The sequence below is a fragment of the Kovacikia sp. CALU 1929 genome, from assembly GCF_056784235.1.
In genome coordinates this window covers 1-51,006 of record NZ_JBXBCF010000089.1, presented here as the reverse complement: position 1 = coordinate 51,006, position 51,006 = coordinate 1, and the positions used below count along the sequence as shown (strand labels likewise).

The 51,006-nt window shown below is 49.8% G+C and carries 37 protein-coding genes and 1 pseudogene; 24 read left to right on the top strand and 14 right to left on the bottom strand.

Translation table 11 applies throughout. The annotated features are described in order from the left end of the window. Nucleotides 1–311: 311 nt before the first annotated feature. The 8 genes from AC1S52_RS24480 to AC1S52_RS24445 all read left to right on the top strand — a co-directional run bounded on the left by AC1S52_RS24480 (nt 312) and on the right by AC1S52_RS24445 (nt 5,502). Nucleotides 312–2,114 carry a dynamin family protein gene (locus tag AC1S52_RS24480; RefSeq protein WP_482031655.1) on the top strand — a complete coding sequence of 601 codons (1,803 nt, stop codon included), beginning with the start codon at nt 312–314 and terminating at the stop codon, nt 2,112–2,114. Between the two features lie 125 nt (nt 2,115–2,239). Further along, a complete protein-coding gene (locus AC1S52_RS24475; protein WP_482031654.1) occupies nt 2,240–2,578 on the top strand; it encodes a type II toxin-antitoxin system RelE/ParE family toxin in 339 nt (112 codons plus the stop codon). Then, a complete protein-coding gene (locus tag AC1S52_RS24470) occupies nt 2,568–2,852 on the top strand; it encodes a helix-turn-helix domain-containing transcriptional regulator (RefSeq protein ID WP_482031653.1) in 285 nt (94 codons plus the stop codon). Before AC1S52_RS24475 ends, AC1S52_RS24470 begins: the two co-directional genes overlap by 11 nt. Next, nucleotides 2,849–3,070: a type II toxin-antitoxin system HicB family antitoxin gene (locus AC1S52_RS24465; RefSeq protein ID WP_482031652.1), complete on the top strand. Its 222-nt coding sequence runs from the start codon at nt 2,849–2,851 to the stop codon at nt 3,068–3,070. Before AC1S52_RS24470 ends, AC1S52_RS24465 begins: the two co-directional genes overlap by 4 nt. Before the next feature lie 25 nt (nt 3,071–3,095). Beyond that, complete coding sequence (locus AC1S52_RS24460; RefSeq protein WP_482031651.1) at nt 3,096–3,320, top strand: hypothetical protein; 225 nt, start codon at nt 3,096–3,098, stop codon at nt 3,318–3,320. A 228-nt stretch (nt 3,321–3,548) separates the two neighbouring features. Further along, nucleotides 3,549–3,890 carry a DUF760 domain-containing protein gene (locus AC1S52_RS24455; RefSeq protein ID WP_482031650.1) on the top strand — a complete coding sequence of 114 codons (342 nt, stop codon included), beginning with the start codon at nt 3,549–3,551 and terminating at the stop codon, nt 3,888–3,890. Continuing rightward, a complete protein-coding gene (mutY, locus tag AC1S52_RS24450) occupies nt 3,891–5,072 on the top strand; it encodes an A/G-specific adenine glycosylase (RefSeq protein WP_482031649.1) in 1,182 nt (393 codons plus the stop codon). It abuts the gene before it with no gap. Between the two features lie 247 nt (nt 5,073–5,319). Then, entirely contained in the window at nt 5,320–5,502 is a 183-nt protein-coding gene (locus tag AC1S52_RS24445; RefSeq protein ID WP_482031648.1) for a chlorophyll a/b-binding protein, read from the top strand. Nucleotides 5,503–5,615: 113 nt separating this feature from the next. Here AC1S52_RS24445 and cofG read toward each other — a convergent pair whose 3' ends face one another. Together cofG and AC1S52_RS24435 are read right to left on the bottom strand one after the other, a co-directional pair. Beyond that, nucleotides 5,616–6,608, bottom strand: a complete 993-nt coding sequence (gene cofG / locus AC1S52_RS24440) for a 7,8-didemethyl-8-hydroxy-5-deazariboflavin synthase subunit CofG (RefSeq protein WP_482031647.1) — start codon at nt 6,606–6,608, stop codon at nt 5,616–5,618. A gap of 170 nt (nt 6,609–6,778) precedes the next feature. After that, nucleotides 6,779–7,573 carry a helix-turn-helix transcriptional regulator gene (locus AC1S52_RS24435; protein ID WP_482031646.1) on the bottom strand — a complete coding sequence of 265 codons (795 nt, stop codon included), beginning with the start codon at nt 7,571–7,573 and terminating at the stop codon, nt 6,779–6,781. A 588-nt stretch (nt 7,574–8,161) separates the two neighbouring features. Here AC1S52_RS24435 and AC1S52_RS24430 point away from each other — a divergent pair. Beyond that, the gene (locus tag AC1S52_RS24430) at nt 8,162–9,247 is read left to right on the top strand and encodes a hypothetical protein (RefSeq protein ID WP_482031645.1); all 1,086 of its coding nucleotides are present in this window, start codon (nt 8,162–8,164) and stop codon (nt 9,245–9,247) included. 92 nt (nt 9,248–9,339) lie between these two features. Here the strand turns inward: AC1S52_RS24430 and AC1S52_RS24425 are convergent, their stop codons facing one another. Then, nucleotides 9,340–10,665 (bottom strand): PhoH family protein, encoded by a 1,326-nt coding sequence (locus AC1S52_RS24425; RefSeq protein WP_482031644.1) that lies wholly within the window; start codon nt 10,663–10,665, stop codon nt 9,340–9,342. Nucleotides 10,666–10,956: 291 nt separating this feature from the next. Here AC1S52_RS24425 and AC1S52_RS24420 point away from each other — a divergent pair, with 291 nt between their 5' ends. The 3 genes from AC1S52_RS24420 (at nt 10,957) to AC1S52_RS24410 (ending at nt 14,974) form a co-directional block, all read left to right on the top strand. Then, a complete protein-coding gene (locus AC1S52_RS24420; protein ID WP_482031643.1) occupies nt 10,957–12,330 on the top strand; it encodes an S-layer homology domain-containing protein in 1,374 nt (457 codons plus the stop codon). A gap of 155 nt (nt 12,331–12,485) precedes the next feature. Further along, a complete protein-coding gene (locus AC1S52_RS24415; RefSeq protein ID WP_482031642.1) occupies nt 12,486–13,133 on the top strand; it encodes a class I SAM-dependent methyltransferase in 648 nt (215 codons plus the stop codon). Nucleotides 13,134–13,336: 203 nt separating this feature from the next. Then, complete coding sequence (locus AC1S52_RS24410; protein WP_482031641.1) at nt 13,337–14,974, top strand: M16 family metallopeptidase; 1,638 nt, start codon at nt 13,337–13,339, stop codon at nt 14,972–14,974. 57 nt (nt 14,975–15,031) lie between these two features. Here AC1S52_RS24410 and AC1S52_RS24405 read toward each other — a convergent pair whose 3' ends face one another. From AC1S52_RS24405 to AC1S52_RS24395, 3 genes are all read right to left on the bottom strand, one after another. Then, nucleotides 15,032–16,744: a hypothetical protein gene (locus AC1S52_RS24405; RefSeq protein ID WP_482031640.1), complete on the bottom strand. Its 1,713-nt coding sequence runs from the start codon at nt 16,742–16,744 to the stop codon at nt 15,032–15,034. A gap of 237 nt (nt 16,745–16,981) precedes the next feature. Continuing rightward, complete coding sequence (locus AC1S52_RS24400) at nt 16,982–18,373, bottom strand: RuBisCO small subunit-like domain-containing protein (RefSeq protein WP_482031639.1); 1,392 nt, start codon at nt 18,371–18,373, stop codon at nt 16,982–16,984. Between the two features lie 328 nt (nt 18,374–18,701). After that, nucleotides 18,702–19,925, bottom strand: coding sequence for a hypothetical protein (locus tag AC1S52_RS24395; protein WP_482031638.1), 1,224 nt, complete (start codon nt 19,923–19,925; stop codon nt 18,702–18,704). A gap of 1,005 nt (nt 19,926–20,930) precedes the next feature. Between AC1S52_RS24395 and AC1S52_RS24390 the strand changes: the two genes are divergently transcribed. The 3 genes and pseudogenes from AC1S52_RS24390 to AC1S52_RS24380 form a co-directional block, all read left to right on the top strand. After that, nucleotides 20,931–22,643 carry an ABC-F family ATP-binding cassette domain-containing protein gene (locus AC1S52_RS24390; protein WP_482031637.1) on the top strand — a complete coding sequence of 571 codons (1,713 nt, stop codon included), beginning with the start codon at nt 20,931–20,933 and terminating at the stop codon, nt 22,641–22,643. 583 nt (nt 22,644–23,226) lie between these two features. Beyond that, entirely contained in the window at nt 23,227–27,483 is a 4,257-nt protein-coding gene (locus tag AC1S52_RS24385) for a PAS domain S-box protein (protein ID WP_482031636.1), read from the top strand. Nucleotides 27,484–27,638: 155 nt separating this feature from the next. Then, nucleotides 27,639–27,764 (top strand): annotated as a pseudogene (locus AC1S52_RS24380) (IS1/IS1595 family N-terminal zinc-binding domain-containing protein); the annotation flags it as partial. On the opposite strand, the gene AC1S52_RS24375 reads toward AC1S52_RS24380, so the two are convergent. Further along, nucleotides 27,731–28,066 (bottom strand): hypothetical protein, encoded by a 336-nt coding sequence (locus AC1S52_RS24375; RefSeq protein WP_482031656.1) that lies wholly within the window; start codon nt 28,064–28,066, stop codon nt 27,731–27,733. The pseudogene AC1S52_RS24380 and the gene AC1S52_RS24375 sit on opposite strands and share 34 nt — an antisense overlap. Before the next feature lie 153 nt (nt 28,067–28,219). Further along, a complete protein-coding gene (locus AC1S52_RS24370; RefSeq protein ID WP_482031635.1) occupies nt 28,220–29,728 on the bottom strand; it encodes a tetratricopeptide repeat protein in 1,509 nt (502 codons plus the stop codon). 322 nt (nt 29,729–30,050) lie between these two features. Here AC1S52_RS24370 and rpiA point away from each other — a divergent pair, with 322 nt between their 5' ends. From rpiA to cax, 5 genes are all read left to right on the top strand, one after another. Further along, nucleotides 30,051–30,764 carry a ribose-5-phosphate isomerase RpiA gene (gene rpiA / locus AC1S52_RS24365; protein WP_482031634.1) on the top strand — a complete coding sequence of 238 codons (714 nt, stop codon included), beginning with the start codon at nt 30,051–30,053 and terminating at the stop codon, nt 30,762–30,764. An 80-nt stretch (nt 30,765–30,844) separates the two neighbouring features. Next, on the top strand, nt 30,845–31,441 hold the full coding sequence (locus AC1S52_RS24360; RefSeq protein WP_482031633.1) for a hypothetical protein: 597 nt from the start codon (nt 30,845–30,847) through the stop codon (nt 31,439–31,441). Between the two features lie 116 nt (nt 31,442–31,557). Next, the gene (locus AC1S52_RS24355) at nt 31,558–32,739 is read left to right on the top strand and encodes an aldo/keto reductase (protein ID WP_482031632.1); all 1,182 of its coding nucleotides are present in this window, start codon (nt 31,558–31,560) and stop codon (nt 32,737–32,739) included. Between the two features lie 55 nt (nt 32,740–32,794). Then, nucleotides 32,795–33,538: a 3-oxoacyl-ACP reductase family protein gene (locus tag AC1S52_RS24350; RefSeq protein WP_482031631.1), complete on the top strand. Its 744-nt coding sequence runs from the start codon at nt 32,795–32,797 to the stop codon at nt 33,536–33,538. A gap of 199 nt (nt 33,539–33,737) precedes the next feature. Next, nucleotides 33,738–34,844, top strand: a complete 1,107-nt coding sequence (gene cax / locus AC1S52_RS24345) for a calcium/proton exchanger (RefSeq protein WP_482031630.1) — start codon at nt 33,738–33,740, stop codon at nt 34,842–34,844. A 53-nt stretch (nt 34,845–34,897) separates the two neighbouring features. On the opposite strand, the gene AC1S52_RS24340 is transcribed toward cax, so the two are convergent. After that, nucleotides 34,898–35,023: a hypothetical protein gene (locus AC1S52_RS24340; RefSeq protein WP_482031629.1), complete on the bottom strand. Its 126-nt coding sequence runs from the start codon at nt 35,021–35,023 to the stop codon at nt 34,898–34,900. A gap of 106 nt (nt 35,024–35,129) precedes the next feature. On the opposite strand from AC1S52_RS24340, the gene AC1S52_RS24335 reads away from it, so the two are divergent. Next, a complete protein-coding gene (locus AC1S52_RS24335; protein ID WP_482031628.1) occupies nt 35,130–38,552 on the top strand; it encodes an efflux RND transporter permease subunit in 3,423 nt (1,140 codons plus the stop codon). Between the two features lie 99 nt (nt 38,553–38,651). On the opposite strand, the gene AC1S52_RS24330 is transcribed toward AC1S52_RS24335, so the two are convergent. The 4 genes from AC1S52_RS24330 to AC1S52_RS24315 all read right to left on the bottom strand — a co-directional run bounded on the left by AC1S52_RS24330 (nt 38,652) and on the right by AC1S52_RS24315 (nt 44,439). Further along, nucleotides 38,652–39,788 (bottom strand): ABC transporter permease, encoded by a 1,137-nt coding sequence (locus tag AC1S52_RS24330; RefSeq protein ID WP_482031627.1) that lies wholly within the window; start codon nt 39,786–39,788, stop codon nt 38,652–38,654. A 2-nt stretch (nt 39,789–39,790) separates the two neighbouring features. Then, on the bottom strand, nt 39,791–40,897 hold the full coding sequence (locus tag AC1S52_RS24325; RefSeq protein ID WP_482031626.1) for an ABC transporter permease: 1,107 nt from the start codon (nt 40,895–40,897) through the stop codon (nt 39,791–39,793). Nucleotides 40,898–40,932: 35 nt separating this feature from the next. Then, a complete protein-coding gene (locus AC1S52_RS24320; RefSeq protein ID WP_482031625.1) occupies nt 40,933–42,978 on the bottom strand; it encodes an ATP-binding cassette domain-containing protein in 2,046 nt (681 codons plus the stop codon). Between the two features lie 219 nt (nt 42,979–43,197). Beyond that, complete coding sequence (locus AC1S52_RS24315) at nt 43,198–44,439, bottom strand: HlyD family secretion protein (protein ID WP_482031624.1); 1,242 nt, start codon at nt 44,437–44,439, stop codon at nt 43,198–43,200. Nucleotides 44,440–44,796: 357 nt separating this feature from the next. On the opposite strand from AC1S52_RS24315, the gene AC1S52_RS24310 reads away from it, so the two are divergent. From AC1S52_RS24310 to AC1S52_RS24300, 3 genes are all read left to right on the top strand, one after another. After that, entirely contained in the window at nt 44,797–45,471 is a 675-nt protein-coding gene (locus tag AC1S52_RS24310; RefSeq protein WP_482031623.1) for a TetR/AcrR family transcriptional regulator, read from the top strand. Nucleotides 45,472–46,094: 623 nt separating this feature from the next. Next, the gene (locus AC1S52_RS24305; RefSeq protein WP_482031622.1) at nt 46,095–47,984 is read left to right on the top strand and encodes a YdcF family protein; all 1,890 of its coding nucleotides are present in this window, start codon (nt 46,095–46,097) and stop codon (nt 47,982–47,984) included. 132 nt (nt 47,985–48,116) lie between these two features. Beyond that, nucleotides 48,117–49,880, top strand: a complete 1,764-nt coding sequence (locus AC1S52_RS24300; RefSeq protein WP_482031621.1) for an ABC transporter ATP-binding protein — start codon at nt 48,117–48,119, stop codon at nt 49,878–49,880. Nucleotides 49,881–50,561: 681 nt separating this feature from the next. Here AC1S52_RS24300 and AC1S52_RS24295 read toward each other — a convergent pair. Then, the gene (locus AC1S52_RS24295) at nt 50,562–50,960 is read right to left on the bottom strand and encodes a transposase (protein ID WP_482031620.1); all 399 of its coding nucleotides are present in this window, start codon (nt 50,958–50,960) and stop codon (nt 50,562–50,564) included. Between the last annotated feature and the right edge of the window lie 46 nt (nt 50,961–51,006).

Here is a 51,006-nt window from a genome sequence, read left to right as displayed (position 1 = left end):
GATAAGTTTCGCTATTACAATTAGAATTCAGTCGTCGTTGCTCCATCGTCCACTGGAGCTATGATTTCCTCCCAGAGGCACTTGTCCATTGAAGTGTCCACTGAAATATGAAGTTTTATATCTGGATTCAACACTTCTGGCTATCAGCGTTACCCCCTATACCTGAGCAGGAAATTCCGAAGTCACACGTTACATCCTACGATCGCCTCAAAGAATTCCAGACCTCTCGAAATCAGCTAGATAGCCTGTGCAATCAGCTTTACGAAATTATTCGATCGTGTTCGGAGCGTAATTTTCTACCCAGTAACTTTGTGGAAGATGTTGCTAAAATCTCGCACAAACTTCAATCTCAGCGATTTCGGGTAGCCGTTGTTGGAGAATTCAGTCAGGGCAAATCGACGTTACTCAATGCTCTACTGGGCGAAGAAGTTCAACCTGTTAGAGCAGTTCCATGTAGCGGCACTGTCACAACTTTGCGGTACGGTGATCAGAAACGAGTAATTTGTCGCTACAAAAATGGGCAGCAGGAAGAAATCTCGGCTGACCAATATAAAGAGAAAGCTTCCATGTCAAAAGGAGCCGCAGTGGAGCATCTGAATGATGAACTGGCAAATTTTGAAATTGAGGAGATTATCTTCGAGCGTCCAGATCTGGAGTTATGCAGGAGTGGTGTAGAAATCCTTGACTCTCCTGGTTTGAATGAAAATCCTAATAGAACTGCAATTACCGAAAAGCTGCTGAAAGACACCGATGCTGCACTTTTTCTGACAAACGCCTCACGGCTTCTGCCAGAAAAAGAAAAAGAATTGATCCAGTACGTGAGAAATCAGTTAACAGGTAACACGAATAAACTGCCTGCGGAAAACTTATTTGTCTTGGTCAACTTCATGGATTTGCTAGACAACGAGGAAGACCGCGAAGATGTGACACAAAGGCTTGAAAAATTTATCGAAAAAGAGAACTTGGTTGTTTCAAACAAAAACCGAATTCACTACATTTCAGCTAAAGCTGCACTTAAAAAACAGGATGAATATTTACAATCTTTTAGGAACTTTACACAGGCACTTGAGCAATTCTTGACTACTGAGCGTGGCTCTATTGAAATTAAGCAGTGTACTGATAACATCAAAAACTTGATTCAGGTAAGTTTGACAAAGCTGCAACAAGCCGAAAATTTCTTAGACGGTAAAGTTTCACTTTCTAAGGCAGATATTCAAAAAATTTTGGAGCAAATCGGTGAGGCAAGTGGAAGAGAAGTTAAGATTCGTATTCTTTGGAAAGAAGTATTAGAGTCAGTGATTGAAGAAACCAATGAATCTTGGGATCAATGGGTTGAGGGACTTGGTGATCGCTTGGCTGAGAAAACTGAACAGTGGTCTTCTGAACATTCAGCAATTTGGAGTCGAGACAAATTAATTGCTGACTATGCCCAGCAGTTCAATAAAGATTTGGCGGAAGAACAAAGTAATTGGATAGAAAATCAACTTAAAAAAGTTATACTGCAACCTTCTCTAGATTATCTTGATGATGAAGTCCGAAAAGAGTTGAGCGAAATTCAGGCTGGTATTGAAGATATTGATGTATTGAAGAAATTTCAGTCGTCTAATTGGATATTTTGTGGACATGGAGATTTGGCTGGTTACACTTTTAATTTTATTGGGGATGTTGCATTAGCTGGCCTAGTAGGAGCTGCGGTTTTTGTGCCAGCTAATATTTTGGTTGGACCAATATTAGCGTTTTTGGCTAAGTTATTAAGTGCTGGTATCAGTGGTGTACTGGGAATTGATGCGAATATCAGAGCAAAAGTTTTTGAGGAAGGTTGCGAGCAGTTCGTTGAATCTTTGGATAAAACGTTTGAAAATATTGATGAAATTATTTGTGCCGCATTTCTTGAAAGGCTTGAACGATTTGATGAGGTCGTTTCCAGAACAATCTCTTTGTATGAAAACTTGCTAGAGCAGCAGGAAGAAGTTCACCAGAAAAACTTGGAACAGCGTCAGGTAGAAAAAGCCTGGATTGCTCAGAAGCGCCTTGACTTTGAAGAGGTGGGAAAACAGGCTGAAGCCATCCTCAAAACTGAGTGCGATCTCACCGTAGGTGTGGGCAGGGATTGAGGAGAGGATGCTGACTGTGAGGGAAGGGATGAAGGATAAGGGATGAAGGATGGGAGATGAGGGATGAAGAGGGGATTGATCAACTAGACTGAGGATGATCAGGATCTACAGATTGCGATCGAGTTGTGGAAGTCACCCCTTATGCTGTGGAAGTCTATGCCACTGATGATGGTAAAGTGCCATTTTCAGACTGGCTCAATGCCCTCAAAGACCTTCAAGGAGCAGCCAGGATTCTGCTGAGGCTCGATCGCATCAAGCGGGGCATTTTAGGCGACTATAAATTCATTGCCGATGGCGTGTTGGAGTTGCGAATTGACACTGGACCGGGCTATAGAGTGTATTTTGCTCAAGTCAGTAAGCAAGCGATTGTGATTCTTTGTGCTGGCACCAAAAGCTCTCAAGCAGACGACATTAAAAAAGCTCAGCGATACTGGATCGATTACAGGAGCCGCGATGATGCCTAGAAGCGTTAATTATCAGGGAGAACTGCTGAAGTACCTGCATGATCCTCAAAAAGCAGTGGTTTATTTGAACGCTGCTCTAGAGGACGGTGATCCTGAACTCTTTGTTGTGGCGTTGCGAAATGTGGCAGAAGCTCAGGGGTTAGCGAATGTCTTGCCTCAGAGCAATCAATCTGCAAGTGCTGATGCGATCGACATGGAAATCCACAGCCTCCTCAAGCTATTAAAAGACTTAGGGCTTGGGCTGGCATTAACGGAAACCAGCAAAGCGTCATGAAAGACCATCACATCAACATCTTTTACAGTGAGGAAGATGAGGGGTATATCGCGGATATTCCTGATTTGAAATACTGTTCAGCGTTTGGAGCTACGGTAGAAGAAGTGGTTCATGAGGTTCTGATCGCTAAAGCTGCCTGGTTAGAAGCTGCGACAGCAGAAGGCAAGCCGATCCCGAATCCAAAATATCGACCTGTCATTTATCAGGTAGCATCCTAAACACTAGCAACCAAAGACTTGAATGATGACTATCAGAGAACAATTAATTCAAGAAATTGAGCAGGCTCCAGATTCGCTGGTTGAGGAGGTATTAAGCTTTTTGCAGGCTGCTAAGACAAAACTATCTCAGACAGAACACCCATCTGATCAGACCCGTAAACCCATTTGGGAAGTGGCTGAAGAACTCATCGCAGACATTCCACCCGAAGTCTTGGAGAAGTTACCCCGTGATGGAGCCGCACAGCTTTAATTCCCGTTCCCAACTTGGAATCACTGAAATCCTGACTCACGACAAGCACTTCACCCAGGAAGGTTTCACAATCCTGTTGGGTTGAACGTATAGGAAGGTAGGAAAGCCAACCGTCTCAGGGGCAAAACCCAACCCGCTAGTTCGGTTCTGCCCACTTCGCAGCTTTGCAGCTAATTCAGTACATTAGGTTTATAGATTGATAGCACCAGTTTGATTGAGGTTCCCACTGTGAACAATACATCTGATCGAGCACCAGAATTTTTTGGGGATGTTGCTGAATCGGGCAATCAGTTTTGGCGCTACGTCCAGTCTCTTAGCCCTGATGCCATTACCCAACTCTCTCACCCGAATTCGCCAGAGGTATTTCAGGTGATGGAGCGCAACATCATTGGACTTTTAGGTGGGTTACCCTCTGAACACTTCGATGTCACAGTGACCACCAGCCGTGAAGATCTGGGTCGCCTGCTGGCATCGGCAATGATGAGTGGCTATTTCCTTCGCAACGCCGAACAACGGATGACGTTAGAGAAGTCTTTGATTGGAGCCGATAGTTCGAGAACGGAAGGGTAGGTGTCAGAAGTAGCGAAAGGTGGGGCAGGTTCTAAGCCGCGATCGAAGCTGCGATCGCGCTCCCATACACTCAAAGACTCGGCAGGCAATCAGTACCGCTTGCCGAGTTTTGATATAAGCACATTAAGACAGTCCCTGCTGGATTGGTACAGCCAGTTTGGTCGAGACTTGCCCTGGCGACAGAGCCGCGATCCTTACGCCATTTGGGTGTCTGAAATTATGCTTCAGCAGACCCAGGTGAAGACGGTCATTCCCTATTACCAGCGCTGGCTTGAGCAATTTCCCACCATTCCACTGCTGGCGGCGGCTGATCAGCAACAGGTCCTCAAAACCTGGGAGGGATTAGGATACTATGCCCGCGCCCGCAACTTGCACCGGGCAGCGCAGACCATCATGCAGCAGCATGATGGTTTCTTTCCTGACCAATTAAAAGCTGCAATGGCATTGCCGGGAATTGGACGGACAACCGCAGGCGGCATTTTGAGTGCGGCATTTAATCAGTCCACTCCTATTTTGGATGGAAATGTAAAGCGGGTGCTGGCACGGTTTGTTGCTTTACAGGTGCCCCCCAATCGGGCGATCGCCCAACTCTGGCACCTTTCGGAAACCATACTGGATCCCAATTCTCCCCGTAACTTCAACCAGGCACTCATGGATTTGGGTGCAACCCTTTGCACGGTTCATAATCCTGACTGCCCACGCTGTCCCTGGAAACGTCCCTGTCAGGCTTACAATTTAGGCATCCAATCCGAGCTACCCATGTCTGAAACCCGTACTCCGATTCCCCGTAAATCCATTGGTGTCGCCGTTATCTGGAACGATAAAGGGCAGATATTGATTGATCGCCGTCGCCAAAGTGGTCTTCTGGGTGGATTATGGGAATTTCCTGGCGGCAAACTGGAGCCAGGAGAAACGGTTGAAGCCTGCATTCAGCGAGAGATTCGGGAAGAATTGGGAATCGAGATCGAAGTGGGCGATCGCTTTATGACCGTTGACCACACCTACTCGCACTTCCATGTCACTCTCAACGTTCATCACTGCCGCTACCTCAGCGGCGACCCCCAACCCATCGAGTGTGATGAAGTCCGCTGGGTCACTCTGGCAGAGATTGATCAATATCCCTTCCCAAAGGCAAACGGGCAGATTATCGCAGCATTACATCAAATAGAGAAAAAGCCCTAGCAACAGAAAGTGCGGCGAATAGAAGGGAAAAAAGATAAGAACCCGGTCTTCTCCAGCCTTCTGGCTGCTGGCTGCTGACAAACCTATCGAAGTCCTGACAATCTTCCTACCCAATCCCCGATTTAGTTGTTATATTGGTTTACAAAGCTTTACAAAGCTTTATCAAGGAAGGTTGAGCCTTCCCCGAATGCTCTAGTTCTACGTGTCCGTAACCTTTGTCAACCTACAACCGTTTGGAGTATTCATTATGCAAGACGCAACTAAAGTTACCGCTCCCGTAGTCGAAGCAGATCGCAATGCATGGAAGTTTGGTTTCACTCCCCAGGCTGAACTGTGGAATGGTCGCCTGGCAATGATCGGCTTCCTCTCTGCTTTGGCGATCGAGCTGTTCTCCGGTCAGGGTGTGCTTCATTTCTGGGGTCTGATCTAGTTTCTTTCTAGCTTTTTTCTAAAACCCTCACGGGTTGTCATTAACTTGCCGCAGCTTTTCCTTGCTTCTGGTTCTCAGTAGGGGGAGGGGCTGCGGTTTTGTATGGATTGGCATCACCATAATCTTGTTGCAGAGGCAATGCCTGAATCAAGCAGGTTTCTGAATTTTTCTACGGCTATGTGTAAGCGAGATGGCAACCACTCATCGTACTGGGGATAAACAGGTAAACGCGGGGTCAGAGTCCACCCTGCGGTGTTCAAAGTATTTGCCAGTTCAGCATCAACCGGGTGAGGATAATTGGGATTCACTTCATCACGGGGTCCAATGCCACCCAGATCTCGTGCGCCCGCTTCCAGACAGGCAATCAGGTAGAAGTCATCCTGAAGCAGATTGGGCGGAATTTGCACAGCAATGTCTGCTGGGAGAATTTGACGAGCAAGCGTGATTGTATTGACAAGATCGTCTGCCCCGAAGGGAGAACCTGCCCACACCTCATGCTTGCCAGGGCTATAGGGTTGCAGAATGACTTCTTGAATATGCCCAAATCGTTGATGAATCTGGGCGATCGCTGCCAGTGTCTCCTCACGTTCTACCGCTGTTTCACCAATTCCCAGCAATACCCCAGTCGTAAATGGGATTTGCAGTTCACCTGCCCAGGATAACTGTTGCAACCTCAGTTCTGGTAACTTACTGGGCGCATGGCGATGCACAGACTGCAACAGTTTTGGAGTCACTTGCTCTACCATCAAACCCAGCGAAACATTCACTGCCTTTAGCTGTGCCATCTCAGCCAGGCTCAGAGGTCCGGCGTTGGTATGGGGCAGAAATCCCAGGGATAGAGCAAGTTCGCAAATATCATAAATTCTTTGAAACCAGGCGTTTCGCTGTGGACTTTTGGGATGCACCTCACCACTAAGAACAAGAATCTCAATCACTCCAGTATGTTGTAGCGATTTCAACTGGGTCTTAGCATCCGCCAAGGACAGCCAGGGGCTTTCACCCGGATCTGTTCGGAAATTGCAGTAACTACAGCGGTTGAAGCACTCATAGGTCGGAACTATCGTATACGCAGGACTGTAGGTAACAGTCTTATCCAGAAATGCCATAGCAGTCGATGATACGTTTTGAGTTTTAAGTTTTGAGTTTTGAATTAAGCTCTTTAACTTTTGATTCTTAACTTATAACTCTCAACTCAATGACCCCATCTTCAAGCCTATCCCAAACCTTTCTGAGTCTGGTATTGCGCTTTGGCAGTCAATGGCTTTTGGATAGACTTTTACTCAGAGCACCAGAACCTTTCCTGCCCCTGAAAACTGCGCCGCTTGGCATAAACATTTTTAACATGGGTCTTAACCGTGTTCAGGCTGATTTGGAGCATTTTGGCAATTTCCTGGTAAGTGTACTCCTGCCTCAACAGCATCCAAATCTCCGCTTCCCGGTCGGTCAGGTCGTACTTTTTCTGTTCAATCCGTAACTCCTCTTTGAGGGATTCAGTGCAGTTCTCAATGGACACCAGGATGTGAGGTTGCTGATATATTTCCTGTTCAGGCATTAAGTGGGAACTGATACCGAGGTCGGTGTCAAGTACCTTACTATTTCTGTGGATGGCGGTACAAAACCAGCGGGCACTAATCCGAACGGTTTGTTTGCTGTGGGTCTGACACTCCAGTACCAGCGGGTGGTTAATAGGACGGTTTCCCCGAATCAGACGATGGCAAACCTCAGAGACTGCCATTGGCAATTCAAGCGCAGATAGCTGAATCTCTGATAATCCCTGGCAGATTTCCTTTGCCTTCAAATTCGCATAAATCGGTTTTAGGCTACGGGAAATCACCATGACTCCTTCCGGGAGTGATTCCAATAAACCGCTCCAGATTGGAATCAAGTCAACACTCTCGCCAGGAAGGGTTCTTACCGGCTTATCTGGTAGTGGTTTAGCAGAAATTCTGCTGGGGTTGCTGGGGCTGCGGCGTTGGGGTTGGGTACCGCTAAGGCTGCCAGAAGGATGGGGGCAAAACAAAGAACTGACAGACGCAGATTCCAACGGAACTGAAAATAAACGGGCTGTCATAGAGCAGATTCCTCAAGTGTTGAGGCTATTCTGATTCCTGACCTTATGAAGTGCCAATGAGCAACCTGTAGTTAGCTCCAGGTTCGCGAACCCAGTCCAGGCAACCTGAAGTAGGGTGAAGAGGGGTGAAGCAGTATGAAGTTTTTCCCGTACCCCAATTGTGGGATAGGAAAAACTGGTCAATAATAGGGTGAATCTACTTATCTGGTTGCAAGATAAATCGAACCTAGCCTGGGGTTCAGGTTAGGCGACTGTTTGCAGCGATTTCAGGTTAATCAGTTCATTTAACAAACTCAATTGCCTACGGAATTTCGCTTCTTAGAGTATGTTTGCTTATAGCGCAGTCCCGTTAATCTTTTGACTTCACATTAAACCTCATCCAAGTTGAGAACTGGAGATTTTTCCAGGAAAAACCACGGGTTTCTAAGTTGGTGAGGTTTACCTGGTGATATTCCAGATTGTCATTTTAGTTCCTTCAAAAGTCCTCACCCTTTTGGGTATTTCTTTTAGTTCGTTAACGCTTAGCCCCAGTTCGATCTGTTGGTGCAGACGTTTCTTCCTGTTTTGCCCTTCTAGTCTCTAAGTACAATGAGTTCTTTGAAACACTTATCAGAATCGCGAGACCATATAGAACCAGAATCCCTGGATCAATTTTTTCCGCTTGATAGACAACGGGCTTATGTATCCATGCTGATGGGGCGGGGTGGCTTAACTCGCCGCAGAGCTGAGTATTTTGTCCGTTTATGGGCATATCTGCTGCTGAAAGATCAGCAAGAACAGGGAAATAGCCCGTCTAATCCATTAACTCAGCTCTATCCACCCAAAGGCTCGGTTGCCTGCACCCATCGGGAAGCCGCCGAACTGTTTTATGGCAATCAAGACCGGGGCAGCGATCGCGCAGCCGGCATGATGATTGACCGCATGGTTGCCCTGGGGTTACTTGAGAAGCAATTTGATGGGCAAACCCTGTGTCTGCAAGTCTGTTCTATACCGGAACTGGTGGTCGCTGAGCAGAAACCTCTGGAACCCTTTGTGTTAAAGCCTGATAGCTTTAACCCCCGCACGGATGCGATTCCGGTTGCCAACCTTTTCATTCGTGCCTACGCTGAAATTGTTAAGGACTCTGCGGCGGCATCCCATAAACTCGCTAAACTGCTTCGCTATTGGACTCAGCAATATCCAAAGGTTGTGCGCGTTCTACGCCGTTCAGACAATCTCAACCCGGTTGCTTTTTATATTCTTTATCCGGTTGCAAGTGAATCTGAAATTTATTTCTTTCAGCCTCCAGGTAAAAGCTTCTATCTATCCAACGATGTCGAGGAAGATCCATTCAAAATGGCAGTTCCTGGTGATATCCATTGCACCTCGGTCTACATTCGAGCCTGGGTGATTGATGTCGCCTACTTACAGAAGGCTAACCTCGAACTGATGCTGCAAGATACGCGAAATTCTCTGATTGATATTCAGAAAGATTTTCCTGGAATTTGCGATCTTTACTCCCTGATCATTCATCCCTTGCATGAAGAGTTGCGTCTGGCTCTGGGGTTTCAAAAAACGTTTCAAGATGCCCAGCGTCCTTATAGCTGGGTCTATTTAGGACTTGATCGCCTACTGGAACTGGACTTTAATCAAGCTCTTTCTACCCTGCGGCTCACCCCTACGGCTAAACTATAGGACTTCATTTCTATCCCCAAATAATAGGGAAGGGCAATTTTGCCTGCCAGAGGTCTAGCAGTCTGGGGCGTAGGGTAGTTGTAACCAGAGGGCTATAACAAGGCGGCTGCTCGGTCTGCCAGATTGGAACGCTCACCTTTCAGCAGGGTAATGTGTCCTGCTAAAGGTTCATTCTTAAACTTTTCAACGATATAGGTAAGACCATTACTGGCAGCATCCACATAGGGGTTGTCAATTTGATCGGGGTCGCCAGTCAGTACAACTTTAGTGCCTTCTCCTGCACGGGTGAGGATGGTCTTAACTTCATGGGGAGTCAAATTTTGTGCCTCATCGACTACGAAAAACTGCTTGGGGATAGTGCGTCCACGGATGTAAGTCAAGGCTTCGATTTGCAGCAACCCCTGTTCGATCAGTTCTTCGTGCCCCCGTCGCCAGTGGGCGGGTTTCCCAATAGACTCCTGCGTACCAAAAATCAGGTCAAAGTTGTCGTAGAGGGGTTGCATCCAGGGAGTCAATTTTTCACTAACGTCACCCGGCAGGTAGCCAATATCTCGCCCCATGGGCACCACTGGACGAGAGATGAGTAACCGGCTATAGAGGTTTTCGTCGGCAACCTTTTGGAGACCTGCCGCGATCGCCAGTAAGGTCTTCCCCGTCCCAGCGGTGCCCACCAGCGTCACCAGTTGAATGGAATCTCGTAGCAGCAGATCAAGCGCAAATTTCTGTTCCCGATTGCGGGGGTAAATTCGGGAGATGCCATGATGGGGCATCTTAGTCAGTGGAACGATCTTGCCGCTCTCGCCCTCCACGATTGCCAGGGCGGTATGGGAAGGATTGGACTCATTGACCAGCGTCAACGCCTGGTTTGGGAAAAAAGTCCCATCCAGCGTAATTCCCCCTTGCTTGAACAAATGATCAATTTGCTCGGCAGTAACGGCAACTTCTGCCATGCCGGTGTAAAGCCCTCCAACATCCACCTTATCGGTTTCATAATCCTCAGCAGATAGCCCCAAAGCATCGGCTTTGATGCGCAGATTAGTGTCCTTACTGACCAGCACAACCGGATAGGCACTCTGACGCTGGAGTTCGAGGGCAACTGCCAGAATCATATTGTCGCCATTGCCATGCGCCAGTTCAGTTGGCAGTTCCTTCAGGGTTTCTTGATGGCAAAGGGCAACCCGTAAACTACCGTCACCATTAATAGAGACTCCTTCGGTTAACCGTCCCTGCTGGCGCAACTCGTCCAACTTACGAGAAACTTGACGAGCATTGCGTCCGGTCATTTCAGGCTGTTTTTTAAAGCGATCCAGTTCCTCAATCACAGTGATTGGCAAGATCACATCATTATCCTTGAAGCGCAAAATGGCAGATGGGTCATGCAAAAGGACGTTGGTATCGAGGACGAAGGCTTTTTTCATGAACAAGCAAAGACGGTATCAGGTGTCGGTACCCTTTAAAGCCCCTAGTCTAAAGCGAATGGGGAAACTTTGGGGAATGTTTTTTGGTTAGATGCTGAATCTACCGCATTTTTGACCGCCTTAGTGAGTTGCGTTGCCAAAAGAGCTGGAGCGGTCAGTAGGTTCCCAGGTCAAAGAAAAATTATTTGATTCTTTAAGCCCAAACTCTTTTGGTTGATTCTAAAACGACTCAGGAACTCTTTTGAAGCACAAACAATCGATATAAATAACAACCGTTTGTTAATGAGCAGAATGATGTCTAAAGCAATGAACCAGAAGTCAACAACCGCTGTGCTGGTTGCCCTGGGAATGGCGACCAGTTCCCTGGCTCCCCTAGCAATGGCTCCCCGTGCAATGGCACAGGTCTTTTCGGATGTGCAGGGTAGCTGGGCACAAACTTGTATTGTTGAATTGACCGAGAGAGGAGTCATCAGTGGTTATCCCGATGGGTCTTTCCGTCCTAACAACCCAGTGACCCGTGCTGAATTTGCTGCGATGGTTGGGAAGGCCTTCCCCAGTGCAGCCCGTGTTCGTGGAGCAACTCAGTTTGTGGATGTGCCCTCCAGTTTTTGGGCATACAGTGCCGTTTCCTATGCTTCTCAAACCGGCTTCCTGTCTGGCTATCCCGGTAACGTATTCAATCCCTCCCAAAGCATTCCCCGCGCTCAAGTCCTGGTATCTCTGGCAAGTGGGCTAAATTATTCTCCTGCCCAACCTGTGAATGCGACATTGACCAACTACTTTGCCGACGCCTCTGCCATTCCAGGTTATGCTGAAACCGGCATCGCCGCAGCAACCGAGCGGCGTCTGGTGGTCAACCATCCCGATGTTAGATACCTGAATCCGAACCAGCTTGCCAGCCGTGCAGAAGTTTCTGCATTCCTGTGTCAGGCATTGACCCAAACCGGACAGATTTCCTCGGTGATTTCTAGCCAGTACGTTGCCGGTGCTACTGTGGCTCAACAGGCAGTGATTACGGCTGGAACAACCATTCCTGTTAACTATGCGGCGGCTGAACAAATTATTGTTGCTCCGAATGAAGCCGTTGATCTGACATTGACCGTTGCTTCCGATATTCGGAACTCTCAGGGTGTGGTGGCAATTCCGGCAGGTAGCCAATTAGTGGGGCAACTGGTACCCGTCAGTGGGGGTTCTCAGTTTGTTGCTAATACGGTCGTAATTAACGGTCGCCAGTACGCAATCAACGCGAGTTCTGGTGTCATCGCATCTCGCCGGAATGTCCGTGACCCCAATATTGCCAGAATTCTGGGTACTGCGGCTGTAGGTTCTAGCGCCGCTGCCATCATTGGTGGTGTTACTGGCAATCGGCAGATCACGGGTGGTAATGTGCTGCTGGGTGGAGCCGTTGCCGGTGCAGCCGCAGCCAGCCAGGGACGGAATATCGGCAAGACTCTCCGCGATGCGGCGATCGGTGCCGCGCTGGGTGCTGGAGCAGCCGGAATTACGGGCGATCGCACCATCACCCCCAAGGAAGCCCTCACGGGTGCCGCTTTAGGTGCCGCGGTTGGTGGATCGCTTGACCGTAGCAGCACAGGCGATGAAGTGATTGTAATCAATCCTCAAACGGATTTAACCGTGACCGTGAATAACAATGTGACCCTGTAGATGACGCGGTAGTAGTCATTCCATGATTCTCCGCAAAGTAGGGCAGGCAAATCGCCTGCCCTATTTCCTTTTACAGCCAGCAACTCCTCTTTGTAGACGCAATTCGCCGGGAGATTTGGCAAACTGGTAAGAGCAAAACGATTCTCTCGCTCACCATGTCCCTCAATCCTGCCCAGCGCAACAAGCTTGACCCAGCAGACGATACCCAGTTCTATGAATTTCCTCGGTTTGTCACCCATGTGGATGAGCGCTTCATTCAGCAGTTGACTGACCTCTACCGGGAGCGGTTGCAGCCCAAGACCCGCATCTTTGACATGATGAGCAGTTGGGTTTCCCACCTGCCGGATGAAATAGAGTTTGCCCATGTCGAGGGTCATGGTTTGAATGAAGAGGAACTGGCGCGCAATTCCCGTTTGAATCACTACTTTGTTCAAAACCTGAATCAAACCCCCAAACTGCCCCTGGAAGATCAATCCTTTGATGCCGTCTTAAATACCGTCTCAGTTCAGTATTTGCAGTATCCCGAAGCCATCTTCAGCGAAATTCATCGGATTCTTAAACCGGGTGGCATTGCTATCATTAGCTTCTCAAACCGGATGTTTTTCCAGAAGGCAATCGAGGCATGGCGGGAAGGCTCCGAGGGCGATCGCGTCAACCTGGTACGGCAATACTTTGAAACCACTCCCGGATTTACAAAACCAGAAACCATTACCCACCAGTCTTCCTTACCCACCATTTTGAGGATGATGGGAATGCCCGGAAGCGATCCCTTCTACGCTGTCATTGCCAACCGCCAAAGCTAGTGCAAGAAGGCAGAAGTATGAAGGCAGAAGGCGAAATCCCGATAACTTCTAAAGTTGGGCATCAAGGCACTGTAGGATTATTTCTGCCAACCTGTACTCGTGGTCTGTAGCAATTAGTGGCAGTTATCTCTATCAACTTGGAAAAGCCCGCCAAACTAACCAAAAATTCGTATCCTGAGATCAGTTTGCTTACAATCCGTCCCATGTCCAAACTTCGCCAACCCCCTTTGCTGCTCCGCCCCTCTGCCCCTCTGCCCCTCTGCCCTGTTGCTCCCCTACCCCCCCTGCAACGGTGGATAAGAGCAGCATCCCTTCTCCTCATTCCCCTTTTCCTGGTCTGGAGCAATATTGCTCAACCAGCACTGGCACAAACCCAATTTTCCCCTACGGTAAAGGAAGAGCCAGCCCAGTCAATTCAGCCGTACCTGGATCGGGTGATAGAACAGGTCACTGAATTTAAGCTGGACAACGGCATGAAGTTCATCGTTTTGGAACGGCACCAGGCTCCAGTAGTGTCCTTTCTCACCTATGCCGATGTGGGTGGCGCAGATGAGCCAGATGGCAAAACTGGAGTGTCACACTTCCTGGAACACCTGGCATTCAAAGGTACCACTCGCATTGGGACGGTAGACTATGCTACTGAAAAGCCTCTTTTAGACCAACTGGATCAGCTTTCAGAGCAGATTCAAACCGCAACGCAGAAGGGAAATAAGGAAGAAGAAAAAAAACTGCGGACAGAGTTCGCCAAGGTTGAGGCGCAGGCAAATCGCTTAGTGCAGCAGAATGAAATGGGGCGCATTGTCGAGCAGGCAGGCGGGGTTGGGCTGAATGCCACTACGTCTGCGGACGCAACCCGTTATTTCTTCAGTTTCCCTTCTAATAAGCTAGAACTGTGGATGTCGCTGGAATCAGAACGGTTCTTAGATCCGGTGTTTCGGGAGTTTTACAAGGAACAGGATGTCATTTTAGAAGAGCGCCGTCTGCGCACGGATAATTCACCTATTGGTCAGATGGTGGAGGCGTTTTTAGATACTGCCTTTCAGGTACACCCCTATCGGCGTCCAGTGATCGGCTATGACCAAGATATTCGAGGTTTGACACGGCAAGATGTGAAGGAGTTTTTTGAGACACACTACACACCCAACAATTTGACGATCGCGATCGTTGGTGATGTCAACCCTGGTGAAGTCAAACGGCTAGCACAAGTCTACTTTGGTCGCTATCAAGCGAAACCTGCCCCCCCCGATGTACTGGCAACCGAACCGCCCCAGACTGTAACCCGCGAAGTCACCCTCAACCTGGAAAGTCAACCCTGGTATCTGGAGGGCTACCACCGTCCTGCCCTCAACCATGCTGATAACGCGGTTTATGAGATGATCAGCAGTATCCTCAGTGATGGGCGCACCTCTCGGCTCTACCGCTCCCTGGTCGAAAAACAGCGTTTGGCTTTAACCGCGCAAGGTTCCAACGGATTTCCCGGCAACAAATTCCCCAACCTGATGCTGTTCTATGCCATGACTGCTCCAGGGCACAGCGTAGATGAGGTAGCAAAAGCCCTGCGAGTCGAAATCGATCGCCTTAAAACCGAACCCGTTTCTGATTTGGAACTCGATCGGGTTAAAACCCAGTCGCGGGCAGGTCTACTGCGTTCCCTCGACTCTAATGCCGGCATGGCGCAATTATTGCTGGAATACGAGATCAAAACTGGGGACTGGCGCAATTTATTTCAAGAAATTGACCGAATTTCAGCCGTCACCCAGGCAGACATTCAACGAGTAGCCAAGGCAACCTTTACCTCCCAGAACCGCACCATCGGCAAACTACTACCCAAAGCTGGCTGATTGTAATGGGGCAGACAATAGGTTTGTTTGCTCCAGAGTTAGCAGGATGATCACTCCCTACAAGTCAGGGTTGGGGTTGGCATCAATGAAATCCATCACGCCCTGATACTCAGGAGCCATGTCGAGCGGTTGGTTCTGGTATTCTAGTAGCCCCCACTGCCCCCACTTTTCGGGGCGATTGATGTCATTGTACTGGTTGAATAATCCACCCCCAAGCTGCTTCCACTGTTGCAGGAACTCCTTATACACGTCTCTCATGCGCGGATGGCGGCTGAGTTGGGTAAATAGAGCAGTTAACGGGGGTTCTTTATCGCCCGGTACTTTGTCGGCAGTGAGGGAATTTCCCCCTTCGTAGGCTGTGAGCCTGACCCCGTATTTCTGGGCGAGTTTATGGTTAGCGGCGATCGAGTCTTTGATGGTTGTTCGGATTTCGGGCAGCATCACCTCGTCAATGATCTGGTCGGGAGTCATTTTCAGAAGCTGATCGACTTTGGGCGGCTTGTTATAGTCTTGAACCCCAAAATAGGCGACGATGGCGTACTCGTCGGCGTGTTTGTAAGCATCCTTCCAGGTTAGGACTTTTTTGCCCCAGTCCAAGTTGTCGTTTTGGGATGCCAGAATCCGAACCAGGCGATCGTTGCCGTCAAACACCTCCTCAAAGATTTTAAACACCTCCACCGATCGCTGTGAGTAATAAAAGATAGCCGCATCCCATTGGTCACGGGTCAAACCTAATTCCAGCCCCTTTTTCTGGGCATACTCAGTCTGGGTGAAGGGACCAGCATAGTTCCAGACTTCGTTAGAGTACTCAATTCGGGCTTTGAGGCTGGGGTCGAGGCGATCGCGTACCATTGTGGCAAACTGGCGCACATAGTCATCCGTTGCCTGATGGGGAATGCAAAACCACGGGTCTGCCTTAAGTGCATTAGCAAGCTGGATCATATGTTCCAGGGCGGCACCCTTGTTCCCGGTTTGCGTGAGCGCGTTGGGAGTAGTGCGGTCTGACCAGTTGACAATGGGAGAGCCATTTGTCTCCATCCAGTCCATAAACCTGAGTACCCGGAACTTGGACAGTCGTTCCAGAAATAGGGGATGGAAGGGTTGGGTCTGGTAGGTGTTCTCAAACCCCGGCATAATCACCCGGATGTTGCGTACTGGGTTACTGGGCTTGGTTTCGTGAAGCTGAAACCGAATTCCGTCGGCATCGGGTTTGACGTTGACGACCATACGACCGGGCGATCGACTGATCACATCATCTCCAGCAATTTCTATCCGCCCTTCTCCTTCGTACAGGATGGTGTAATTGCCGCCAGGGAAATGTCCACCGTTATCGTAGAAAATCAATGCCTCTGCATACTGACCGGGTTCCAGGGATTGAACCCATCCCTCGGCTGTTAGGCTCAATTTACCTCCTTTACCCCAACTCGTCCCTTCCCGTTGCGAAATCCAACCGCCATTGATCTTAAACACATCCACAAAGGTCCAGGCGGTAGTCCAGTAGCTCAGTCCACTCAGGTTAATACCCACTGGAGACTGGGCATTGGGGGATTGCGATCGCGCCGCCACCAGGGTAGAAGTCGGAGTCGTCTTGCCTGTGGCATCGTTGCTCATAGTTGGAGATTTGATAGCTGGGTTGCGATCGCGGGTTTCTTGGCTGCCAAAACTTAGCCAATTGCCCGACCCATCAGAATTTGCCAGCTTTACCCCAACCAGCAGCAGACTGCCAATCAGAACAACGATTCCGATGCCTTTTTTAGAGAAATTTGCCACAGCGTCCCATCCCTGAGGTGTTGTCCACTGTTAGCTTGGCATTCGATTGCTTTTACGTCACGGTTTAGCCACCATCTTTACATCCCGTTTAACAGGCAAGCCGTAGAGAAGTGAAGCTATGACAACACTCATCCATTAACCCCCTCAAGCGTTGCTGAGTCTGGGTATGAATTAGAAGTGTATAAACTAAAACCTGGTCCCAACTCGTACAACTATTTGCCGCCCCCTTTCACTGCTCTAGCTGGGGCGGTGAATGATAGTTTCCATCACCCTGCGGCGGTCTTTGGGATTCACGCCAACCAGTCGCACATAGTGGTTGGCATGGTCTGCAAGGCAGGATTCAAGGGCAGCGATCGCTTCTGCACCATTGCCCTCATAGGTGCCGTAGGAAGTCCAGGAGCCAGTCCGAAAGCGCCTACCATCCACGAACTCAATCCCTAAACGATTTCCCTGGTTCAGGACCCGATTGACTTCGGTCACAATTTCAGGAGTGAGGGTGGTGCTGGAGGGTTGACCGGGGTAGCTCGTAGCAGGCGTGGGGTGGGGAGCGGGGGGAGATTGGCGATCGCTGGTGTGACCGTTGGGAATGGGGGGTTCATAGGAACGAAAAAATTCACGCGGAGGAACGTGTGAAGATGTGCTGCTTGTCCTTTCCAGTTCCTCTGTATCCTGTACCTTATACTCTGTAGCCTGTTCACGCCCTGTGCTGGGTTGATTTACCGCCACATTGCCCAGTTTACGACTCATGAATAAAGACTTGTTATATTCCTCAGATAGGCGTAGTTCTTGAATGCGCTGCTGTTCGCGCACTATTTGTCCACCCATTTCGATCAGGTGCGGCAGGCTGAAGTTCGGCTTGCGGAATTCGGGAATGGCATCTTTGGGGTTGACGACACGGTTAGAAATGTGCTCCAGTCCAACACTCTGGATGAAATCGCGCACTTGTTCATCGTAGAGGCGCGATCGCAACGCACTGTAGAAGTCAATTGCCTGATTGGGAAAGGCTTCCACCAGCCGAATGATGTCATCCCGTGACACATCATCTACTTCAAAAATGCCGCTGACAATGCCAATTCGATCATTGTGATCGGGTTCCCAGAAGAACTTTTCCATCCGCCCGTCACGGATCATAGGGGCATACAGGGTCGCAAAATCGTTCCCGGTAACAATGATCGGAATCCGTCGCAGGGGCGTATCGTCGTAACTTCCTGGCAACTGAACATTGGTGGGATTATCCGCAATGTTCATCATGGTGGCGTTGACCAATTGGGTATTAACCGTGTATTGGGTATATTCGTCCACCCGTCCGGCACCCGCATCAATATCATTGATCATGATTGCTGCCATCTTGCCCCGCACCTTCGTTACCTCATTTGCCTCCCGATAACGCAGGCGCAGCAATCTTGCGGGATCTCCTGCATCTGGGCTTTCCAGTTCACCGGCAGAGATATGAATCACTTCCACGCCCATCCGCTCAAACACCAGATCACACTGGAAGGTTTTACCCTCTCCCTTACGTCCGTGAATGCCAAGAATGAGTGGCACTTTCACATTCGGCAGATTGAGATAGTTTTTGGTGATGTGAACCGAAAGTTTGTCGAGAAAGCGGGGAGAGATGTAGTAACCCATGTTGACGAAATCTGTAGCAATGGCTTCAGCTTCATTATGGATTAGCCTGGTTAATCACGGTGTGATGATAGAAGAATCCGATCAGTGCACTCAACTCTGCTTATATACCTGACCTAAATTCAGTTGCAAAGTAAGAAGGTTTGAGAGAAAGAATTCCGCAGGAGTCGTTTCTCTCAATTGAAATAGGGGTAGTGTTCCAGCGTTCCGTAGGGGCAGTGCAGTGCATTGCCCTTACCAGACACCGATCACACATTTGAAACACCACCGAAATAGGATAGCTATCTCACCGTTTCATTCCAATGTAAGCGCGATTGAGGAGTCAGGAGTTTTAATCCTCTACCCGGATATTGAGAGAACTACTCAGTTTGACAAATTGCTGACGGGGGCGATCGTAAACCCAGGCTGCGATCGCTGTATTGCCTGATGGAAACACAGATGGAGAAAGCTGAACTGCCCATCTAGCTCTGTTACGCCGTCTAGAGTGACGTGCTTTTGCCACATCAGGACTGGGAAGATTGACAGCGGTATCTGCCATAAAGGCTTGACTACCGTCGTAGCTCAAGAATACCAATCTGGCTGGCTCGGAGCGGTCCGGCAAAATCGCCCATCCAGTAATGGTCAGATTTGTACAGTTAAGACAGGCTTTACGCACTATGGGAATAGACCCAGAATTGGGTGGGGAATCAATATAGCCGTAGGGAGTAGATGGGTTTTCTACAAAGCTCATTTGGGGAGCAGGAGCTAACAGCCCGATCTGTCGAAGAATTTTTACTCGATCGCGGAAAGCATCCCCCAGAGGGTAGAGCGTTTGTAGACAGTTGTTGGGTGAGTTCTCAACATAATCAATCACTTCCAGACAATTCTTTCCAATTGTCAGTTTCTCATGGTGTTGCCTTGCTGCATCTAAAGTATTCAAAGAGGAGAACAATGTCAGTAAGGACACCACACTGACGGTCAGCCTAAATCGTTTTGAACCTTGAATCTTGAAGAAGTTAATTAAGTTCTGCTTATCAAATGGTTCTTCTGATCTCAGCTTCCAAAGTTGAATTAAGGCAACAATGATGAGACTTGAAGTGGTTACATATCGAGAGGCACCCGCCTGAGATGCCCCAAATCCTGCTCTTCCTACCGTAGTCACCAGTGCAAACAGGAGGGTAAATATTCCCAATGAAATCCAGGGTGCTGCACTTTGTGAAAATGGAGAATTAGGTTTCTTCAAATAATCAATGAAAAACAATATGAAAACCAGGAAAACTAGAAGTCCTGCCAAAACCACCAGGTTAGAACCTGCCAAAAGTGGATGCCCCAGTAGGGTAAAGAAGTATTCTGCCGCCTTAAAAGGGTACTTTAGGAAAAAAAAGTTATCTGGATGCGCTGCTGGTTTCTTGTAACCTGAAAAGTAAATAGCACTCGTTAAAACAAACAACAAACCCCATACCCCTAACGCTAGAAATTTTGTTGGCGGAAACCGGAGCGATTCCCGATTGGAGTTATGGGGTTCCCAGACTAGAAGCGGAATGACTGCCAGCCAGGTAAATAGTCCATGAGCCAAAGAAAAAGAGGCGAGTACACAACAAATTGCCCCCAAACCAACCTTTACCCAGATAGATCGAAACCTTAAGGTCAGCAAAAAAATGCATAAGATGAGACAAATATTCACTAAATACCAGGTCATGATCAGTCCGATTAACCAACCTTCCCATTGGGCAAATGAGAAGAGCACTATCCCACAGGCAATGTTGGCAAGGTGAAATCGGCTCCCCCTGATAGAAGAAGTGTTCGCAGCAATCTTACATATCAGAAAATAGATGACCGCTACAAGAAAAACACTAAAGTATAACTCATACAAAGTATTCCAGTTAGAAATAAAAGCCAGGGCTACAATAATCAGTTTAGGAAAAGGAAGCCGGTGTTCATTATGAAGATCAAAAAAATCTTGAAAACCAGCTTTTCCTGAAGCAACTTTTTCAAATAAATCAACTAATTCCCACTGATCCCAATAGGGAACATTAACACCAAAATGGTTGACAAACCAGAGTACAGATAGGGGTGGAATTATATAAGCCACAGCCCACAAAACACTTGATTTAAGAGGAGGATTGAACTTGCCAAATATTTTTCTCATAACACGCAAATAGGGTTTCCTCGTCCTTGCATTTTAAGAATATCAAGGAGTGACGCTGGACTAATCCTCGGAGGATATTTGGATAGTTCTACGTCCTGCTGTAGCAAAAGGGTATATCCCCTCGTGAAGTCTAGAGGTAATCCCATGCATCGTCTGTTGATGTTCAGTCCTGCGAAGGTCGTCTGTTGATCCCGTTCAAAATGTATTCTGCTCTAGCCCAGGCTTTTTAGCACGGCAGGCTCAAGTACGATTCAGTCAGATGCATTGCCTCCCCTCTCGCCAATTGTTATAACTTTTTGTTACAGTCATCCCAGACCTGTGATTCCAAATCCGCAGGTTCTATCGTAATTCGTGTTTTACTCAGGTACATCCTGTTGAGACAGCCGCCTTCTCCCTCTTCCCCCTGCCCTTCCTCCTCTAACCCTCTCCACCATGCTCCGTCTGGAACACATCAGCAAAATTTACCCTACCGGCGAAATTCTCAAGGATATCAACTGGGAAGTTAAACCGGGCGATCGCATTGGTCTGGTTGGGGTCAACGGTGCAGGCAAATCGACTCAGCTAAAAATCATCTCTGGGGAGATTGAGCCAACTTCCGGTGAAGTCATCCGTCCTGCCAGTTTGCACATTGCCTACCTATCCCAAGAATTTGAGGTGGATCCCAATCGGATTGTGCGGGAGGAATTTTGGCGGGCGTTTAAGCAGGCAAATGAAGTCCATGAGGCACTGACACAGGTGCATCAGGAGATGGAAACGGCAGATCCTGAAACACTGGATCAACTGCTAAAGCAGATGGATCGATTCCAGCGTCAGTTTGAAGCGATGGATGGCTACGCCTTAGAGGCACGGATTGAGAGAATCTTGCCCGAAATGGGGTTTGAACCGGAGGATGGCGATCGCCTGGTCAGCGACTTCAGCGGCGGTTGGCAAATGCGCATGAGTTTGGGCAAGATTTTGTTGCAAGAACCTGACCTGCTGTTGCTGGACGAACCCACTAACCACCTGGATCTGGAAACCATTGAGTGGTTAGAGATTTACTTGAAGGGACTGAACACACCCATGGTGATTGTCTCCCATGACCGGGAGTTCCTGGATCGCCTCTGCACTCAAATTGTTGAAACCGAACGAGGTGTCTCCACTACCTATCTGGGTAACTATTCAGCCTATCTGCAACAAAAAGCTGAACAGCAAGAAGCCCAACTCAGTGCTTATGAACGGCAGCAGAAAGACCTGGAAAAGCAACAGGCATTTGTCGATCGCTTCCGTGCCAGTGCCACCCGCAGTACCCAGGCAAAAAGCCGGGAAAAGCAACTGGAGAAGGTTGAGCGCATCGCAGCCCCCGAATCTGGGCTGAGAACCCTCCACTTCCGCTTTCCGCCGCCTCCCCGCAGTGGGCGCGAAGTGGTCATTGTGAAAGATTTAACCCATGCCTATGGGGACAAAATTCTGTTTTTGGAAGCAGATTTGCTGATTGAACGGGGCGATCGCGTCTCCTTCCTGGGTCCCAATGGCTGTGGTAAGTCCACCTTGTTGCATCTGATGGTTGGGATGGAAGAGCCAACCGAGGGTAGCGTCAAGTTTGGCGAGCACAACGTTATTCCCAGCTATTTTGAGCAGAACCAGGCAGAGGCACTAGAACTGCAAAAGACCGTAATGGAAACTATTCACGATGAAATGCCCGAATGGAGCAATGAAGAAGTGCGGACGCTGCTGGGGCGATTTCTATTTAGCGGTGATACTGTCTTTAAAAAGGTAGAAGCCCTCAGTGGTGGCGAAAAAGCACGACTGGCACTGGCAAAGATGTTGCTGCAACCCGCCAACCTGTTGATTTTGGATGAACCCACCAACCACCTGGATATTCCCGCTAAGGAAATGCTGGAAGAAGCCCTCCAGCACTACGACGGAACCGTGATTATCGTCTCCCACGATCGCTACTTTATTTCCAAAGTTGCCAACAAAATTGTCGAAATTCGGGATGGGGAACTTCGCCTCTACCGGGGCGATTACCACTATTATCTGGATAAGATCGAAGAAGAGAAGGAAAAAACACGACTGGCGGCGATCGAAGCTCAAAAAGCGGCTAAAGCGGCTGAGAAACGGACTAAACAAAAGGAAAAAGAAAAAGCCCGGAAAACTGGTAAGTAGGTGCGGCTAATGAATTGCCCAAACGAGCGGTTGGCAATCCGTTTGCCGAAATTTTGATCACAGCCAAACATGTGGCCCTAAATACATCATCTCCAACCCAAACTGGGATGAAATTCTATTCCTGAAAATGTCTGATCCTAATTCAACTCGATTTGTGAAGCTGAGGAACAAAGTTTAATTTTGAGGCTGGAATGACGGAAGGCTCTTTTCCACTGCCCAAACACAAACGGTTGAGTTGGTAAGAGCTTGAGTGCGCTTTGATCCGCTTGCTCACATAGTCCCCGTCGGGATAACCCATAGCCCTGCATCACGCGCTCATTGAATGCGATCGCTCCTTTAGAGTTGCAGCCCAGCGCTGTTTAGCCAATGGGGATGTCATGCTAAAGACAACACCTCGATTCAATCTCAAAAATTCGCTCGAAAGATAGATAGACTACTCTGAATTAAATGGTAAGAGTCAGGAGGGGGAAGCCATACAGTTTTTCCCTAATTCTGGCTTTTTCCATTGTCATGACTGAGAAATAGCTGTGGTGACCCCAACAATTATACTAATCTGATTCAGACTCCATCACTGTGACCCATAATGAACCCTAACAGCGCCGAAACGGTTTTTGTCGGGGACAGCGAAATGGCAAGGCTAATGCGATCGCACGACTGGTCGCAAACCTCATTGGGTTCACCAGAGCAATGGCCACAGAGCTTAAAAACGACCGTCCGAATTGTGCTAACGTCTCGCCAACCCATGTTTGTCTGGTGGGGCGACCAACTGCTGAACCTCTACAACGATGCCTATGCTGCTTTTCTTCATACCAAGCATCCAGCCCTGGCCCAACCCGCTTCGCAACTCTGGTACGAGGTTTGGGATCAGCTTGCACCCCGGATCGAATCTGCCCGTTGCACGAATGAGGGTACGTTTGACGAAGCGCTGCTTTTCATTATGGAGCGCAAAGGCTACCCGGAGGAAACCTACATAACGTTCTCCTACAGCCCCATTCCGAATGATGAAGGCACCATTGGCGGTATTCTTTGCGCCTGTAACGATGACACTCATCGCATTGTCGGAGAGCGACAGTTGGCACTGTTGCGGGAACTAGCAGCCAAAGCCGTAGATGCCCGTACCTTTAATGAAGCCTGTACTCTGAGTGCAAGCTGCCTGGAAACCAACCCTTATGATCTCCCCTTTGCCCTGATCTATTTGGTGGATTCAGAGCGCCAGTGTGCTGTTTTGGCAGGAAACAGTGGCATTGAGCGAGGACACGCGATCGCCCCCGAAGCCGTTGCGTTTGAAGATGACTCGATTTGGTCGTTTGCAGAGGTGGTCAAATCCCAGCAGATTGGTTTGGTTGCGGATTTGGCAGCCCGGTTTGAGAACTTGCCGAGGGGAGCCTGGGATCGATCGCCCCATCAAGCCGTGGTAGTACCCATCGCGCCGTCAGGACGGATGGGGAAAGCTGGCATTTTGGTGGTTGGTTTGAACCCCTTTAGACGTTTCGACGACTCCTATCGGGGATTTATTGATCTGGTTTCGGCTCAAATTGCTGCCAGCCTTGCCAATGCTCAAGTCTACGAAGAAGAACGTAAACGAGCCGAGAGCTTGGCAGCAGAAGCCACTCAGCAAAACATAGAAACGATTCTATCGAGCATTAGTGATGCATTTGTCGTGCTGGATCAAGACTGCCGTTTCACCTACGTCAACGATCGCTACTGTGAAATTGTTAATACGGAGCGGGAAGCCCTGCTAAGCCAAATCGTTTGGGAGCGGTTTCCCGAAGCAGCGGACAGTGAAGCTGAGAGGCAGTTTGAGCGGGCATTGAGCCAGCAAACCCCGGTGGAGTTTGAGTGGCTATTTCCCGCCTGGAACCGCTGGTTTGAGTATCGGATTTATCCATCGCCCGATGGGCTGACCATTTTCCTGACGGAGATTAGCGATCGCAAGCAAGCGGAAGCAGCCTTGCATCAGAGCGAAGCACAGTTTCGTCAGCTTGCCGATGCCATGCCCCAAATTGTTTGGATTGCCGATGCTGAAGGCAATCCTGAATATGTGAGCCAACGCTGGGTTGACTATACCGGACTCACTCTGGAGCAGACGATAGAGCAAAGTTGGATCAATCAGGTGATTCACCCCGACGACCTGGAGCCAACCTATGAGATTTGGCGAGCCTGCTTGGCAACTGGAACGCTTTACCAAACGGAATTTCGCTTAAGACAGGCGTTTGCAGAGCAGCCTGAAACTGCTTACCGCTGGTTTTTGTGTCGAGCCGTGCCCATTCACAATTCCCAAGGACAGATTACCCACTGGTATGGCACCCTCACCGATTTGCATGAACGCAAGCAAACCGAAATGGCCTTGAGCCAATCCGAGGGTCGGTTTCGCCGCATTTTCGAGTGCAATATGGTGCCGATGGGGATTTGGTCACGCTCAGGTGGCGTTTTGCATGCCAATGATGCCTTACTCGATCTGATTGGTTACACCCGCCCGGAACTGGAAGCAGGACAGATTAACTGGCTAACCCTCACACCCCCTGAATGGTTGCCACAGGACGAGGCTGCTTTGGCAGAGATTGCTGCTAAGGGCTTCAGCACTCCATTTGAGAAGGAATTTTTCCACAAACAAGGGTACCGAGTCCCGATTCTCATCGGAGGCGCATCCTTTCTGGACGATCAAGGCACTGGCATCTTTTTTGCCGTTGACCTGACGGAGCGCAAACAAACCGAGGAAGCCCTGCGGCGCAGCGAAGGGCGGCAGGCTTTCTTACTGAAGTTCAACGACACAGTTCGACCCCTAATGGATGCTGAGGAAATCCCATATCAAGCGGCTTGTGTGTTAGGGGAACATTTAGGGGCAAACCGGGTGGGATATGCCGAGGATCAGGCAGACGGTGAGACGATCGTGGTGAGGCGAAACTACACGAACGGCGTACCCGGTGTGGCGGGGCGATATCGCTACGATGACTATGGTGAGGGGCTTTTACGGGAGTTCCAAGCCGGACGTATGTTTACTCGCAGCGACATCGCCAATGACCCAACGCTGACCGATGCAGAGAAAGCGGCTCATGCTGTCCTGCAAGTGAGGGCGACGATGAATGTGCCGTTGGTTAAGGCAGGTCGCCTGATCGCTGTCCTGTTTGTCCATTACCAGGTGGCGCATCACTGGTCGGCTGAGGAGGTTTCGCTGATTCAAGACGTTGCCGATCGCATCTGGGCAGCGGTGGAACGGGCGCGGGCTGAAATTGCGCTACGCCAATCCGAGGAACGCTACCGGACACTGTTTGAGTCGATTGATGAGGGCTTTGCCATCCTTGAGATGCTGTTTGATGAGAACAATACACCCGTCGATTACTGCTTCTTAGAAATTAACCCGGTCTTTGAGCAACAAACGGGACTGCAACAAGCCGTGGGTAAAACAGCGCGTCAGTTGATTCCGGGTCTGGAAGACTTCTGGATTGAGACCTATGGCCGAGTTGCCCTGACGGGTGAACCGATTCGCTGTGAGAATTGCTCTGTGCCCATGAACCGATGGTTTGATGTTTATGCCTGCCGCATCGGTGAACCAGAGGCACGCAAAGTGGCGGTCGTCTTCAAAGATATCAGCGATCGCAAGCAAGCCGAAGCCGAACGCGAACAACTGCTGGCCCGCGAACAAGCGGCACGAGAAGCCGCCGAAGCCGCCAGTCGCATCAAAGATGAGTTTTTGGCAGTCGTGTCCCATGAGTTGCGATCGCCCCTCAACCCGATTCTCGGCTGGTCAAAGCTATTGCGAAGTCGCCAATTAGATGCCGAAAAAACTGATCGCGCTCTAGAAGTGATTGAGCGCAATGCCCAGATGCAAGCGCAACTGATTAACGACCTACTAGACGTGTCTCGCATTCTGCGCGGCAAACTCAGCCTGGATACCAAGCCTATTGATCTAGTTGCCACCATTCAAGCGGCAATGGAGACCGTGCGACTCGCAGCAGAAGCTAAATTGATTCAAATTCATATCCAATTTGAACCGGATGTTGGACAGATCGCAGGAGACGAAGGGCGCTTACAGCAAGTCATTTGGAATCTTCTAACTAACGCCATTAAGTTCACCTCTGAGGGCGGACGGGTGGATGTGAGTTTGGAGCGAGTTGAAGAAGGAGAGAAGGGAGAGAGATTCACTACTTCCCTCTCCTCCTCTTCTTACGCTCAAATCACTGTCACGGATACGGGTAAGGGCATTCCCCCTGATTTTCTGCCCCATGTATTTGAGCAATTTCGCCAAGAGAGTTCTGCGACAACTCGACGCTTTGGTGGGCTGGGGTTAGGGCTAGCGATCGTCCGCTATTTGGTAGAACTGCACGGTGGCACAATACAGGCAGACAGCTCCGGTGAAGGACAAGGAGCCACCTTTACCGTCAAATTACCACTAATGCCTCATCAACCGATAACGCAGCCAGACCCGAAACCCTCTGAATTCTCTCTGGATTTGCAAGGTACTCGCATTCTGGTCGTGGATGATGATGACAATACCCGCGAGTTTCTTGCTTTCTTGCTAGAGCTACACGGGGCAAATGTGATTGCTACAGCAACCGCAAGTGAGGCACTCACGACACTCACGCAGTTCAAACCAGAGGTGTTGTTGAGTGATATTGGGATGCCCGATGTGGATGGCTATATGCTAATGCGCCAGGTGAGAGCTTTGCCAGCAGAGCAAGGGGGAACAATTCCTGCGATCGCCCTGACGGCCTATGCCGGAGAACTTGATTATCAGCAGGCCATGGCAGCAGGCTTTCAACAACACATAGCCAAACCGATCGACCCCCAGGTATTAATCCAGGCGATCGCTTCCCTCTTAGAGCAATCCACCGCCACCTAACCCAGTTTCAACGGATGGTGATTCGATAGATAAGTTGTCTTATCTGTTTGCCGAAATCATCGTTATTACATGGCAAGTTAATTCTGAACATTAGACGGTAGCCCACTTTCGTAAAGGATAGATAAAATAGGTGGTGACCAATTTTTTAATCCCCTATGTCAACCATCCCTCGCTTCCTCCGCTGTCCTAACTGTGGCTCCGATGACATCATCATGAAAAATGGCACGACCCGACGGGGCAAACAAAATTATAAATGTCGCGACTGTAGTCGCCAATTTGTTGAGAATCCCCAGTGGAAACGTCGAGAAGCGGACAGCACCACGATGTTATCAATCCCCTCTCCCTGCAATGCTCGGTGTAATCCAAACCCCGAAAATCCCGCTTCATAGGCGCTATGTATCTCTGCTCCTGGAAAAAATTGATGCAGTTGTTGTCCTAACTGCTCTGGTTCTGCTGGGGTTGTCCATCGTTTCACCTCCATTTGTTTCACTCGTGCCACAACTGAATACGTTCGCTTATGAACATCGATACCCACATACACCGTCTCACCGATATATGATCTGGGTTGTGCGGTGGATTTCATACAAGTTTCCTCGCTTGATGGGTTTGTATACTTCAAGCTTATGGGTGACTTGTCTCACCGCACTTTACTTTTTCATCATAGGGACAACCTACAAGATCGGCGATCGCACTTCATTTGTTTGAGAATTGCTATAACCCTATCCGCCATTTCTGATTATTGCTGGGATTCGGTAATGAAGTCACCGATCACCGTAATTACTAAAAAAATTCCGGCAATGGTAACGCCAATGACGCGACTGTGGGTAGTAGCCAGAACCACCAGCGCCAGTACGATCAGGGTAGGAAGTTTGTTCTTTACAAACACATCCAAAACATTTCTCAGGTCGCTACGCAGTTTGTCTCGTGCAGCCAAATTTTTCTGGTCCGTAAAGTATGCCAGGATTTGCCCTGTTGTGATCAGCAAAAACAGTTTGCTGCGGGTGGCAGCGTAAAAATCAGGACGGAGTTCCAGGGCACGATCAAAATCGGCGATCGCGGCTTCTGCCCGCCCCAGCCTTCGTAAGGTTAACCCCCGTTGATGCCATAGTTTGTAGTCATCGGGACTGAGTTCTAACGCCTGGTCATAACTTCCCAAGGCTTCTGAATGGCGGTTTAATTTTTTCAAAGCAGATGCCCGATAGACCCAAAGTTCATGGTCATCAGGGTTTAGCTCAAGGGCGCGATCGCAACTGGCAATTTCTTCTTCATAGCGGTTTAGCTGCTTTAGCACCAGTGCCTTAACTCGCCAGTTGTTAAACTCATCCGGTTTCACGGCAAGTGCCTGATTACAACTCTCCAAAGCTTCTTCAGGGCGATCATTTTTTGCCAGCGTAACAGCACGCAAGCTCCAGAGGTGATGGGCATCGGGTTTAATTTTCAAGGCGTGATCATAGCTTTCCAGTGCCTCCGCGTAACGGCGCAGACTAGACAACAAGCCAGCCCGTTCTCTCCAGGCATAATAGTCTTCCGGCTCAAGCTGAAGCAACTGGTCGTAACTGAACAGCGCTTCTTCATAGTCACCAATTTCCTTTAGTGCCCGCCCCCGACTTCTCCATAGGTGGGCATCTTCCAGGGTCAACTCCAAGGCTTCTTCATAGCTAGCCAGCGCTTGCCGCTGTCGCCCCATCTTCAGCAGCGCATCCCCCCGATTTCTCCAGGCTTTAGCGTCAGCAGGGTTGAGTTGAATCATCTGGTCATAGCTAGCGATCGCCGCCTCATACCGTTCCAACTTTTCCAGAGAGATTCCCCGGTGGTACCAGGCAGCACAAAAACCGGGAGTCAGTTCTAGTGCCTGGTCGAAACTGGTCATTGCCGCTTCAATTTGTCCCAGGTGGTGCAGGGCAATCCCCCGTTTGAGCCAGATGGTGTGGGCATCGGGTTTAAGTTCCAGGGCGCGATCGCAGTTGGTGACTACCTCCTCGTATCGTTCCAGTTTTCTCAGCGTATTTCCTCGCTCTACCCAGGCACGATAGAAGTCTGGTTTAAGTTCCAGGGCGCGATCGAAACTGGCGATCGCTGCCTCATACTGCTGGTCACCTGCCCTTGCCTGTCCCTCCTGGTAAAACAGCAATGCCCGAATTTCCCCAGGTGTGGCGGCGTCCTCCAATTTCTGACGACGTTCCTCCGCGGTCAGGACGGCGTAGAACTCATAGTCCACTTCTGAAAAATCATCGGTTTGGCTCATAAGGTCGCCCAGAAATAGTAGACTGACTGACGGGGGATTTTTAGGTGGGAGGTGGGAGGTCAGGGTTGAGCGATCGCTCTGGAATTGTAACTAACCCCACATCTCATATAGCGTTTCCTTTCTGGGTGAGGTACATTTCATCTGTTTGACTCAAGGATTCTACGGCTATCCATGTACCTCACTGGATTCAAAAACGCTATAACACTGACTGAAATTCCTTCGATCTCCTTTCCTCTATTCTCTTCCCCTAGTTTCCCACTACATTTACCTACCACCCACCACCTTTTTGCCCCTGACCCCTATCTCCTACCAAAATCTTTCTATGAACACAGAACTTGACCCCAGTACACAAATGAAACAGCAAGTTGGAGAAGCGGCTGCGGCTAAGGTGCAGTCAGGTTCTATTGTAGGCTTGGGAACCGGGTCAACGGCTGCATTTATGATCCAGGCATTGGGTGATCGCCTCAAATCCGGTGATCTGAAAGATATTAAGGGAATTACAACTTCGTTCCAGGGAGAAGTGCTGGCGCGGGAATCTGGCATCCCTCTAACCTCATTAAATGAAATCGATCATATTGATATTGCGATCGATGGTGCCGATGAAGTAGATCCGCAAAAGAATCTGATTAAGGGGGGTGGGGCTGCTCATACTCAAGAAAAGTTGGTGGCAGCCTTTGCAAAGCAGTTCATCGTCATTGTAGACAGTGGCAAACTGGTAAACAAGCTAAATTTGGGCTTTTTACTGCCGGTAGAAGTGCTGCCGATGGCTCTGAACCCGGTTTCTAAGGCAATTGAGCAATTGGGTGGTAAACCCCAACTGCGGATGGCAGTCAAAAAATCTGGACCCGTTGTGACTGATCAGGGCAACCTGATTTTAGATGTTAAGTTCGAGAATGGCATTGACAATCCGGCTGAGTTGGAAAAGACCCTCAATAATATTCCAGGGGTGCTGGAAAATGGACTGTTCATCGGGTTAACTGATTTAGTTCTGGTGGGTGAAGTCGTTGATGGTAAGCCCGTTGTACGGGAGATGTAGAATTTTGCATCCCGTTCAGTAGCTATCTTCAGTCAAATATGGGAATCCTAGGGTGTGATAAGCGATACCCGGAAACTCCCATGCGTGTCGATCAAATTTTTCTTGATCTGCTTGATTGGATTAAGCGTGTTCTTGTATCTAAGCAGGATAAAGCGGTTCACAAGCCCTATGAAATTCTCAAGCAATACCGGGGTAGACAGGGAATTCTCAAGCTAGTCGTGCGTGATACACCTCGTGCTGTCCGTACTTATATTTTTTCGCCTTTTCAGGAACCTCAGACCAATCGTGTTCAAGTCAAAAAAGACATTCACATTTGTCTGGATCATCTTTGGCAATCCACGCAAACCAAACCTAGCCAGCAAAACCCAGCGAAGTCTCAGAAGTCACGTTCCAGGTTTGCCAATAGCCATCGGATTACGATTTTTGAAGCTTCCCGTTTTCTCAATAAAGATGGAACCTATGACACCAACCAGATTTATTGTGAAGATCTGAACCTGGTGGGTAAGGCTGCTTATCGAGATCAGCTAGCCATCCCGATTGTGGATGATCTGTCAATGATCTTGAAAGAGTTTCCAGTCGATACGATTGATTGGAAGTTTGAGATTGAAACGGGCTGCAAACGTTATCTAGGCTCTCACTGGAAGCCGAGCCAATCACAAGATCTGAATGCGGTTTAAAGGTGAAGGCTGTTCAAGGTTAATCAGTGGCTCTGTGCTATGAACGAGCCACTAAAGTTACGATCGCGCCTAATTCCAACTATTCCATCTCCCCTCAAATGCTTTAGCATGATCCAATGGAATACAGACGATTTGGACGTACAGACCTTCAAATACCCGTCTTCTCCTGTGGCGGGATGCGGTATCAGTATAAGTGGCAGGACTTACCCCTGCGGGAGGTTCCCCGTGACAGTCAAGATAATTTAGAGGCTACGATTCGGCGATCGCTGGAAGTCGGCATCAACCATATTGAAACTGCACGGGGCTACGGTAGCTCCGAAATGCAGTTGGGGCAGATCTTACCCACCCTTCCCCGCGAAGAGTTGATTGTTCAGACTAAGATCTGCCCTGAAGCAGATGCAGAGCAGTTTCGTCGAACCTTTGACCAATCCCTTGCCTACCTCAAGCTCGACTACGTTGACCTGCTGGGCTTGCATGGCATTAACACCGATGAACTACTGAGCGACTCCGTTCGTCCGGGTGGCTGTCTGGATGTGGTGCGGCAATTGCAAAAAGAAGGCAAAGTACGGTTTGTTGGCTTTTCTACCCACGGACCGACGGATGTGATTGTGCGGGCAATTGAAACCAATCAGTTTGACTATATCAACCTGCACTGGTACTACATCAATCAGACCAACTGGCGGGCAATTGAAGCGGCGACCCGGTTCGACATGGGCATCTTCATTATCAGCCCATCGGATAAGGGAGGAATGCTTTACAATCCCCCTTCACGCCTGGTCGATCTTTGCGCTCCTTTCAGCCCCATCATGTTCAATGACCTGTTTTGCCTCAGCCATTCCCAGGTCCACACCCTCAGCATCGGTGCTTCCTGCCCCCAAGACTTTGACGAACATCTAAAAGCTCTGGAATTTCTGAATAGAACCGACGAAGTCTTACCCCCCATCATTGAACGGTTGGAGCAGGCAGCGATCGCCCGGTTGGGCGAAGCGTGGTACAAAACCTGGCACGTTGGGTTACCCAACCCTTCAGAGACCCCCGGCGGTTTGAATATTCCAGTCCTGTTGTGGCTCAGGAACCTGGCGATCGCCTATGACATGGTTGACTTTGCCAAAGCCCGGTACAACTTATTGGGGCAGGCAAATCACTGGTTCCCCGGTGCCAGAGCCGAGCAAATAGATCGGGGTGCTTTGAAAGCATGTCTGGCTCACAGTCCCCATGCTGAAGTCATTCCAGACCTTTTGATCGAAACCCATCAACTACTTGCTGATCAGCCTGCCCAGAGACTTTCCCAACAGTAGGGGTCTGTTAGACTCTCTATGGGACCTATTTGTCCTCTACCAGGTGGAGCAAAACATGGCAGACACACTTGCAGGTAAGGTGGCATTGGTGACGGGCGGTTCACGGGGTATGGGGGCAGCGATCGCCAAACGGCTTGCCCAGGATGGAGCTGCTGTCGCGCTTACCTACACGAGTTCGCCCCAAAAAGCTGAAGAGGTGGTACACGCGATTGAAGCCGCCGGGGGAAAAGCTCTGGCAATTCGGGCGGACAGTGCCGATGTGGCAGCGGTAAAAAACGCCGTTGCCGAAACCGTCAACCGCTTTGGTCGCCTCGATATTCTTGTCAATAATGCCGGAGTTGCCACTCTAGCGCCAATTGACCAGTTCTCGATGGAGGAGTTTGAGCGTTTGTTGGCAGTCAACGTCAGGGGTGTGTTTGTGGCAACCCAGGAGGCGGTTCGTCACATGGGCGAGGGCGGACGGATCATTATGATTGGCAGCATTAATAGCGATGTTGCCCCTTTTGTTGGCTGTTCGGTCTACGCCCTGACCAAGGGGGCGATCGCCAGCTTTACCCGCGGTCTTGCCCACGATTTGGGGGCACGCGGTATCACTGTGAACAACATCCAACCCGGTCCCATTGATACCGATATGAATCCGGCGGATGGTTCTTTTGCCGAGGGGCTGAAGCAGATGATTGCCCTCGGTCGCTATGGACAAGCCAACGAGGTCGCTGGGCTGGTTGCCTATCTTGCCAGTCCTGAAGCTGCCTTTGTGACAGGTGCAAGCTGGAAGATTGATGGCGGTCTGACGGCTTAGGAACATGGTGCGTCCGGCTCCAGTAACCTGACCAAAACCCAATAAGCGACCTTAAAAGCGATTCAAAAACCTGAACTTGCGGTCCAAACTCATGCCAGAAACCCTTGCTAAGAAATTTGACCGTACACCCAAATGGGGATTGCTATAGTGCTTCATGGCAGTTTTCCGATAGGCTTTAGTCTAACCATTAGGGTCGTCGATGAAAGCGAAAGATCTGATTCCATTAATTCTCCTTGTCTTTGTCCCTATTTCGGCGGCTGCCGACTTTTTGCATTGGGGATCTACAGCAGTTTTTGTGACCTCTGCTCTGGCGATCGTGCCTCTGTCCATCTGGCTCAGTACGGCAACTGAAAAAATTGCGGTTTTTACAGGTCCATCCATTGGCGGGCTGGTGAATGCATTCTTTGGGAATGCAACTGAACTGGTAATTGCCCTCGTTGCGCTGAGAGCCGGATTGATTGAGATTGTCCAGGCCAGCATTACAGGCACTATCCTGAGTGACTTATTGGTGCTGATGGGACTTGCCATGTTTACAGGGGGATTGCGTTATAAAGAACAGGAATTCAAACCAATTCTGACCAAGGTAAATGGCTCGTCGATTACACTGGCAGTGATTGCGATCGCCCTCCCCACACTGGTCATTACCACCTCCGGTAGATTTGATGAGGTGGACATCCCCGATATCTCCCTGGCAACGGCAACCGTATTAATAGTGGTTTATGGCTTAACCTTGTTATTCTCTCTCAAAACACACAGCTATCTTTACGATGTCGGACTGGCGGACGAGGATTTAATCGATTCCCCAGAAAACCCCAATGATGCATCGCCTCAAGCCTCAAAAACAACAAAGTTAATGATCTGGATTATCGTGTTGTTGCTTTCAACCGTTGTCGTTGCCTTTGAATCGGATCTGTTTGTCAGTGTGGTGGAGCCAGAAACCAAACGCTTGGGATTGACACCCCTGTTTACTGGGGTAATCGTGATTCCCTTTATTACAGACATTGCAGGCTTTGTCACCGTTACCCGACTTGCCATAAAAAACCAGATGGATCTCACAGTTGCCACCGCTACCGGCGACAGTCTTCTGGTTGCCCTCTTTGTTGCCCCTGTGCTGGTTTTTGTCGGTCAGTTCATTGGTCAACCGATTGATCTCAACTTCAATCCGTTTGAAGTCGCCGCCCTGGCGATCGCGGTGTCAGTCACCAACCTGATCAGTTCTGGTGGACGCTCTAACTGGCTGGATGGGGCTTTACTTCTGGCAACCTATCTTCTTCTGGGAGTGGCATTCTATTACCATCCTGCCTGACTTAGGTAGCAGGGATCAGAGTATGGGATATAGCTTGCTTCCCGCAGGGTGGGCTAAATCACACATTCAGCAATGCCGATGTACTGAAAACCGGGATGAATTGGAGCAAAGGCTTCGATGCGATCGCTCAGCCGCATGGTTGAGCCTCCCGTAGCTTTTTTATCCCCAGAATTAGTCATACCTTTTTTTCTTCCAGAGAAGACTCTCACTGTTTATTTCGAGGCAGCTTTGAATCGTCTACCGTGCCAGAATGTTGGGGACTTATAAAACCTCCAATAAAAGGGTATGCCCAACCTTTCGCCATCCGGCTTTAGTTTCAGCAAGCTTTCTATCCGTCGTCATATTGGCATTCTGATGTTGATGCTGACGGTGCTGGTTTTGGGCTTCTTTTTCCTGGTTCGCCTGCCAGTTGACCTGCTGCCCTCCATCACCTATCCCCGGATTGGTGTGCGTCTGGATGCACCAGGCATTTCCCCGGAAGTTGCCGTCGATGAGATTACTAAGCCACTGGAGCAGGCACTATCCACCACGGAAGGGGTCGTTCAAATCTATTCTCAAACCCGTGAGGGACAGGTCAGTCTGGACTTGTTTTTTCAACCAGGAAGCAATATCGACCAGGCGTTGAACGACGCAACCGCCACTTTCAACCGCTACCGCAACCGGTTGCCAGACGATTTGGAGTCTCCCCGGATCTTCAAATTTGACCCAACTCAATTGCCAGTCTATGAGTTTGCGCTAACCTCAGCCAGCTTGCGTGATGTGGCATTGCGGGTGTTTGCGGATGAAGAACTTGCCCGCGAGTTAACCGTTGTGCCAGGGGTTGCTTCTGCGGATGTCTCTGGTGGATTAAGGGAGGAAGTGCGGGTCAAAGTAGACTTGAATCGCTTGCAGTCGCTAGGGCTGGGGGTGAATGATGTCCTGGATGGGTTGAGAAAACGAAATCAGGATATTTCTGGCGGACGCATCTTAGGGCAGAATGCTGAACCGTTGACCCGTTCAGTCGGGCGATTTCGGAATGCAGGCGAGATCCGAGAAGTGCAGTTTGAGGTCAGGAGCCAGGGGGTAGGAGTTGGGAGTCAACCAGGAAATGCAACTCCGAACTCCGGCATCCCAACTCCGAACTTGTCCCAACAGGTTTACCTGCGAGACTTTGCCGAGGTGATTGACGGGACGGAAGAAGAGCGGGTGTTAGTCAACCTGAATGGAGAACCTGCCGTTAAGGTCAGTATTCAGAAGCAACCAGAAGCGAATACGGTGCAGGTCGTGGAAGGGGTGAAGCGACGGATTGAGGAGTTGCGTCAGGCGGGGTTGATTTCGGAAGACATGGTGATTACGCCCACGCTGGATGAGTCACGCTTTATCAACAACTCGATCGCCAATGTCACCACAGCAGGACTATCCGGGGCACTGCTGGCAGCGATCGCGGTTTTTCTCTTCCTTGGTTCTCTGCGGCAAACCTTGATTATTGTGATTGCCATTCCCCTGGCAAGTCTGGCAGCAGTGATTTTGATGGGGTTTTTTGGGTTGTCGCTGAATATTTTTAGTCTGGGTGGGCTGGCGCTTGGAGTTGGCATTGTGGTAGACAACTCGATCGTCATGCTGGAAAACATTGCCAATCGGGTCAGTCAGCATTCCTTCATGGAGAATGGGCATTCTTCCCATGGAAATGGCAATGGAAATGTTAATGGCAATAGCAATGGCAATGGCAGTGACAATGGACGAGCAACAAGGGGCGATGCCGGAGAAGATGGGGAGACGGCTCAACCTGAAACCACTCGAAAAAGCCAAATTCTGCGGTTGGCTGAGTCCAGCGGCGAGGAAGTAGAATCCGCTCTGGTGGCATCGACTGCAACAAACCTGGTATCGGTGTTGCCGTTTTTACTATTGGGCGGATTTGTTTCCCTGTTGTTTAATGAACTGATTCTGACGATCAGTTTTGCGGTAGCCGCTTCCTTGTTTATTGCGCTGACGGTTGTGCCGATGATGACTTCGCGGTTGTTGACTGTGCGCTGGTCTAGTCAGATGAACCAGTTCTGGCTGATCCAAACATTCAATCGCAAGTTTCATGCGCTCACCCTGTCTTACGGAATGTTACTGGCAAGGCTATTGCGACGGCGATCGCTGGTGATTGCGGTAGCCGTGCTGATTCTGGGTGGGAGTAGCCTGCTGATGGTGGGTCAAATTCCCCAGGAGGTGTTGCCTCGCATCAATACGGGACAGGCAACCCTATTTGCCCAGTTCCCGCCCGGTACGTCTCTGGCAACCAACCGCCGGGTGATGGAAACGGTTGATCAGATTGTGCAAACCCAGCCAGAGACTGAGTATGCTTTTACCACTATGGGGGGCAATATTTTTGCCAGCTTTGTGTTCTCCAACCCCACGCGCAGTTCGAGTACCATTACTCTGAAATCGGGAACGGATGTGGTTGCCTACACCCAGCGAGTCAGTCGAGAACTGGATCAACTCAATCTGGCAGGAATTCGTCTGCGGTTGGTACCTGGTAATGTGCGGGGGCTGAATTTGAACAACTCCCCAATTCGTAATGCGGATGTGGATGTGGTGCTGCAAGGGCAAAATCCTGAGGTGTTGCGTCAGGCAGGGCGGCAAGTACTGGCGGCTCTAGATGAACAGGCAACGTTAGCGAACTTCCGCCCAGATGGAGATGATCGCCAACCGGAAGTGCAGATCAATCCCGATTGGGAACGAGTCGCTGCCCTGGGGTTGACTGCCCAGGATATTGGCAATACCTTGCAAACGGCGATCGAGGGTTCAGTTCCAACTCGCCTCCAGCGCCAGGATCGTCTGGTGGATATCCGGGTGCAGCTTGACAAAAATCTGGTACAACAACCCTCTCAACTACGGCAATTGCCCCTGTTTGCCAGTAACAAAGCGCTGGTGCAACTGGGAGATGTGGCTCGAATTGAAGAAGGACAGGCTCCCGGTGAAATTCAGCGAATTAACCAGCGTCCGGTTTTTTTAATCGCGGGCAACTTAAACAAAGGCGCAAGTTTGGGGGCAGCCCTGTCCCAAGTAGAAACCACCCTGTCTGAGCTAGATCTACCGGAGGGAGTCACTGTTCTACCGGGTTATGCTGCCCGAACCAACCAGGAGTTGCAAGCATCGCTCAAGATTTTGGGGATGCTGGCAGCCTTTCTGGTATTTGTTGTGATGGCGGTGCAGTATAACTCTCTGGTTGACCCGCTGGTAATTATGCTGACGGTGCCCTTAGCCCTGGCAGGTGGTATTTTGGGGTTGTTCGTGACCCAGACGGCGATCGGCATTACGGTTCTGGTTGGTGCGGTTTTGCTGGTGGGAATTGTGGTGAACAATGCCATCATCATGGTTGAGACGGCAAACCAGATCCGGGAGCAGAAATCGGTTGACCGTGCCACCGCCATCCTGAAAGCCGCGCCCCAGCGTCTCCGCCCGATTATGATGACGACGATTACAACGGTGTTGGGGCTGTTTCCGCTGGCACTGGGTCTGGGAGAAGGGTCTGAGTTTCTTCAGCCATTAGGGATTGTGGTTTTTTCCGGCCTATCCCTGGCAACCTTGTTAACCCTGTTCATCATTCCCTGCTTCTACGTTCTGCTGCATGAGTCGATTGGAAAGCTGCCAGGGCAAGCAGGAGTTAGGGTACCGGGTATGGGGTATCCGGTGTTGGGTCGTAGGGAAGTGAGGGAAAAAGGGGGAAGGGGGAGGAGTTGAGAGTTGAGAGTTTTGAGTTGGTGATGTAGCAAGGGAGCAGACAGGGCGATCGCTATAGATCAGGAGGGTTGTGGAGCATAGTTGGTGAAGCTTTCAGAGTTAACTTAATTGACTGCGGAACTTATAGACGCTGATACTCATCAGAATGACGGCAAACCCCAATAGTGCCAGGGCATTTATCCAGAGCACTTCCAGTCCCACTCCTTTGAGCAGAATTCCCCGAATGATAGCAATGTAATGACGCAGCGGATTGAACAGCGACAGGATTTGGAAAAACAGGGGCATAGTTTCGATGGGTGCGATCGCCCCGGAGGTCTGAATCAGTGGCAGGTTGATAAAAAATGCCGTCAGCACCACCTGCTGCTGGGATTTAGAAATCGTTGCCAGCATAATTCCCACACTGATGCCGACAAACAGGTACAACCCTGAAAGCACCATAAACAGCAAAAAACTGCCCCGAAACGGGACACCAAATACGGCTCGTCCAATCGTCAACGCCAACAACACATCCCCCATCATTAGGACAAATAAGGGCACAATTTTTGCCAGCAAAATTTCCCACGGTTCCGCCGGGGTCATGAGCAACTGTTCCAGCGTACCTGTGTCCTTTTCCTTCACCACTGTCACGGCTGACACCAGCGTTCCAATCAACGTGATCACCAACCCCATCACCCCCGGCACAAAAAACCAGCTACTCGTTAACCCTGGATTGTAGAGAAACGTCACCTGGGTAGTGACTGGCAACGTCACTGGGTTGAGCGCAAGACTACGATTGTATTGCTGAATAATTTGCGTCATGTAACCGCTGGCAATCCCAGCGGTGTTGGCATCAACACCATCAATAAACACCTGCACCTCTGCCGTTTTTCCATCGGCAATATTGCGTGGAAACTCCGGTGGAATCACCAAACCCGCCGTCAGTTTTCCCATCTCCACCTGTTGTGCCAGTTCCCGCTCGCTGGTGGGATAAGTTTTGGCAATAAAGATTTTGTTTTCAGTTAAGGCAGAAACGAGTTCTCGACTGGCAGAGACATTCGCATAGTCCACCACTCCCAACGGTAAAAAACGCACATCTGGGTTGAGGGCAAAGCCATAAATCAATAGTTGCAGCGTGGGTGGAATGGTGAGCAACACCAGTAATTGTTTAGTCCGAAAAATCTGGTTCACTTCCTTGCGCACCAGTGCCCAGAAGCGGCTATCAAAAAAGCCTTTTAAGAAAAGGAGGAAGGATTTCATCATCAATAGGGCAATTGCATTTTCTTCAGTAAGCGACGGGAAATATTAAACAGTAAAAAACCGATCGCAAAAATCATCAAGATATCAAACCAGACACCAGCCCAACCAATCCCTCGCACAAAGGCATCACGGGTGACCACAATGAAATAACGGGCAGGAACAATGTTGGAAATGAGTGATAGGGGGAACGGAATGTTACTTAATGGGTAAATAAAACCAGACAATAGGAAAGCAGTCAGAAATCCGATCAGTGAGACTCCCTGAACTGCCGAATTCTGATTGTTGCTCCGTACACCCAAAAATAGTCCAAACATAATTGCTGCACTGAGGTAGATGGGGGTGCCAATCAAGAGTGGAGTTGGATCACCGGCAAAGCCCACTTGAAATACCACCCCCCCTAAACCCATGACAATGATTGCCTCACAAAGACCAACCAGAACATAGGCTAACCCCTTGCCCAGCAAAAGTTCTGAGGCGGTCAGGCTAGAGGCATAGACCTGTAAAATCGTGCCTTTTTCTTTCTCGCGCACCATAGCGATCGCCGCCAGCAATGATGGAAAAATCCACAGTACAACCGCATAAACTCCCGGCACAATGTAGAGGGATTCTTTGCGTCCAGGGTTAAACCACAGGCGAATTCTGGCTCTCACCCGGTCAACCCGATCCACTAAGCCATCATTGGTGAGAAAGAAATTTGTCGTTGCCTGAATGCTGTTTTTAATTACCCGTGCATTGTTGGCATCCGTTCCATCCACTAAAACCTGTACGGCGCTTGACTTATCTGCCTTAATCCGACGGCTAAAGTCAGGGGGAATAATCACGGCTGCTTTCGCAATTCCCTGATCCAGCGCTTCATCCACTGGAATATCACCCGACCACCGCACGGGCTGAAACTGATTGGTTGCAAATAAACGCTCAATATAAGTCCGACTTAAATGGCTACGGTCAAAGTCTTGAATCACCAGTGGAATATTTTTTGACTCTAACCGAATCGCAAAACCAAAAATGAATAGACTCAGTAACGGCAACAGAAAAGCTAGCCCTAACGTAATGCGATCGCGCCGAAACTGAGCAAGTTCTTTGACACACTGAGCAAAAATACGCTTCATGGACTCTCAACTCTCAACTTTTAACTTCATAATTCCTAACTCCTCTCAGTTCGCTGTACCGTTCCAATAAATGCATCCTCCAGAGAGTAGGGGATGGGGCGGAGAGATTGGATATGAATGTTACCCGATTGAAGAATTGACTGAAGTTCAGGAATATCGCGATCTGGATCGTCTACGACAACGTGGAGGCGATCGGCAAAGATGGAAACCCGCCACGGTTCTAAGGTCTGCTTGAGCAAATCGGATGCTGCCTGGTTATAGTCGGGTTTAATTTCAACCAATTCGCCGGGTTGAGCCGCCTTAATTTGGCTGGGAGAACCTTCTATCACCGTTTCGCCTGCCACCAGAAAACTCATGCGGTTACACTGCTCTGCTTCTTCTAAATAGTGCGTAGTAACCAGGATGGCAGTGCCGCGACGGGCAAAGTCATTAATCAATCGCCAGAACTGCCGCCGCGCCAGGGGGTCTACTCCCGATGTGGGTTCATCTAGAAACAGAATCTCCGGTTCGTGCATGACCGAAGCCCCAAAGGCGACCCTCTGTTTCCAGCCGCCGGGAAGTTGCCCGGTGACGAGGTTTTCCTGCCCTTCCAGCCCACAGGTTGTAATCACCCAGTCAATCTTGTCCTGTTGCAACCGACGGGGAATGCCATACACTCCCGCATAAAATTGCAAGTTTTGTAGAATCGTCAGATCGTCGTAGAGCGTAAACTTCTGGCTCATGTAGCCAATCCGTCGCCGCAGGGTCTGACTCCGCAAGTTACCCGTTTCGCCACCGAGGGCAATATCCCCAGAACTGGCTTCCAGCAATCCACAGAGCATTTTAATCGTCGTTGTCTTCCCAGCTCCGTTGGCACCTAGTAACCCAAAGATCTCGCCGTATTGCACCTCCACATTCACATTTTTGACCGCCTGGAAATTCCCAAACATCCGGTTCAGGTTGCGGGCGTAAATAGCAGGGGTTGTGGAAATGCGATGAGTCGCCGTCTGGCGCGTTTGGGGAAATGGGATAAAGGGTGGGGCAGACCCCTGCTGACGCAAACGGGTCACAAATACGTTTTCCAGGGTGGGCTGCATCCGGTCAATCTGTTCGATCGACAGTTGGTGGTGATTAAACAGTTCGCGTACCTGGGTTTCTCCTACCTCAGGATCGCTAACTAGAATATCGAGGCGATCGCCAAACGTCTGCACATCCACAATTTCGGATTTTAGATTTTGGATTGGGAATTTTCTCCCGTCACCCCTCCTCTGCTCCTCTTCCCCCCCTCTCCCTCTCTCCCACCCCTCCATCAACACCTGCTCTGCCACCTGCAACTGGCTGGTACGGACTTCCAACCGATGCAATCCCAGGCTGTCCTTGAGTTCAGCCGGTGTCCCAATTTGCTGAATTTGCCCACCATAGATCAGCCCCACCCGGTTACAACGTTCGGCTTCGTCCAGGTAGGGGGTTGCGACCACAATGGTGACTCCTTCATCTGCCAGCGCTGCCAGCACATCCCAAAACTCCCGCCGCGAAACTGGATCAACTCCGGTGGTGGGTTCGTCCAGTAACAGCACTTCTGGCTTATAGATCAGGGAGCAACAGAGTGCCAGTTTTTGCTTCATTCCCCCCGAAAGCTGACCTGCCAGACGGCTACCAAACGGCTCCAGATCCATTAGACGGAGGTACTTTTGTCGCCGCTCCCTCAAAAGGCGATCGGGCACATTCCGTAACCCGGCGACGTAGCGCAGATTTTCGTCAATGCTGAGATCCGGGTACAGGGAAAACTGCTGTGTCAGGTAGCCAATGCCCAACCGGGCATCACGGGGTTTCTGCCCTAAAACCTGTACCGTGCCCAGCGTAGCTTCCATCACCCCACCCAAAATGTGAAAGGTGGTGGTTTTTCCAGCACCATCGGGACCAATCAACCCAAAGACTTCGCCCCTTTGAACCGAAAAGCTAATACCCTGTAGTGCTGTCAATCTGCCGTAACGTTTGTGCAGAGCTTCGACGTGGATAATGGGGTATGGGGAGTGCGGAGTGGGGAGTGGGTATTGGAGGTCAGAGAGATTTGGACTGGAAGGATTTTGCTGGCTTTTCATCACTTACCTCTACAGCTAAAACAGCAGAAAACCCTACCTCACCACCTCTCCCTCCACCCTGCGGCAACACCAAAAGCGAACACCCTCTCTAACAACCCACAACCCACAACCAATAACTAAACAATCAATAACTGCTTCGCCTTCACCCCACCCTGCGGGAACGCCAACGGCGACCCTTCTCTAACAACTAACAACTAACAACCAACAACCAACTCCCCCTCACTCCTCCCCCCTCACTCCTCCCCTTTCATCCAGCACAATTTCCGCATCCGCAGGCATTCCAGGTTTGGCATAGCCCGCCGGTTGGTCGATCGCAAGTTTGATGCCAAACACCTGTCTCACCCGGTCTTCCCGAAAGTAAATGTTTTCAGGGGTAAAGGAGGCTTGCGGGTCTACAGCGGCAACTCTGGCATTCAAGGGTTGGTTAGGGTTGGAGTCGAGAAATACTTTTGCCCGCTGACCAATGCGAACCTTACCGATATCTCCGCCAGGGACAAAGCCCCGCATATAAACCGTGTTCAGATCAATCACGCTGAGTAGAGTTCTACCACTGGTCACTACGGATCCCGGTTCTACTGTGCGGGCAGTGACCACGCCATCAATCGGGCTGGTGACATTCAGAAAAGCAATTTGTGCCTGGATCTGTTGCTGGGCAGCGATCGCATTTTTTACGTCCGCCTGGGCAGCTTGCAGAGCAGCGATCGCCCGTTTGCGCTGCTCCGTTAGGGCGGACAGTTGAGCACTGCGAATGGCGGGATTCAGGTTGGATGACTGCGCCAGCGCTAACCCCCCTCTGGCAGCTTCAACCTGTTTTCTCACTGCCTCGACCTTTGCCTGGGCGGTTTCGTAGGTGGTCTGTGCCTGATCAAACTGCTGGGCGGCTACGGCTCCTGCCTGGACGAGTTGGGCGGAGCGATCGCGATTAACCCTTGCCAGGGCTAACTGAGCCTGCGCCTCCTGTAACTGTGCCTCTGTGGTTGCGATGTTCGACTGCGCCTGGTACACCCGCCCCAGTGTGTCCTGTTGAGCCTGGACAACGTTGAGTTGGGACTCCCGCATTTGGCTTTCCACCACATCTATTTGTAACCGTGCCTGCTGTTCTTGCTGGCGAGCCGCCGCAATTCTGGCTTCAGCCCCCCGCAGTTGTGCCTGAATCTCATCATCGTTAATCCGCAGAATCAGTTGTCCTTTCTGCACTTCATCCCCTTCGCGCACAGCAACATAGTCCACTCGCCCGCCAGCCCTTGCGCCCACATCCGTTTCGTAGCCTTCAATCCGCCCACTCAACCGCAGCCCAGTTTCGATCGGGCGGGATAGAAAATACCAGATAGAGCCAGTGACAGCGGCGATCGCCACAATCCCGATTGGAATCAAAAACCTGGCGCGAGACTTTTGCTGCTTGGAGGCTAGCGGTTCAGTAGCCGGTGGAGACGGGGTGGGTGGGGAAACACTCTGACTCATTGCCAAGACCAAACACTGAGATTTGTAGAGGGGATGACAATCATACTAGACGGTCTAGTATGATTAGACAACGCACTTTTGAAAAAGTTAATGCAGGTTCAGATAGGGATTAGGTGTTAGGGATGGTAGACAGATTTATGCCAAGTTCTACTAGGGTGAGGCAGGGTTATTTTTTAAGGGTTTTCAACCTTTTACAGCAGTTTTCAAATGCGTAGACCACGGCAAAGATGGGGAGTAGGGAGTGGGGAGTGGGGAGTAGGAAATTGTGTGGCTTAACCAAATGAAAATCGCTGTAAGAAATTCTTGACAGACCACCAGCCGTTGTTTTTGCAGCTTTTATTTCTAGCTTTTGTCCCTATGCTTGAACGCTCTACTTCTCAGCCTGAAAATTTTCTCACTCACCCTTCGGAAAGTGCCGCAGGAGGAATTAATCAAAAGCGAGAGCAGATCTTGCAAGGGGCAATGCGAGTCTTTCTCACTTTGGGCTACGCCAGTACGAGCATGGACCGGGTGGCGACTGAAGCGAAGGTTTCAAAACAAACGATTTACAGCCACTTTCAAGATAAGGAAGGCTTGTTTAAGGCACTGATGGAGCGCGTCACGATTGATCGAGTGCGGGACCTGTTTGGTGAGGTAGAAGAACTGTCGGGTGAACCAGAAAGGGTGCTTCCCCGGTTTGCCACCGTACTCCTGACCGTCATGGCTGACCAGGACTATGTTTCGTTGTTACGACTGATTATTGCCGAGTCGGTGCGCTTCCCCGAACTGGCACAGCTTTACACCTGTACCGTGATTCAACGAGGGCGACACCTGCTCTCTCGCTACTTTAGCTCCAGACCCGAACTGGAAATTACTGACCCGGAAGCCACTGCCCAGATCTTTGTTGGCTCCCTGGTCTCCTATGTGCTGGCACAAAAAATTCTTCATGGTGAGCAAACGATACCGATTGAGCGCGATCGCATGATCAATAGTCTGATCGCTTTAATGCTGAAACATCAGCAGTCAGGCATCGCTGAATACCCCAACCACTAAATACCCCTATAGCGTTTCTTTATTAGCACCACCCGGTACAGAGACCTCAACCAGGCATTTATTTCTTGCTAACTTCAGTGATCACTGAGTAGACAAGAAACGCGAGCACAATCCCAGCCAATATCAGTTCAAACGACATGTCACAGCTCTAAAGTATCCTAGATAATGATTCGCCTAAAGTTTTTACTCCGACGTTGCTGGTTCAAGGGACGAAGATAGAAAATACTTGCCAGAAACTTTCACTTTAAAGAGTATAAACGCAACTTTATCTTCCTGATCTCTATCTCCACTCCCCCGCTGGTTGCAAGATTTTGGGCAATCATGTCATCATTAGTTCAAATGTATTGAGCGATCGCGGTTAGCCTCTGGGCTTGCAACCGGATTATCGTTGTTGCAGTGAATCATCAAAAGAATTCTGCTACCAACTGGTCATTTGGCTGCATCATGGAGTCTGTCAACACCCGCCCGGAGGGAGTAAGCGATTGTACCCCTATTGTCAGCCTACCCATCATCAGCCTACCGATTGTGAGCCTACCGATTGTGAGCCTACCCCAGTCCTGGACTCAACCATCCCCCCCTACCTGAACCCATCCATTTTCTAGGCAGATTAGGGAACCCCCGGCATGATTCTACTCCTCACAGATGTATTTCTGCTGTTGACCCAGGTTCTCCTGTGGATGGTGGTTGGGCTGGTCACCTGGTTTGTCCTGCTCAAAGCGCTGCCCAGGGCATTTTTGAGCCTGCTCGTTCTGCTGCTCATCCTGGTGGTACTGGCGCTTTCCTTTGTCAGCGGACCTCCCGTAGACGGCGGTGTTTTAGAGATTCTCTGGCGGATTATTTCCTTTCCCTTCACCCCATTGGGCTTGGGGATTATTCTGCTGGCAATCCTGCTTTCACCCAATAAGCTCAGTAAGCTCGTCCGCCGCATCATGCTGTTTGGTCTGATTCTCCTGGCACTGAGTAGCCTGCCGATTGTGGCTTATTATCTGGCTCAGGAATTGGAATTGGAGGCAATTGAACTGATTTGTCCGGCTCCGGCTTTAGACACTGGGGCACGACGAGTCATTGTTTTACTGGGGCAGGGCACTACTCGCCCCTATCTTAGACCTGCCACCGCTACCACTACCACCACCCAGGAAGGAGCCTGGCTCCCTCAAGATGGTTCCCTGAGTGAAGACGATTCTAGAATGCTGGCTCAACTGCCCCTGCGATCGCCCAACGCCAGCCCCCTCCTCCTGGCGGCGTTTTTACCTGCATCGAGTAACCCGTCTGGGGCTGTCCGCTCACAAATCCCACCATTCGGAGGTGTGGTTTCTAATGCTGCTCCCAGTCCGATCAATGGAGAAGAGTATCTCGTGGCACAGGCTCCGCGAGAACCAGGGAATGTCCGACCCGTTCAAGGCTCTCAAGATTTGGAACAACAAGCACAGGAACTAGAAAGACAGGCAGAAGAAATGAAGAGGAGAGCCGAACAAGGATCTGACAGACTGGATGAACTAAAGCAGAAAGCAACGGAAGGAGAGGATCGCATAAACGAAATGAAGAAGCGGGCAGAGGAACGGGCACAACGCGCCAGTGAGCTCAGAAAACGGGCAGAAGAAAGACGGCAAAGAGATCTTGAACGACAACAACGAGAATTGCCACCTGAAAGAAGAAGCCCCTCTCCAGAGCCAACGACTTCTCCCGCTCCGCAGGAATCCCCTGCTGGACCGCGCCCCAATATTGTCATCACTCGTGAGGCTTATGACGTTTTGACTGGGCAACCAGTGCAGTTGACTGACCGGGGAAACCGCCTCATCTATGCCGCCCAACTGTATCAGCAAGAATCGGCAAATAACCCGTTGATTCTGGTTAGCGCTTCAACCCATACCACTCGCAGACAACAGGAAGGGGAGAGACGGGAAGATATTTCTGAAGCCGCCGATGTTCAACGGTTTTTGACCACAACCATGCAGGTTCCCGCTTCTGGTATTCTTCTGGAACATAACAGCCGGTCGGTTCGTAGAAGTGCCGACAATGTAAGAAGGCTGCTGGCGGATCAAAATATTAACTTTGGTAATCAACTTACCCTGGTTATGACTGGCATGAATATGAACCGGGCGGCATGGACGTTCTGGCGGGCATTTGACAACAATACAACCATCGTGGTTCGCCCAACCGATTTTCACACTATTCCTTCCCCTGCCAATATTGGTGATTTAGCTACGGGAGCCGATCGGGTTGAGCGTCAGATTCAGGCATCCGACTTTTTGCCCAATGCGGATGCGCTCTACTTGAGTACGCAAGCGATCGACGAATACATTAGTTCTATCTACTATTTCCTGCGCGGCTGGATTAGACCCCTGCGGGATCCGGTCTGTCCCACTCCAAGTCAACCCGAACCCCCAACCCCAACTCCAACTTCAATTCCTGTCAATCCCCCGAGACCTCCTCGTCCTCCTGGAGGGCAATTCCCTCCCCCTGGACCGGGACCTGACGACGGGACACAGGTTACTCCTCCACGTAGGTGGTAATTTGCTAATTGCTCTCCTCCTTTCCTCCGCTCCTTCCCCTCGCCACTCCTGGTTCCCCACCCAGAAAGACCACATCTAACCGAGAATTGCTATAGGATCAGAGAGTTTCCGCATTGATAAGGTTCGTTCACAATGGCTCAATCCCGACTGCGAAAATTGGGGGCTTACCTCCGTCCCCACTGGAAACAAGCAGGTTTGGGTATCTTTGCGCTTTTCATTACCAATGCTCTGGGGGTCTACATTCCGCTGGAAATTCGGAATGGGATTGACAGATTGAGGGTGGTATTCAGTTTCGACCAGATTCTCCATTACGTGGTGGTGGTGATTGTGCTGGCATCGGCGATGTGGATCGTGCGAATGCTGTCGCGCGTCTGCCTATTTGGGGTGGGTCGCCAGGTTGAGTTTGACCTGAAACAGAAAATTTTTACCCACTTACTGGGGCTGGAACCCTCCTATTTTTCTGCCAATACGGTTGGAGACTTAATTAACCGGGCAACCAGTGATGTTGATAATATTCGTCGGTTACTGGGGTTTGCGGTGCTGAGTTTGGCAAATACCGTGTTTGCCTATGGTTTGACGTTGCCGGTCATGCTGGCAATTGATTGGCAACTAAGTTTGCTGTCGCTATCCGTGTATCCAGTCATGCTGGTACTGGTGCAGTTGTTTAGTAATCGTCTCCGTCTGGAGCAAATGACGGTTCAAGAAGAACTTTCCAACCTGAGTGAACTGATCCAGGAGGACATGAGCGGCATTGGGTTGGTCAAGATTTATGCCCAGGAGGAAAATGAACGACAGGCATTCCATCAAATTAACAAGCAACTGATGGATGCCAACCTGGATCTGGCAAAGACACGCAATCTTCTGTTTCCTTTGTTGCGCGGGTTAGCCAGTATCAGTCTGCTGATTGTGCTGTGGTTTGGTGGCAGGGCAATGGAAACGGGCAGAATTACGGTTGGTGATTTTATTGCCCTGTTGCTCTATGTGGGGCAATTGGCGTTCCCAACGGCACTGTTAGGGTTCACTATCACGGCATACCAGCGAGGTGAAGTCAGCATTGACCGGATTGAAACGATCCTGACGGTTGAGCCAAAGGTTCAGGATCAGCCGGATGCGATCGCCCTCCTGCGATCGGATGTGCGAGGTAAGCTAACTGCCCGTGACCTGACCTTCACCTATCCCTCGGTGGATGGACATACTCCGGTACAACCTGCCCTCAACCACGCCAGTTTTACGATTGAGCCACAGGAAACCGTTGCCATTGTGGGTCCGATCGGTTCGGGTAAATCTACCCTGGCAAATGCGTTGCCACGGCTGCTGGACATTGCCCCTGGTCAACTGTTTGTCGATGGCTATGACATTACCCAGGTGCGTCTGCACGACTTGAGAGGGGCGATCGCCTATGTCCCGCAGGACAGCTTTCTATTCAGTACGACGATCAAAAACAATATTCGCTATGGCGATCCGGGTGCAGATGAGGATCAGGTGATTGAGGCGGCAAAGCAAGCCCAGATCCACAGCGAAATTTTGAATTTTCCCCAGCAGTACAAAACCATCGTCGGTGAGCGGGGCATTACCCTCTCCGGTGGTCAACGGCAGCGAACCGCCCTCGCTCGCGCTTTACTGGTAGACGCTCCGATTTTGATTCTGGATGATGCCCTTTCCAGTGTAGATAACCAGACGGCGACTCAGATTTTGAAAAATCTATCGGAAGGCACCAACCGCAAAACCGTTGTGTTTATTTCTCACCAACTTTCGGCGGCTGCCAGTGCCGATCGCATTTTTGTCATGGATCAGGGGGCGATCGTTCAAATGGGCACCCATACCGAACTGGTTGAGCGATCGGGGCTTTACCAATCCCTCTGGAACCAGCACAAGCTAGAAGAGGTGCTGGAATAGTTTCAGTCAGGCAAATCATAGGTAGTGTAGGTCATGCGTAACCTTACTAAGCGCAATGACGGGATGTTATGCAGAAAAATCCGTAGGATCAATTCTTAATCAGCAGTGAATGCAACAAGTAACCTATGTGGACTGCACAGCGCGGGTTTTCGCGTTTAGGGCAAGAACAGCTACTGACTTCTGTATCAAATTAGAAAAATATGAGCAAGAAGCCAAAGGTAAAGAGACTCAATAGCACCAAAATCAGAGCAAAGATTGCTGGATAAGGGGCGTGATTCATTTGGTCAAGGTACGCATTAACTTTTTGGTCTTTCTCTTCAGGATGCCAAATCATTGGTTTCATGATTTTTACCTCGCCTAGTCAATTTTGAGGACTTGCTCACACCTTCAGCCTGACTAGCTAGATCAACAGCGGTAACGATCGCTGTTAGGAAATTTTTACAAGCGTTTTATGGATGACTTGTATTCAATGACCACTCTACTTAAAGGGTAAGTTATTGTTACTTTTTCAAATCTAAAAAGCCGTATAAACTTAACTCTTGTTATCAAAAAACACAGAAGTGTTGAATCCAGATATAAAACTTCATATTTCAGTGGACACTTCAATGGACAAGTGCCTCTGGGAGGAAATCATAGCTCCAGTGGACGATGGAGCAACGACGACTGAATTCTAATTGTAAATTAGCTAAACTTCTCCAACAATCGATGCCCATAAAAGGCAGGAATTTCCATCAACTCTAGAATCAAATAGGCAATCAGTACCACGTAGATTTGAATCATCACTCCGTTAACGCCTTTACAAATCAAGCGGTCGAGTTTGAGATGCATTTTCAAGAAATTCCACAGCAGTTCAATGTACCAGCGGTTACGATAGATTTCACCAATCTCCTCATTGCTCATCTGATCTAAATTTGTCGCCAAGAGAAACTCACTTCGACTCTCCAGGTCACAAAACCAAAAAACGCAATACCGTTCATGGTCAAGTTCGGTTTTAATGGTGTTTTTTATCCGCACGACGACGCGCTGTTGAGTGTCACTCAGATCAACCAAGAAATCCCAACATGCAAAGCCTATATCCATTATTCAAAAGCCGATCTCATGAATCATACTATTCACTGTTTCGGCA

Bases quoted from the DNA above. Each gene is read 5' to 3' on its own strand.
- AC1S52_RS24470 (WP_482031653.1), top strand. From the start codon at position 2,568: ATGATGCCTAGAAGCGTTAATTATCAGGGAGAACTGCTGAAGTACCTG.
- AC1S52_RS24465 (WP_482031652.1), top strand. From the start codon at position 2,849: ATGAAAGACCATCACATCAACATCTTTTACAGTGAGGAAGATGAGGGG.
- AC1S52_RS24460 (WP_482031651.1), top strand. From the start codon at position 3,096: ATGACTATCAGAGAACAATTAATTCAAGAAATTGAGCAGGCTCCAGAT.
- AC1S52_RS24445 (WP_482031648.1), top strand. From the start codon at position 5,320: ATGCAAGACGCAACTAAAGTTACCGCTCCCGTAGTCGAAGCAGATCGC.
- cofG (WP_482031647.1), bottom strand. From the start codon at position 6,608: ATGGCATTTCTGGATAAGACTGTTACCTACAGTCCTGCGTATACGATA.
- AC1S52_RS24435 (WP_482031646.1), bottom strand. From the start codon at position 7,573: ATGACAGCCCGTTTATTTTCAGTTCCGTTGGAATCTGCGTCTGTCAGT.
- AC1S52_RS24430 (WP_482031645.1), top strand. From the start codon at position 8,162: ATGAGTTCTTTGAAACACTTATCAGAATCGCGAGACCATATAGAACCA.
- AC1S52_RS24425 (WP_482031644.1), bottom strand. From the start codon at position 10,665: ATGAAAAAAGCCTTCGTCCTCGATACCAACGTCCTTTTGCATGACCCA.
- AC1S52_RS24420 (WP_482031643.1), top strand. From the start codon at position 10,957: ATGATGTCTAAAGCAATGAACCAGAAGTCAACAACCGCTGTGCTGGTT.
- AC1S52_RS24415 (WP_482031642.1), top strand. From the start codon at position 12,486: ATGTCCCTCAATCCTGCCCAGCGCAACAAGCTTGACCCAGCAGACGAT.
- AC1S52_RS24410 (WP_482031641.1), top strand. From the start codon at position 13,337: ATGTCCAAACTTCGCCAACCCCCTTTGCTGCTCCGCCCCTCTGCCCCT.
- AC1S52_RS24400 (WP_482031639.1), bottom strand. From the start codon at position 18,373: ATGGGTTACTACATCTCTCCCCGCTTTCTCGACAAACTTTCGGTTCAC.
- AC1S52_RS24390 (WP_482031637.1), top strand. From the start codon at position 20,931: ATGCTCCGTCTGGAACACATCAGCAAAATTTACCCTACCGGCGAAATT.
- AC1S52_RS24385 (WP_482031636.1), top strand. From the start codon at position 23,227: ATGAACCCTAACAGCGCCGAAACGGTTTTTGTCGGGGACAGCGAAATG.
- AC1S52_RS24375 (WP_482031656.1), bottom strand. From the start codon at position 28,066: ATGAAATCCACCGCACAACCCAGATCATATATCGGTGAGACGGTGTAT.
- AC1S52_RS24370 (WP_482031635.1), bottom strand. From the start codon at position 29,728: ATGAGCCAAACCGATGATTTTTCAGAAGTGGACTATGAGTTCTACGCC.
- rpiA (WP_482031634.1), top strand. From the start codon at position 30,051: ATGAACACAGAACTTGACCCCAGTACACAAATGAAACAGCAAGTTGGA.
- AC1S52_RS24360 (WP_482031633.1), top strand. From the start codon at position 30,845: ATGCGTGTCGATCAAATTTTTCTTGATCTGCTTGATTGGATTAAGCGT.
- AC1S52_RS24355 (WP_482031632.1), top strand. From the start codon at position 31,558: ATGGAATACAGACGATTTGGACGTACAGACCTTCAAATACCCGTCTTC.
- AC1S52_RS24350 (WP_482031631.1), top strand. From the start codon at position 32,795: ATGGCAGACACACTTGCAGGTAAGGTGGCATTGGTGACGGGCGGTTCA.
- cax (WP_482031630.1), top strand. From the start codon at position 33,738: ATGAAAGCGAAAGATCTGATTCCATTAATTCTCCTTGTCTTTGTCCCT.
- AC1S52_RS24340 (WP_482031629.1), bottom strand. From the start codon at position 35,023: ATGACTAATTCTGGGGATAAAAAAGCTACGGGAGGCTCAACCATGCGG.
- AC1S52_RS24335 (WP_482031628.1), top strand. From the start codon at position 35,130: ATGCCCAACCTTTCGCCATCCGGCTTTAGTTTCAGCAAGCTTTCTATC.
- AC1S52_RS24330 (WP_482031627.1), bottom strand. From the start codon at position 39,788: ATGAAATCCTTCCTCCTTTTCTTAAAAGGCTTTTTTGATAGCCGCTTC.
- AC1S52_RS24325 (WP_482031626.1), bottom strand. From the start codon at position 40,897: ATGAAGCGTATTTTTGCTCAGTGTGTCAAAGAACTTGCTCAGTTTCGG.
- AC1S52_RS24320 (WP_482031625.1), bottom strand. From the start codon at position 42,978: ATGAAAAGCCAGCAAAATCCTTCCAGTCCAAATCTCTCTGACCTCCAA.
- AC1S52_RS24315 (WP_482031624.1), bottom strand. From the start codon at position 44,439: ATGAGTCAGAGTGTTTCCCCACCCACCCCGTCTCCACCGGCTACTGAA.
- AC1S52_RS24310 (WP_482031623.1), top strand. From the start codon at position 44,797: ATGCTTGAACGCTCTACTTCTCAGCCTGAAAATTTTCTCACTCACCCT.
- AC1S52_RS24305 (WP_482031622.1), top strand. From the start codon at position 46,095: ATGATTCTACTCCTCACAGATGTATTTCTGCTGTTGACCCAGGTTCTC.
- AC1S52_RS24300 (WP_482031621.1), top strand. From the start codon at position 48,117: ATGGCTCAATCCCGACTGCGAAAATTGGGGGCTTACCTCCGTCCCCAC.
- AC1S52_RS24295 (WP_482031620.1), bottom strand. From the start codon at position 50,960: ATGGATATAGGCTTTGCATGTTGGGATTTCTTGGTTGATCTGAGTGAC.